Annotated in this window: 69 protein-coding genes, 1 rRNA gene and 1 other annotated feature (2 of these 71 running past the window's edge); of the genes, 3 read left to right on the top strand and 67 right to left on the bottom strand. The window is 52.9% G+C overall.

Features of this window, described 5'->3' with window-relative positions; all coding sequences use genetic code 11:
• The 7 genes from CIG75_RS19490 to CIG75_RS19520 all read right to left on the bottom strand — a co-directional run.
• Nucleotides 1-1,471 (bottom strand): 16S ribosomal RNA (locus tag CIG75_RS19490); it reaches 74 nt to the left of the window's first position.
• A gap of 309 nt (nt 1,472-1,780) precedes the next feature.
• Nucleotides 1,781-2,900, bottom strand: a protein-coding gene (prfB, locus tag CIG75_RS19495; RefSeq protein ID WP_157729660.1) for a peptide chain release factor 2 whose coding sequence is annotated in 2 segments (ribosomal slippage) — nt 1,781-2,818 and nt 2,820-2,900 — 1,119 coding nt in all. Because the reading frame shifts where the segments join, the coding sequence is not laid out codon by codon here.
• A 21-nt stretch (nt 2,901-2,921) separates the two neighbouring features.
• Nucleotides 2,922-5,363, bottom strand: coding sequence for a preprotein translocase subunit SecA (gene secA, locus CIG75_RS19500; RefSeq protein WP_094238111.1), 2,442 nt, complete (start codon nt 5,361-5,363; stop codon nt 2,922-2,924).
• Nucleotides 5,364-5,517: 154 nt separating this feature from the next.
• On the bottom strand, nt 5,518-5,775 hold the full coding sequence (locus CIG75_RS19505; RefSeq protein ID WP_094238112.1) for a hypothetical protein: 258 nt from the start codon (nt 5,773-5,775) through the stop codon (nt 5,518-5,520).
• Nucleotides 5,776-5,857: 82 nt separating this feature from the next.
• On the bottom strand, nt 5,858-6,934 hold the full coding sequence (locus CIG75_RS19510) for a hypothetical protein (RefSeq protein ID WP_094238113.1): 1,077 nt from the start codon (nt 6,932-6,934) through the stop codon (nt 5,858-5,860).
• A gap of 1,054 nt (nt 6,935-7,988) precedes the next feature.
• Entirely contained in the window at nt 7,989-8,546 is a 558-nt protein-coding gene (gene hpf, locus CIG75_RS19515) for a ribosome hibernation-promoting factor, HPF/YfiA family (RefSeq protein ID WP_094238114.1), read from the bottom strand.
• 153 nt (nt 8,547-8,699) lie between these two features.
• Entirely contained in the window at nt 8,700-8,897 is a 198-nt protein-coding gene (locus CIG75_RS19520; protein WP_094238115.1) for a cold shock domain-containing protein, read from the bottom strand.
• A gap of 325 nt (nt 8,898-9,222) precedes the next feature.
• Here CIG75_RS19520 and CIG75_RS19525 point away from each other — a divergent pair, with 325 nt between their 5' ends.
• On the top strand, nt 9,223-10,344 hold the full coding sequence (locus CIG75_RS19525; RefSeq protein WP_094238116.1) for a hypothetical protein: 1,122 nt from the start codon (nt 9,223-9,225) through the stop codon (nt 10,342-10,344).
• Between the two features lie 43 nt (nt 10,345-10,387).
• On the opposite strand, the gene CIG75_RS19530 is transcribed toward CIG75_RS19525, so the two are convergent.
• A complete protein-coding gene (locus CIG75_RS19530) occupies nt 10,388-12,907 on the bottom strand; it encodes a putative bifunctional diguanylate cyclase/phosphodiesterase (protein WP_094238117.1) in 2,520 nt (839 codons plus the stop codon).
• Between the two features lie 93 nt (nt 12,908-13,000).
• Nucleotides 13,001-13,621: a stage II sporulation protein M gene (locus tag CIG75_RS19535; protein WP_157729661.1), complete on the bottom strand. Its 621-nt coding sequence runs from the start codon at nt 13,619-13,621 to the stop codon at nt 13,001-13,003.
• 150 nt (nt 13,622-13,771) lie between these two features.
• Between CIG75_RS19535 and CIG75_RS19540 the strand changes: the two genes are divergently transcribed.
• Entirely contained in the window at nt 13,772-14,533 is a 762-nt protein-coding gene (locus CIG75_RS19540) for a polysaccharide deacetylase family protein (protein ID WP_407701299.1), read from the top strand.
• 18 nt (nt 14,534-14,551) lie between these two features.
• Here the strand turns inward: CIG75_RS19540 and CIG75_RS19545 are convergent, their stop codons facing one another.
• Nucleotides 14,552-15,118: a KinB-signaling pathway activation protein gene (locus CIG75_RS19545; RefSeq protein ID WP_094238119.1), complete on the bottom strand. Its 567-nt coding sequence runs from the start codon at nt 15,116-15,118 to the stop codon at nt 14,552-14,554.
• A 150-nt stretch (nt 15,119-15,268) separates the two neighbouring features.
• Here CIG75_RS19545 and gerD point away from each other — a divergent pair, with 150 nt between their 5' ends.
• Nucleotides 15,269-16,042 (top strand): spore germination lipoprotein GerD, encoded by a 774-nt coding sequence (gene gerD, locus CIG75_RS19550; protein ID WP_227874449.1) that lies wholly within the window; start codon nt 15,269-15,271, stop codon nt 16,040-16,042.
• A gap of 101 nt (nt 16,043-16,143) precedes the next feature.
• On the opposite strand, the gene CIG75_RS19555 is transcribed toward gerD, so the two are convergent.
• The 57 genes from CIG75_RS19555 to cysS form a co-directional block, all read right to left on the bottom strand.
• Nucleotides 16,144-17,226 (bottom strand): Mrp/NBP35 family ATP-binding protein, encoded by a 1,083-nt coding sequence (locus CIG75_RS19555; protein WP_094238121.1) that lies wholly within the window; start codon nt 17,224-17,226, stop codon nt 16,144-16,146.
• Between the two features lie 49 nt (nt 17,227-17,275).
• Nucleotides 17,276-17,683 carry a hypothetical protein gene (locus CIG75_RS19560; protein ID WP_157729662.1) on the bottom strand — a complete coding sequence of 136 codons (408 nt, stop codon included), beginning with the start codon at nt 17,681-17,683 and terminating at the stop codon, nt 17,276-17,278.
• A 32-nt stretch (nt 17,684-17,715) separates the two neighbouring features.
• Nucleotides 17,716-18,438, bottom strand: coding sequence for an N-acetylmuramoyl-L-alanine amidase CwlD (cwlD, locus tag CIG75_RS19565; protein ID WP_094238123.1), 723 nt, complete (start codon nt 18,436-18,438; stop codon nt 17,716-17,718).
• 101 nt (nt 18,439-18,539) lie between these two features.
• Nucleotides 18,540-18,935 carry a 30S ribosomal protein S9 gene (rpsI, locus tag CIG75_RS19570; protein WP_094238124.1) on the bottom strand — a complete coding sequence of 132 codons (396 nt, stop codon included), beginning with the start codon at nt 18,933-18,935 and terminating at the stop codon, nt 18,540-18,542.
• Nucleotides 18,936-18,953: 18 nt separating this feature from the next.
• Nucleotides 18,954-19,388 (bottom strand): 50S ribosomal protein L13, encoded by a 435-nt coding sequence (gene rplM, locus CIG75_RS19575; RefSeq protein WP_094238125.1) that lies wholly within the window; start codon nt 19,386-19,388, stop codon nt 18,954-18,956.
• Between the two features lie 115 nt (nt 19,389-19,503).
• Nucleotides 19,504-20,241, bottom strand: a complete 738-nt coding sequence (truA, locus tag CIG75_RS19580) for a tRNA pseudouridine(38-40) synthase TruA (protein ID WP_094238126.1) — start codon at nt 20,239-20,241, stop codon at nt 19,504-19,506.
• 70 nt (nt 20,242-20,311) lie between these two features.
• Entirely contained in the window at nt 20,312-20,674 is a 363-nt protein-coding gene (rplQ, locus tag CIG75_RS19585; RefSeq protein ID WP_094238127.1) for a 50S ribosomal protein L17, read from the bottom strand.
• A gap of 48 nt (nt 20,675-20,722) precedes the next feature.
• A complete protein-coding gene (locus CIG75_RS19590) occupies nt 20,723-21,667 on the bottom strand; it encodes a DNA-directed RNA polymerase subunit alpha (protein ID WP_094238128.1) in 945 nt (314 codons plus the stop codon).
• An 86-nt stretch (nt 21,668-21,753) separates the two neighbouring features.
• Nucleotides 21,754-22,380 carry a 30S ribosomal protein S4 gene (gene rpsD, locus CIG75_RS19595; RefSeq protein WP_094238129.1) on the bottom strand — a complete coding sequence of 209 codons (627 nt, stop codon included), beginning with the start codon at nt 22,378-22,380 and terminating at the stop codon, nt 21,754-21,756.
• Between the two features lie 88 nt (nt 22,381-22,468).
• The gene (gene rpsK, locus CIG75_RS19600) at nt 22,469-22,879 is read right to left on the bottom strand and encodes a 30S ribosomal protein S11 (RefSeq protein ID WP_094238130.1); all 411 of its coding nucleotides are present in this window, start codon (nt 22,877-22,879) and stop codon (nt 22,469-22,471) included.
• A 19-nt stretch (nt 22,880-22,898) separates the two neighbouring features.
• Nucleotides 22,899-23,267 carry a 30S ribosomal protein S13 gene (gene rpsM / locus CIG75_RS19605; RefSeq protein WP_094238131.1) on the bottom strand — a complete coding sequence of 123 codons (369 nt, stop codon included), beginning with the start codon at nt 23,265-23,267 and terminating at the stop codon, nt 22,899-22,901.
• Between the two features lie 119 nt (nt 23,268-23,386).
• Nucleotides 23,387-23,500 (bottom strand): 50S ribosomal protein L36, encoded by a 114-nt coding sequence (gene rpmJ / locus CIG75_RS19610; RefSeq protein ID WP_018131305.1) that lies wholly within the window; start codon nt 23,498-23,500, stop codon nt 23,387-23,389.
• 25 nt (nt 23,501-23,525) lie between these two features.
• Nucleotides 23,526-23,744, bottom strand: a complete 219-nt coding sequence (gene infA / locus CIG75_RS19615) for a translation initiation factor IF-1 (protein ID WP_087456472.1) — start codon at nt 23,742-23,744, stop codon at nt 23,526-23,528.
• Complete coding sequence (locus CIG75_RS19620) at nt 23,731-24,063, bottom strand: KOW domain-containing RNA-binding protein (protein ID WP_193791326.1); 333 nt, start codon at nt 24,061-24,063, stop codon at nt 23,731-23,733. The genes infA and CIG75_RS19620 overlap by 14 nt, the downstream gene beginning before the upstream one ends.
• A 10-nt stretch (nt 24,064-24,073) precedes the next feature.
• Complete coding sequence (gene map, locus CIG75_RS19625) at nt 24,074-24,820, bottom strand: type I methionyl aminopeptidase (RefSeq protein ID WP_094238132.1); 747 nt, start codon at nt 24,818-24,820, stop codon at nt 24,074-24,076.
• The gene (locus tag CIG75_RS19630; RefSeq protein WP_094238133.1) at nt 24,817-25,467 is read right to left on the bottom strand and encodes an adenylate kinase; all 651 of its coding nucleotides are present in this window, start codon (nt 25,465-25,467) and stop codon (nt 24,817-24,819) included. Before CIG75_RS19630 ends, map begins: the two co-directional genes overlap by 4 nt.
• A 55-nt stretch (nt 25,468-25,522) precedes the next feature.
• Nucleotides 25,523-26,806 (bottom strand): preprotein translocase subunit SecY, encoded by a 1,284-nt coding sequence (gene secY / locus CIG75_RS19635; RefSeq protein WP_094238134.1) that lies wholly within the window; start codon nt 26,804-26,806, stop codon nt 25,523-25,525.
• Entirely contained in the window at nt 26,806-27,249 is a 444-nt protein-coding gene (gene rplO / locus CIG75_RS19640) for a 50S ribosomal protein L15 (protein ID WP_094238135.1), read from the bottom strand. The genes secY and rplO overlap by 1 nt, the downstream gene beginning before the upstream one ends.
• 33 nt (nt 27,250-27,282) lie before the next feature.
• Nucleotides 27,283-27,465: a 50S ribosomal protein L30 gene (gene rpmD, locus CIG75_RS19645; RefSeq protein WP_094238136.1), complete on the bottom strand. Its 183-nt coding sequence runs from the start codon at nt 27,463-27,465 to the stop codon at nt 27,283-27,285.
• Between the two features lie 15 nt (nt 27,466-27,480).
• Entirely contained in the window at nt 27,481-27,978 is a 498-nt protein-coding gene (gene rpsE / locus CIG75_RS19650; protein WP_094238137.1) for a 30S ribosomal protein S5, read from the bottom strand.
• Between the two features lie 29 nt (nt 27,979-28,007).
• Complete coding sequence (gene rplR, locus CIG75_RS19655; RefSeq protein WP_094238138.1) at nt 28,008-28,376, bottom strand: 50S ribosomal protein L18; 369 nt, start codon at nt 28,374-28,376, stop codon at nt 28,008-28,010.
• Between the two features lie 43 nt (nt 28,377-28,419).
• On the bottom strand, nt 28,420-28,959 hold the full coding sequence (rplF, locus tag CIG75_RS19660; protein ID WP_094238139.1) for a 50S ribosomal protein L6: 540 nt from the start codon (nt 28,957-28,959) through the stop codon (nt 28,420-28,422).
• 31 nt (nt 28,960-28,990) lie between these two features.
• Complete coding sequence (rpsH, locus tag CIG75_RS19665; RefSeq protein WP_094238140.1) at nt 28,991-29,389, bottom strand: 30S ribosomal protein S8; 399 nt, start codon at nt 29,387-29,389, stop codon at nt 28,991-28,993.
• Between the two features lie 34 nt (nt 29,390-29,423).
• Nucleotides 29,424-29,609, bottom strand: coding sequence for a type Z 30S ribosomal protein S14 (locus tag CIG75_RS19670; RefSeq protein WP_094238141.1), 186 nt, complete (start codon nt 29,607-29,609; stop codon nt 29,424-29,426).
• Between the two features lie 30 nt (nt 29,610-29,639).
• Nucleotides 29,640-30,185: a 50S ribosomal protein L5 gene (gene rplE, locus CIG75_RS19675; protein WP_094238142.1), complete on the bottom strand. Its 546-nt coding sequence runs from the start codon at nt 30,183-30,185 to the stop codon at nt 29,640-29,642.
• A gap of 23 nt (nt 30,186-30,208) precedes the next feature.
• Nucleotides 30,209-30,538 (bottom strand): 50S ribosomal protein L24, encoded by a 330-nt coding sequence (gene rplX / locus CIG75_RS19680; RefSeq protein WP_094238143.1) that lies wholly within the window; start codon nt 30,536-30,538, stop codon nt 30,209-30,211.
• A 46-nt stretch (nt 30,539-30,584) separates the two neighbouring features.
• Nucleotides 30,585-30,953: a 50S ribosomal protein L14 gene (rplN, locus tag CIG75_RS19685; protein WP_094238144.1), complete on the bottom strand. Its 369-nt coding sequence runs from the start codon at nt 30,951-30,953 to the stop codon at nt 30,585-30,587.
• 45 nt (nt 30,954-30,998) lie between these two features.
• Complete coding sequence (gene rpsQ / locus CIG75_RS19690) at nt 30,999-31,262, bottom strand: 30S ribosomal protein S17 (protein ID WP_094238145.1); 264 nt, start codon at nt 31,260-31,262, stop codon at nt 30,999-31,001.
• Between the two features lie 27 nt (nt 31,263-31,289).
• A complete protein-coding gene (gene rpmC, locus CIG75_RS19695; protein ID WP_087456457.1) occupies nt 31,290-31,487 on the bottom strand; it encodes a 50S ribosomal protein L29 in 198 nt (65 codons plus the stop codon).
• Entirely contained in the window at nt 31,477-31,911 is a 435-nt protein-coding gene (rplP, locus tag CIG75_RS19700; RefSeq protein WP_094238146.1) for a 50S ribosomal protein L16, read from the bottom strand. Before rplP ends, rpmC begins: the two co-directional genes overlap by 11 nt.
• A 3-nt stretch (nt 31,912-31,914) precedes the next feature.
• Nucleotides 31,915-32,586, bottom strand: coding sequence for a 30S ribosomal protein S3 (gene rpsC / locus CIG75_RS19705; protein WP_094238147.1), 672 nt, complete (start codon nt 32,584-32,586; stop codon nt 31,915-31,917).
• Nucleotides 32,587-32,606: 20 nt separating this feature from the next.
• Entirely contained in the window at nt 32,607-32,942 is a 336-nt protein-coding gene (gene rplV, locus CIG75_RS19710; protein ID WP_094238148.1) for a 50S ribosomal protein L22, read from the bottom strand.
• A 32-nt stretch (nt 32,943-32,974) separates the two neighbouring features.
• Complete coding sequence (gene rpsS, locus CIG75_RS19715; RefSeq protein WP_094238149.1) at nt 32,975-33,253, bottom strand: 30S ribosomal protein S19; 279 nt, start codon at nt 33,251-33,253, stop codon at nt 32,975-32,977.
• Nucleotides 33,254-33,283: 30 nt separating this feature from the next.
• Entirely contained in the window at nt 33,284-34,114 is an 831-nt protein-coding gene (rplB, locus tag CIG75_RS19720; RefSeq protein WP_094238150.1) for a 50S ribosomal protein L2, read from the bottom strand.
• Nucleotides 34,115-34,136: 22 nt separating this feature from the next.
• The gene (gene rplW, locus CIG75_RS19725) at nt 34,137-34,427 is read right to left on the bottom strand and encodes a 50S ribosomal protein L23 (RefSeq protein WP_094238151.1); all 291 of its coding nucleotides are present in this window, start codon (nt 34,425-34,427) and stop codon (nt 34,137-34,139) included.
• Nucleotides 34,427-35,047 (bottom strand): 50S ribosomal protein L4, encoded by a 621-nt coding sequence (gene rplD / locus CIG75_RS19730; RefSeq protein WP_094238152.1) that lies wholly within the window; start codon nt 35,045-35,047, stop codon nt 34,427-34,429. Before rplD ends, rplW begins: the two co-directional genes overlap by 1 nt.
• 32 nt (nt 35,048-35,079) lie before the next feature.
• Entirely contained in the window at nt 35,080-35,703 is a 624-nt protein-coding gene (gene rplC / locus CIG75_RS19735) for a 50S ribosomal protein L3 (protein ID WP_094238153.1), read from the bottom strand.
• A 30-nt stretch (nt 35,704-35,733) separates the two neighbouring features.
• A complete protein-coding gene (rpsJ, locus tag CIG75_RS19740) occupies nt 35,734-36,042 on the bottom strand; it encodes a 30S ribosomal protein S10 (protein WP_094238154.1) in 309 nt (102 codons plus the stop codon).
• Nucleotides 36,043-36,421: 379 nt separating this feature from the next.
• Nucleotides 36,422-37,609, bottom strand: coding sequence for an elongation factor Tu (gene tuf / locus CIG75_RS19745; RefSeq protein ID WP_094238155.1), 1,188 nt, complete (start codon nt 37,607-37,609; stop codon nt 36,422-36,424).
• Nucleotides 37,610-37,640: 31 nt separating this feature from the next.
• Nucleotides 37,641-39,716, bottom strand: a complete 2,076-nt coding sequence (fusA, locus tag CIG75_RS19750; protein WP_094238156.1) for an elongation factor G — start codon at nt 39,714-39,716, stop codon at nt 37,641-37,643.
• An 85-nt stretch (nt 39,717-39,801) separates the two neighbouring features.
• Nucleotides 39,802-40,272, bottom strand: coding sequence for a 30S ribosomal protein S7 (gene rpsG / locus CIG75_RS19755; RefSeq protein ID WP_094238157.1), 471 nt, complete (start codon nt 40,270-40,272; stop codon nt 39,802-39,804).
• A 42-nt stretch (nt 40,273-40,314) separates the two neighbouring features.
• Nucleotides 40,315-40,734: a 30S ribosomal protein S12 gene (rpsL, locus tag CIG75_RS19760; RefSeq protein WP_094238158.1), complete on the bottom strand. Its 420-nt coding sequence runs from the start codon at nt 40,732-40,734 to the stop codon at nt 40,315-40,317.
• Nucleotides 40,735-41,045: 311 nt separating this feature from the next.
• A complete protein-coding gene (gene rpoC, locus CIG75_RS19765; protein ID WP_094238159.1) occupies nt 41,046-44,708 on the bottom strand; it encodes a DNA-directed RNA polymerase subunit beta' in 3,663 nt (1,220 codons plus the stop codon).
• A gap of 23 nt (nt 44,709-44,731) precedes the next feature.
• Entirely contained in the window at nt 44,732-48,265 is a 3,534-nt protein-coding gene (gene rpoB / locus CIG75_RS19770; protein WP_094238160.1) for a DNA-directed RNA polymerase subunit beta, read from the bottom strand.
• Nucleotides 48,266-48,511: 246 nt separating this feature from the next.
• Nucleotides 48,512-49,120 carry a class I SAM-dependent methyltransferase gene (locus tag CIG75_RS19775; RefSeq protein ID WP_094238161.1) on the bottom strand — a complete coding sequence of 203 codons (609 nt, stop codon included), beginning with the start codon at nt 49,118-49,120 and terminating at the stop codon, nt 48,512-48,514.
• Nucleotides 49,121-49,234: 114 nt separating this feature from the next.
• Nucleotides 49,235-49,597: a 50S ribosomal protein L7/L12 gene (gene rplL, locus CIG75_RS19780; protein WP_094238162.1), complete on the bottom strand. Its 363-nt coding sequence runs from the start codon at nt 49,595-49,597 to the stop codon at nt 49,235-49,237.
• Between the two features lie 50 nt (nt 49,598-49,647).
• Nucleotides 49,648-50,142 (bottom strand): 50S ribosomal protein L10, encoded by a 495-nt coding sequence (gene rplJ / locus CIG75_RS19785; RefSeq protein WP_227874293.1) that lies wholly within the window; start codon nt 50,140-50,142, stop codon nt 49,648-49,650.
• A 20-nt stretch (nt 50,143-50,162) separates the two neighbouring features.
• Nucleotides 50,163-50,300 (bottom strand) — a sequence feature (ribosomal protein L10 leader region).
• 69 nt (nt 50,301-50,369) lie between these two features.
• Nucleotides 50,370-51,053, bottom strand: a complete 684-nt coding sequence (gene rplA / locus CIG75_RS19790; RefSeq protein WP_094238164.1) for a 50S ribosomal protein L1 — start codon at nt 51,051-51,053, stop codon at nt 50,370-50,372.
• A gap of 106 nt (nt 51,054-51,159) precedes the next feature.
• Nucleotides 51,160-51,585, bottom strand: coding sequence for a 50S ribosomal protein L11 (gene rplK, locus CIG75_RS19795; RefSeq protein WP_094238165.1), 426 nt, complete (start codon nt 51,583-51,585; stop codon nt 51,160-51,162).
• 105 nt (nt 51,586-51,690) lie between these two features.
• Entirely contained in the window at nt 51,691-52,224 is a 534-nt protein-coding gene (gene nusG / locus CIG75_RS19800) for a transcription termination/antitermination protein NusG (protein ID WP_094238502.1), read from the bottom strand.
• A gap of 68 nt (nt 52,225-52,292) precedes the next feature.
• Nucleotides 52,293-52,529: a preprotein translocase subunit SecE gene (gene secE / locus CIG75_RS19805; protein ID WP_094238166.1), complete on the bottom strand. Its 237-nt coding sequence runs from the start codon at nt 52,527-52,529 to the stop codon at nt 52,293-52,295.
• Between the two features lie 30 nt (nt 52,530-52,559).
• The gene (gene rpmG, locus CIG75_RS19810) at nt 52,560-52,709 is read right to left on the bottom strand and encodes a 50S ribosomal protein L33 (protein WP_094238167.1); all 150 of its coding nucleotides are present in this window, start codon (nt 52,707-52,709) and stop codon (nt 52,560-52,562) included.
• Between the two features lie 199 nt (nt 52,710-52,908).
• Nucleotides 52,909-53,556, bottom strand: a complete 648-nt coding sequence (gene sigH / locus CIG75_RS19815) for an RNA polymerase sporulation sigma factor SigH (RefSeq protein ID WP_227874294.1) — start codon at nt 53,554-53,556, stop codon at nt 52,909-52,911.
• Nucleotides 53,557-53,716: 160 nt separating this feature from the next.
• Nucleotides 53,717-54,229 carry an NYN domain-containing protein gene (locus tag CIG75_RS19820; RefSeq protein WP_094238168.1) on the bottom strand — a complete coding sequence of 171 codons (513 nt, stop codon included), beginning with the start codon at nt 54,227-54,229 and terminating at the stop codon, nt 53,717-53,719.
• 15 nt (nt 54,230-54,244) lie between these two features.
• A complete protein-coding gene (gene rlmB, locus CIG75_RS19825; RefSeq protein ID WP_227874295.1) occupies nt 54,245-55,171 on the bottom strand; it encodes a 23S rRNA (guanosine(2251)-2'-O)-methyltransferase RlmB in 927 nt (308 codons plus the stop codon).
• A 2-nt stretch (nt 55,172-55,173) separates the two neighbouring features.
• Nucleotides 55,174-55,617: a Mini-ribonuclease 3 gene (locus tag CIG75_RS19830; RefSeq protein ID WP_322348593.1), complete on the bottom strand. Its 444-nt coding sequence runs from the start codon at nt 55,615-55,617 to the stop codon at nt 55,174-55,176.
• A gap of 4 nt (nt 55,618-55,621) precedes the next feature.
• Nucleotides 55,622-55,894 carry the end of a cysteine--tRNA ligase gene (gene cysS, locus CIG75_RS19835; RefSeq protein WP_094238170.1) on the bottom strand. The gene runs 1,116 nt beyond the window's last position, so the window shows 273 of its 1,389 coding nt (coding positions 1,117-1,389); its start codon lies beyond the right edge, outside the window; it ends in the stop codon at nt 55,622-55,624.

The following is a 55,894-nucleotide window of genomic DNA, read 5'->3' on the forward strand; positions in this document are numbered from 1 at the left end:
TAGACGGCTGGCTCCTTGCGGTTACCTCACCGGCTTCGGGTGTTGCCAACTCCCATGGTGTGACGGGCGGTGTGTACAAGGCCCGGGAACGAATTCACCGCGGCATGCTGATCCGCGATTACTAGCAATTCCAGCTTCATGCAGGCGAGTTGCAGCCTGCAATCCGAACTGTGAGCGGCTTTTTGGGATTGGCTCCGCCTCGCGGCCTCGCAACCCTTTGTACCGCCCATTGTAGCACGTGTGTAGCCCAAGACATAAGGGGCATGATGATTTGACGTCATCCCCGCCTTCCTCCGGTTTGTCACCGGCAGTCAATTGTGAGTGCCCAACTGAATGATGGCAACACAATTTAGGGGTTGCGCTCGTTGCGGGACTTAACCCAACATCTCACGACACGAGCTGACGACAACCATGCACCACCTGTCACCGCTGCCCCGAAGGGAAGGTCTATCTCTAAACCGGTCAGCGGGATGTCAAGTCTTGGTAAGGTTCTTCGCGTTGCTTCGAATTAAACCACATGCTCCACTGCTTGTGCGGGCCCCCGTCAATTCCTTTGAGTTTCAGTCTTGCGACCGTACTCCCCAGGCGGAGTGCTTAATGCGTTAGCTTCGGCACTGAGGGTGGTACCCCCCAACACCTAGCACTCATCGTTTACGGCGTGGACTACCAGGGTATCTAATCCTGTTTGCTCCCCACGCTTTCGCGCCTCAGCGTCAGAAATCGGCCAGCAAGGCGCCTTCGCCACAGGTGTTCCTCCACATCTCTACGCATTTCACCGCTACACGTGGAATTCCCCTTGCCTCTCCGATCCTCAAGCCATCCCGTATCCAAGGCAGTCCCAAGGTTGAGCCTTGGGCTTTCACCCCGGACGCAGATGGCCGCCTGCGCGCGCTTTACGCCCAGTGATTCCGGACAACGCTTGCCCCCTACGTATTACCGCGGCTGCTGGCACGTAGTTAGCCGGGGCTTCCTCCTCTGTTACCGTCAGGGTGTGAGCATTCCCTTCTCACACTTGTTCTTCACAGAAGACAGAATTTTACAACCCGAAGGCCTTCATCATTCACGCGGCGTTGCTCCATCAGGCTTGCGCCCATTGTGGAAGATTCCCTACTGCTGCCTCCCGTAGGAGTCTGGGCCGTGTCTCAGTCCCAGTGTGGCCGATCACCCTCTCAGGTCGGCTACGCATCGTCGCCTTGGTGAGCCGTTACCTCACCAACTAGCTAATGCGCCGCGGGCTCATCCGACAGTGAAGCGAAAGCTTCTTTCTCGATCTCCTCATGCGAGGAAATCGCTTATCCGGTATTAGCACTCGTTTCCAAGCGTTATCCCAGTCTGTCGGGCAGATTGCCCACGTGTTACTCACCCGTCCGCCGCTAACCTTTGGGAGCAAGCTCCCTCCAGTCCGCTCGACTTGCATGTATTAGGCACGCCGCCAGCGTTCGTCCTGAGCCAGGATCAAACTCTCAATAAAAGTTGAAAAAGTTTGTATCTTGACTCGCATCAGATCTCTGTAACACTCGTTTAGTTTTCAAGGATCAATCGTGATACCAGCTCGTACCGAGCGGCAACGTTATCTAACTTAACACATGCAAACTCAAATGTCAACCACTACATCTCAATTTTCTTCAACCGCGTCTCTCGCGGCGACAAGAAACATCTTACCACGCCGGGCGCCACCCGACAATTTTCTCTGTCAAACAAACTGAAACAAAACAAGAGTACCGAACAAAAAAAAGCGCCGGGCATCTGCCCAGCGCTTTCTTTTCCTCACGAAATCATCTTACCCGCGCTTTTCGATCTGCCAACGCAGGAACCCGTCGATAAACGGGTCGAGTTCCCCGTCCATGACCGCGTTTACGTTGCCGATCTCCACGCTTGTGCGATGATCCTTCACCAGCGAATACGGATGGAACACATACGAACGAATCTGGCTGCCCCAAGCGATCTGACTTTGCTCACCGCGCAGTTCGGCCAACTCTTCCAGCTGCTTTTGACGCTCCAACTCGTACAGCTTGGCTGCCAGATACTTCATCGCAGAAGCACGGTTCTTTATCTGCGAGCGTTCCGACTGACAGGTCACGACCACACCCGTCGGGATGTGCGTGATCCGTACGGCCGAATCGGTAGTGTTGATGTGCTGACCGCCTGCGCCAGATGCCCGATACGTATCGATCTTCAGATCGACTTCCTTGATATCGACATCCACATCATCATCCAACTCCGGAATCACATCGACCGAAGAGAAAGAAGTATGTCGGCGCCCAGACGCATCGAACGGCGAGATGCGCACCAACCGATGCACACCCCGTTCCGCTTTTAGATACCCGTATGCGTTAAAGCCTTTGATCAAAAGTGTCACACTCTTGATCCCAGCTTCATCGCCTGGCAGATAGTCCAACGTTTCCACCTTAAACCCTTTGTCCTCTGCCCAACGTGTATACATCCGCATCATCATCAAAGCCCAGTCCTGCGACTCCGTGCCACCAGCTCCCGGATGCAATTCCAAAATGGCGTTGTTCTTGTCGTACGGCTCGCTGAGCAGAAGTTCGAGCTCGAACTTCTCCAGCTCGCCCTTCATCTTGCGGGCGCCCTTGTCACATTCGAGAAAGAGATCCTCATCCTTCTCTTCCTGTGCAAGATCCAACATGACTTCGAGGTCATCATACTCGCCCTGAAACTTCTCCATGCGATCAACGCTGCTTTTCAGCACATTATTCTCGCTGATCACCTTTTGCGCCGCCTCTTGATCGTCCCAAAAAGCGGGGGCCGACATCATCTCTTCCAGCTCACCGATGCGCTGTTTCTTCGCAGGGAGGTCAAAGAGACCTCCCGATGTCCGCCAAACGCTTGGCTGTATTTTGTAATTCTTGACGCAGTTCACCAAAAGTTTGAGCTGCCACTGCAACCACCCCTACTTACAACTATTTGTTGCGTTTTCCTTGCCCGTCTTCGCTCGTACCGATCTCCACCATTTGCAGACCCATCTTCGGATCGGCCGGAGCCGCTTGGTACGAACCGCCAACGTTCGATTTGAACAGATAGGTCACAACTTCCTCGCGAATATTGTGGATCATCTGTTCGAACATATCAAACCCTTCGAACTTATAATCCATCAACGGGTCGCGCTGACCGTATGCGCGCAGATGTATCCCTTGGCGCAACTGGTCCATCGCATCGATGTGGTCGATCCACTTCGTATCGACGGCGCGCAGCAAAATCACCTTTTCATACTCGCGCATGCCGTCGCCAAGCAACTGCTCACGCACCGCATATTCCTTATCGGACAGCTCGTGAAGCAGTTCGGAGATCTCCTCTTGCGTCGCGAACTTCTGCAGATCTTCCATGGTGATCACACCTTCGCGAACGATGCGACCCTCCAAATACTCATGCAGACCTTGCAGATCCCAATCCTCCGGCACGATGTCCTTCGCGCAGTACGTATCGACGATCGAATCGATCAACTGATTCAGCATGTCCTGCACCACATGCGAGCAGTCCGCGCTGTCCAAAATCTCACGGCGCTGTTTGTACATCACCACGCGCTGTTGGTTCATGACATCGTCATATTTCAACACGTGCTTCCGAATGTCAAAGTTGTTCCCTTCGACCTTCTTCTGCGCCGACTCGATCGCCTTGGAGACGATGCCCGCTTGGATCGGTTGATCCTCCTCCAGACCGAGTTTCTCCATGATGTTCATGATGTTCTCAGAACCAAACAGACGCATCAGGTCATCTTCCAGCGACAAGAAGAACTGCGTCGAGCCCGGGTCGCCTTGACGACCTGCGCGGCCGCGCAACTGGTTGTCGATCCGACGGCTCTCATGGCGTTCCGTGCCGATGATATGCAGACCGCCGAGCCCTTCCACACCTTCGCCGAGCACGATGTCCGTACCGCGGCCAGCCATGTTGGTCGCGATCGTCACCGCACCGCGCTGACCTGCAAGCGAAACGATTTCCGCCTCACGCTCATGCTGTTTTGCATTGAGCACCTGATGCGAAATGCCGCTTTGCTTCAGCAGATTGGAGAGATACTCGGATTTCTCAATCGACGTCGTGCCGACGAGCACCGGCTGCCCCTTTTCATGGCGTTCCACAATCTCAGCCACGACCGCGTTAAACTTCCCGCGGATATTTTTATAAATCACGTCCGACTTATCATCGCGCAGGTTCGGGCGGTTGGTCGGAATTGTAGTTACATCCATCCCGTAGATCGAGCGGAATTCCTCTTCCTCGGTCTTCGCCGTCCCGGTCATCCCCGACAGTTTGTTGTAGCCGCGGAAGTAGTTTTGCAGCGTGATCGTCGCGAGCGTTTTCGATTCATTCTGAATGCGCACGCCTTCCTTCGCTTCGATCGCCTGATGCAGACCTTCCGAATAGCGACGCCCTTGCATCAAACGGCCAGTGAATTCGTCAACGATGATGATCTCATCGCCCTGCACCACGTAATCCTTGTCGCGATGCATCGTCACATGCGCCTTCATCGCCTGCGTGATGTGATGGTTGACGAGCACGTTTTCCGGATCGAACAGGTTCGTGATGCGGAAATATTTCTCCGCCTTCTTCGAGCCCGTCTCCGTCAAAATAACCGACTTCGCCTTTTCATCATGTGTATAGTCCACCTCATTGCGCAGACCGGCCACAAAAATGTTCGCACGGAAATAAAGCTCCGTCGATTTCTCCGCCTGACCGGAAATGATCAGCGGGGTACGGGCTTCATCGATCAAAATCGAGTCAACTTCGTCGATGATGCAATAGTTCAGCGGACGCTGCACCATCTGATCGGCAGACAGGGCCATATTATCGCGCAGGAAGTCAAACCCGAACTCGTTGTTCGTCCCATACGTGATATCGGCCGCATAAGCACCTTGCTTTTGCCCATGCGAAAGCCCATTGATATTCAGACCGACCTCCAAGCCGAGGAAACGGTGCAACTGCCCCATCTCTTCTGCGTCACGGCGAGCCAGATAGTCGTTGACCGTAATGACATGGACACCTTGTCCTGACAGTGCGTTCAGATACGAAGGAAGTGTCGCCACCAGCGTCTTACCTTCCCCGGTGCGCATCTCTGCGATGCGTCCTTGGTGCAGCACGATCCCGCCCATCAACTGAACATCGTAATGACGTTTACCAAGCACGCGCTTTCCTGCTTCGCGAACGACAGCAAACGCCTCGGGCAACATATCATCAAGCGATTCCCCGCGGGTGAACCGCTCCTTAAACTCAAACGTCTTTCCGCGCAACTGATCGTCGCTCAGCTTTTCCAAATCCGGCTCAAGCAAGTTGATGCGCTGTACCAGTTTAGAGAGCTTCTTAATCTCTCTCTCATTGCTGTCCCCAACAATCTTTTTCAGGAGGCCCAACATACAAGGTTTCACTCCTCTCCAAATTAAGACACGATGTCTTAGTATAAAATTGTATCACTTTTTCGCCCACACCCACAACTATTAAATCCACTCACAAACATTATATGTATTGCAGGTGACCTTAAAATAGGCCACCCGTCCACCCTGATTCCACTTACGAAAGCTGCCTTCTTGACCTCGAGTCATCCTCCTGATCCCCGCGAATGACTCCAAACAAGAGCCCAAACAGCGCGACCGCCCACCAACCGTCGCCAACCCAACCGACCAAAATTACTGCCAGCACAGCAACGAGAAGTTCCAACACCCACGGATGGATATAATAAGCCTTCCGCACATTCCAGACCAGAACCTGCCCGACTTTCAAAGCCACAAAAAACACCAACACTTTCAGTACCCACAACACGACGCCCATCTGCTGTCACCTCCGTACCACATCCTATGCGAAGGTGCTTGGGCAGGTACCCATTCCGTTCATAAAATGACCATCGTTTTCGCTACTCCACCCACAAGCGCAACCCACCGCCGACGAGCGACTGCCCTCCCATCAGCACGGGAACCTTACAAGCAGCAACTGCAGACGTCAACTCCCTCAAAAAAGGGTCCCGCACTTCCTCCAGCAGGCCCAAATCCACAGCAAACCGCTCTTCCTCACCAACCCGCACGCCAAAATGCTCCAGCACCACCCGCGTATCAAACAGCACGCATTCAACTTGCTCAGCAAGCACAGCAAAAAACTGCTGCCAGCCTACAGCTTCCACCATCGCCCCCAGCAAGCTTCGCACCTCACCGCGCTCCACTCTGCCCAGCGCCTTCATACCTCGTTCCTCCGAAAACACCCGTAGTCGCACGCCAGCCCCTTGTCCAAACCGTTCCGCCTCGACCGGATGCACACGGCCGATCAAAGCGACATCCGGATATGGGCGAGCCAATACGGTCCGCACCGCCTGCACACGCCCCCACAAATTCCAATCGCTGACAACCTCACGCAAACGCGGACCGCATTCGGCCCGTGAAGCGGCAAGCACCGCATCGACAGGCGTATCCAAATCAAATCCAAACCCTAGCGAGCGCTGTAAATACTTCACGACCAGCCCGGCCTGCGATTCCAACGCAAAGCCAAACTGATTATCTGTGTGACAATCCCGTACCAAAAAAGCGGCCTGAGCCGGTTTCCACAAAATCAAATCTGGTGACAGCCGATTATTCTGCCAGACCTCGCCATCCGTGACCGAGTGTGCGGCCGCTTCCAACTCCTGTACCTGAAGCAGAGGTGCGGCGCATCCACCCATCACGGCCACGCCCTCCTCCGGTCGTGCATAAGTGCGTACTACATCCTGTACAACCTGCAGCCACACAAACTCCTCACAAGACGAGTCCCACTCGATGCACCCCAAACTCCTTGCCGAGTCCAAGACAACCGGATCATCCGAGACCAACACAACCCGAAAGTCCTTCCCCCAAACCACCTTCTCCACCAAATCCACCGCCGCCGCTCTCCGTGCCTCTCGCATCGCCCGTAGTATCCCCGATGCCCCACTTCCATATCCCCCAGCCAACACCACCACCAACATACAACCATCCCACCTTCGCCTTTTACTTCTACCACTCCATCTCACAGCACTGATCTACGAGGTATTCCAAAGGTTTTTCAACCCAGCCTGTCCATCCGATCAGAGTGAATTCAACCCTAGATAGGAGGACGCCTGCCGAGGAGCAAGTTTCACGCAACCCTCTCCGTAATCTGAACGGGAGAACGGTCTTGAACCCAACCTGTCCATCCGATCAGAGTAATTTCAGCCCTAAAGGGGAGGGCACCTGCCAAGGAGCGAGTTTCACGCTAGCCTCTCCTTGATCTATACGGGATAAAGGGTTTGCACCCAACCTGTCCATCCGATCAGAGTAATTTCAGCCCCAGAGGGGAGGACACCTTCCGAGGAGCGAGTTTGCGCGGTGGTCTTCCGCGCGATGTTTGAGCGAGTGGGAGATGTCCTCCGGCGGGCAGAGCGTGAGGGCAGATGGTGTATTGTGATAGATTAAGATAGGAGAGAGGAGGGCAGATACCCATCCAAGGAGCGAATTTCACACAAGCCTCTCCGTAATCTGCAAGGAAGAAAGGTTTTGAACCCAACCTGTTCATCCGATCAGAGTGATTTCAGCCCCAGAGGGGAGGACACCTCTCGAGGAGCGAGTTTGCGCGGTGGTCTTCCGCGCGATGTTTGAGCGAGCGGGAGGTGTCCCCCCGGTGGGCAGGGCAGAGGGCCAAAAGGGTAGTGCTGGGATGGAGATGAGATAGGAGGGGGGAGGGGATATCCTTTCAAGGAGCGAGTTTCACGCAAGCATTTCGCGTGACCCGAGCGGGAGAAAGGATGTCCGCTTCCCCCGGGGCACCCACCCAAACACACATCCCACTGACCCGTTTACTCTCACACATCCTCATGCACTCAACCACTTTCGCACTTCCCCAAACCGCCTACCACTCCTACACTCCTACACTCCCCCGCGCACCCCACCACTAACGCACTTCTCCAAACCGCCTACCACTCCTACACCTCCCCATGCACTCAACCCCAATCTCCCCCTAACTCCATCAAAAAAGCCAGCCCCCACCGGAGCTGGCTTATCACTCTATGCAAAAGTCGGTTCAATCAACCCGTACTGCCCATCTTTCCGCTTATACACCACATTCACTTCATCCGTCTCCGCGTTACTAAAGACAAAGAAGTCATGTCCGAGCAGATCCATCTGCATCACCGCTTCATCGACCGGCATGGGTTTTACCGCAAACTTCTTCACTCGAACCACGTCACCCAGGTCCGTCTCATCCTCTGTCAAAACGTGCACAGCGCTTTCGCCATGCTCCTTAAACAGAGAACTGACCCCTTCCTGCCGCAGTCGTTTATTCAACTTCGCCTTATGCTTCTCGATCTGCTTTTCCAGCTTGTCGGAAACTGTATCGATCGAAGCATACATATCGCCCGACTTCTCTTCGGCGCGAAGTACAAAACCATTGATCGGCATAGTCACTTCCACCGTATGGTAGTCTCTCACCACAGACAGCGTGACATGCACGGAAAATTCGGTTGGAGCATGAAAGTACTTTTCCAGACGCCCGATCTTCTTATCTACATATTGACGCAGCGCCTCAGTTACCTCTAGATGGTTCCCTCGTACTTGGATCTTCATGTTGAACTCCTCCCTTCGATACATAATAGTATTCCACCCCTCCCCACAGTACTCCTGCCAAATCACACAAGAATTACACCAAAACCCCACCAAATTCACAATTTTTACACAAAAAAGAAACCCCCGGACAGGTTGTCCGAGGGCTCTATGCGATTACAGTCTGACAACGTTAGCGGCCTGTTGCCCGCGGTTTCCTTCGACAATGTCAAACTCGACTAATTCGCCTTCGTTGAGGGACTTGAACCCTTCGCCGGTAATCGCGGAGAAGTGAACAAACACATCTTCTCCACCTTCGTATTCGATGAAGCCGTACCCCTTTTCACTGTTGAACCACTTTACTCTACCTTGCATGACTTTCCATTCCTCCTACGTTGAGACCCTGGTTAACCTCACGAAAAAGGGTCAATAAAGTAACGGTCTGCGCTGTGTGAGGTTGCATCTTATCATGGGCTCAAAACGGTACCAATATACACATCCGATCAATTCGGACAAAACTTTACAAAAAACGCCTTCAAAACTCTCGACAGATTCTATTGTATCTGATGGTTTCCCATCTCGTATACAAGTAATAAAAACACAAACAATACGTATTTTTGTGCATTAAAAATCTCCTGAATCATTTCCTCACTACTTCGCGTCTAACCAAGCAGATAGACACAAGCAGGAGGTGGAACGCGTGAACTGCTCACAAGTCCAAGAGGCGATCTGGTGCGGCGATCTCCAGCCGGACGCCCATTTGCATCTTGCGACCTGCGCAGCCTGTCGCGAGGAGCTCCAGCGCGTGCATCAGCTCAATGAAGAGATCGAACATGTCACGATTCCGCCACCCACGCGCTCCTTGATTCCGGCGCGTGAAGAGATCGAACATGTGGTGAAGCAAAACAAAAAAAACCGCTTTTCCAACTGGTTGACGATCGGCACCATCGCGGCCGCCATCTTGCTCGCCATCAAGACGGGCGATGTGCGCCAGACCCCGGTAGCCGACCTCAGCATGACCAGCACCGACAGTCATCTGAGCGATCGACATATCCCGGCCTCGCGATCACTTGCCGTCAGCCATCGACCCTTCCAAGCAGAAGGCACTGCCATCATCGACCCTGACAGCAATCCGTCCTTCCGAGAAGAAGCGGAGAGCATTCGTACCTACCTCAACCAACACTTCGATCAGAGCAGTCTGCGCACGCTCACCATCGAAACATACACTCGCGACACCATCGAAGGCGACACCCAGACGGGGCGCCTCACACTTTGGGTGCAGAACCAACCGGGCCAGGTTTCTGTCTACGGCAAGGGAGACCGTCCCTTCCGCACCCAGCAATACATCGAACTGCAAAAGATTCAGGGGTTGTGGACGGTGACTGCCACCTCGGACATCCCGTTCGATTACACCCTACACCGACAAAAAAACTATCGCGTCGCCTTCCCCTCCACTTGGCAGGCGGTGCCAAATCTGTCGGTCGAGGGTGCCCTCAGCTTTGAACAGGACGGTAAAATCCTCGGCGGCATTACGCCAACCCCGCTCCGCCCAGGCGAAGAAAACCCGGTCAAAGCGGTGCAGCTCCCCGCCCTGACCAACGTCATTCAATCGGGTCTTGAATCCTACCGCACCGAAGACACCGTCAAATACCTGCTCAAGCGGGCGGCGACGGCAGCCGATTCGATCCAGACACCGCTCGAAGTCCACACCTACTTTCTGCGTGGCACGATCGCCTACGATGTCTGGCTCTACAATGACCAAGAGCTCATTTCCCCCGAGACCGCCCTCGCCATCACCCACTCCTTCCAAACCTCGCCATAAAAAACGCCTTCTGCCACAACTAAGTGGCAGAAGGCGTTTCCTTTTACGACACTTCAAACATCACATTTCCGCGCAGCAATTCCTCGTACTGATCTGCCGGAATCGGGCGAGAAAACAGAAAACCTTGCATCTCATCGCACCTGTGGTCGCGAAGATAGACAAACTGCTCTTCCGTCTCCACCCCTTCGGCGATCACTTTCATCTGCAAGCTTTGCGCCAGATGGATCACCGTCGTCACGATCGCCGCATTGTACGGATCGCCGATCAACTCCCGCACAAACGATTGATCGATCTTAAGCGTCGAGACCGGAAAATGTTTGAGATAATTGAGCGACGAATAGCCTGTACCAAAATCATCGATCGAAATCTGCACACCCATCTTGCTCAATTCATCCAAAGTCCTGATCGTATATTCAACATCGTGCATCGTCAAGCTCTCTGTGATCTCCAACTCCAAGAAACTCGGATGCAGACCCGTTTCGCGCAGTTCCTTGGCGATGCTCTCCACCAATCCCTGACGCAAAAACTGACGCGGGGAGAGGTTGACCGCGACCGTCATCATCGGATAGCCCGCATCCTGCCATGCCTTATTTTGGTGCAGCGCGGTCCGCAGTACCCAATCCCCGATCGGCACGATCAGCCCCGTCTCCTCAGCAATCGGAATAAACGCGCCCGGTGGCACCAATCCCAACTCCGGATGATTCCAACGCAAAAGCGCCTCCATCCCGATGATCTGCCCGGACTGCATGTTGATTCGCGGCTGGTAATACAGCACGAACTCCTCACGCTCCAACGCGTGACGCAGCCCGTTTTCCAATTGTAGCCGCTCGATGCCTTTCATGTTCATCGCTGGAGCGTAGAGCGAATAATGGTTGCTCCCCTTATCCTTGACTCGGAACAAGGCGGTCTCCGCATTTTTGATCAACACTTGCGAATCGTCCCCGTCCTGCGGGAACAAAGCAATTCCGATCGAAGCGGTCGCATGGAGCTCATAATCATGAATTTTATACGGCTTTTCCAATCGCGCCAGCACCTGCTCCGCGATCGCCTCAATCTCTGCTGGCTCCTCAAAGTTCGGAATCAGCATCACAAACTCATCCCCACTCATCCGCGCGACAACACCCGTCTCACCTGCACAACGCGACAAACGGGTCGCCACCGCTTTCAACAGCTTATCTCCACGCGCATGACCGAGCGTGTCGTTAAGGATCTTGAAGCGGTCCAGATCGAGGAAAAACACGGCTAGCTTCTGCCCGGACTCTCGCGCCTGCTCCAACACCTCGTGCAAATGTTGCGAGAACAGCGCCCGGTTCGGCAAGCCGGTCAGTGTATCATGAAGCGCCATGTGGTGAATGATTTCCTGCGTGCGCTTGCGCTCCGAAATATCGCGAATCGCCGTCACCCGCACTTCACGCCCCTGATACATACAGCTCGTCCCGACCAACTCAGCCGAAAATTTCGTCCCGTCCTTGCGCTGGGCAACGATTTCCAGCATCGAGTTGCTCATCGAATATAAATTTTCAATCAAGTGATCCCGCGATTCGGATGCTGCCAGCAAGAAAGCGGACATCCCTGTCATTTCCGCTTCAGATTCATAACCAAACATCGAACACAGCGTCTGGTTGATCTCCAAAATCTTGCCCTGATCGGACAGCACAATCCCTTCAAATGTCGCATTGGACAGTTTGCGGAACCGATCTTCGCTCTCGGAGATCTCCTCTTGATGCAACATCATCCGAAACCGCTCGACCCGTTGGTGAAAAATTACCCAATAGGTCGTATTAAACGGAATGAAGACGATCAGCAAAAACGCCATCATACTCCAGCGCGCTTTTGCCACTTTCTTCTCCCACATCGTCGCATCAAAATCGACACCGAGCACCGCATCCTGCCGTCCCGTGCTGTCAAAGATCGGCACAAATGCCGAAATCGTCGAGCCCCAGTCTTGCAGAATCAATCCCTCGCGAAACGTCGATTTCATCTCTGTAGTCTCATTCAAATCGGGCAGCTCGTATGGATACAACGTCCCCAGCGGATATCCAACCTCCTGCTCGCCCTCAATCTTCCCGTCGTGATTTACATCGCTCGGCGGTGAAATCACGTATACATGCCGTCCCTGACTGATCTCCCGCAGCGTGTAGATCGCCGAGATGTCCGGATTGATGTCCAGCCATTTTTCCAGCGTCTGCTTGGCAGTCAAGTATTTCTCATCTGACATCGACGTAGATAGCTGAATGTTTTCATGCCCCAATTTCCCCAGCTCATACGCAAACGTCGGCGCGATGCCATCGACCAGCATCTTATTCCTGTCCAGTTCTTTCTTCCCCGCATCATCCACAACAAACCAGCCGATGATCAGCAGTGTGCAGATGACGGTCCCTGCGAGGTAGGGCATAAAGCCCATCGAAAACTTTTTCCCCGCCACTACCTTGCCGCGCAGTTTCTCCGAAACTAAATATCGGTGCATGACAAATTCAAGTCCCGATACGAAGCAGAGAATGACTGCGGCAAAGCAGATATAGTCAAGATTTTGACGCAACACGTCATTCATCGTGGTATCCATCGTTCCCCCCGTTGGAATAAACCGACTCTACTACCACTTTAACATAGTCCGACCGAATTTGACAAAGAATTTAACCATTCTGAACCACACTTTTTAGCCCACTTGGAGCACATACTTCTCCAACAGCATCGGCGTCACCGCACCTTCCACCGCTGCGGCGACCAAAAGCAGCGCCAGCACCACCCATGCCGACTTCACAACTTCCAGCCAGACAAAGCCGAAGCTCTCCAGCCGCTTCTTCCCCTTCAGCGGCACGAGCAACACAGTACCGAGCTTGATCCCCAATGCGGCCGCGAACACGATGGCCGGCAGTTCAAAGATTCCGTGCGGCAACAGCCCATAGACGAGCAGATCCCACGCGCTCGCCGTCCCTTGCCCGTCAAGCTGGGCGAACAGCACCCCAATCACCATGCCGTTTGTAAACAACGCCAGCACCGTCGGGATGGCTAGCAGACAGCCGAACAACACCATCATGGCGCTCGCCGTCAAATTATTGAAAAAAATCACCTGGGACGTATACCAGACACTGTCTGCCGCCTGCGTCTTTTCGGCAATCGTGGCCAACTTTTCCAGCGTCGGCTTGACGACAGCCATCAGCTGTTCACTGTACAAGGCACCAATCACCCCGCCGAACACAAACACTGCCGCAGCCGCTGCGATATAGCCAAGGTTGCGCTTGATCACCGTGCCGCTTCCGCCTACCGTGCTCCACATGAGCATCACTCCTCCTTCTTTGCCTCGTGTATAATCGGACGGGCTTTGCCATAGAGTAAACAAGACATAATCGCACAAGCTTTGCTGATCCATGGAGGTGCATACACATTGCGTAAACGTCAAGATCGGACATTCCGCCAGTTGAAGAAAATGGGCATCTTGCTCATGACCGTACTTTTATTCATGTTCTGTCTGTACAGTCAAGCGGACCTCGGCACGCAAGCAGTTTTCCGCGGTGAGAGCATCCAGCCTGTCACCAAAACAGACAAGCCTGCTCCGACACCGCAAGGCGCGATCTACAAGGTCCAAACGGAAAAAAAAGTGGTCGCCCTGACCTTCGACATCTCGTGGGGCGAAAAAGCGCCGGGCCCGATCCTCGACATCTTGGAGAAAAAAGGGGTCAAAAAAGCGACCTTCTTCCTCTCCGGGCCGTGGACGACCACTCATGCGGACATCGCCAAGCGCATCAAGACGATGGGCTTTGAAATCGGCAACCATGGTCACCGTCACGACGACTTCCCGAAATATAACAACCAATGGATCACCGAACAAGTCGGCAAATCGGAACAGGCGATCTTTGAAACGACAGGCGTCAAAACCAAGCTGATCCGCACGCCCAACGGGGCTTTTGACAAACGGGTCGTCCAACATCTCAACTCGATGGGCTACACCGTCGTGCAATGGCACACCGATTCGCTCGATTGGATGCGTCCCGGACCGGACAAAATCGTCGAGCGCGTCGTGAGCAGAGCGGTACCCGGTGACATCATTCTGATGCATGCGAGCGACTCCGCCTTGCAGACGATCGATGCTCTGCCCCGCATCATCGACAACCTGCGCAAAAAAGGGTTCGAGTTCATGACCGTCTCCGAACTGATCGCAGGTGCCGGCGTCAACTCGAAACAGGAATAATAGCTAAAAAACAGGCCCTCACCGAGTCGGTGAGGGCTGTTTCAACAGCCGGGTATACATGAGTAATAGATACACATTACAACCGAGTAAGATGATGCCGATCTGCGTCATCTGTAGCACCTCGCCCGATTTCAGCGCCAGGAACCATTCCAATGCCGTGAAGCAATACAGAAAGAACATGGACGGGATAAAGGAGCGCATGCCAGAGATCCGGCCTTTGAAATAGGACACGACGGCTGCTACAAGGAGCGGCCATACCGCATACCCGATAAACGGCAGAAGGCTACCTTCGCCTTGGCCCGTCCACAGATAGCGGAAATAGACCAAGTCAAACAGGACAAGCGCGATTAGCAACACCTGAATCGTCACCCAAAAACGGAACGAGATAAAATTGCGCATCGTAAAATTCAGCGTCAGATACGCCCAAAACCCCATCAGCGTCGTTGCGGAAAGAAAACCTCCCGTGATCATCCCCCAGACCAATCGAATCTCGCCAAACCATCCGGTCAGCGTCGTGATCAGACCAAGGAGTACGCCGATCAGGGCAGTCGAAAGGAACAGAGTAAAAAACTTGCGTAAGTTCATAAAGCCCCTCCTGCCTGTGAACAACTTCCCCTATCATAACATAACGCTTGCAAGGTGGAAATTGGCGAACCTTCCCTTCGTATACGTTTGTCACACAGACAACAAACTAAGCACATCAACCACAACGAAAGGATGTGACACGAGGTGAAAATGCCTTGGAAAATCGGCGCTGTCTCGGTCGCAATCATACTTGCATTTGTCATCAGCGGCGGCTGCGGTTTACAACAAAAAGCGGGTGGGGGTGGTGGCGCGCAGGAGACGGATGCCAAGGCCCAATACAACGAAACTAAGCAGATGGTGCTCGACATCTTGCACACCAAAGAGGGCATGGACACCCTAAAAGACATCGTGCGCGACCCGCAGTTCAAGCGATCGCTGGCCATCAATGAAACGGACGTGCAAGTGGCGATGTTAAAAGCGCTGACCGACGGTACGGCACACGCCACGTTGGAAGAGCAGATGCGCAATCCTAAATTTGCAACCGCACTGGCCAAGTCTTTTAAGAAGGACAACGAAAAAGTGCTGAAAGACCTGTTAAAAGACCCCGAGTATCAGGAGATGATGCTCAGCCTGCTCAAATCTCCTGATTTCTCACAGAGTTTATATGACCTGATGAAAACGCCCGAGTACCGCAAGCAAACGATGGCGATCATGACCCAATCTTTGCAAAATCCGGAGTTTAAGCTCCTCTACCTCGATCTTTTGAAACAGGCGATTCGCGAAGGCACGACCGAACTCACCCCAAATGAAAAACAAAAGGCTGGCGTGCAAAGCGAGGGCGGTGAGAAGAAGAAGAAAGAAAAGAAAGAGTCGAAGAAAAAAGAGAAAAGCGAAGGGGATAGCGGGAACGAAGAGGACAGCGGCGGCGGTGAAGGCGGCTCCGAAAAAGAACAAGGGGGCGGCGGCGAAAGCGGAGGAAGCTAATCAACCTGTCCCGCAACGAATCACGCTCTCCATAAAGCAGCCAGACTTCTGGTCACTAAACAGCAAAGACCACCGGGCGCTCAGCAGCCCAGTGGTCATTTTTATGCTTGGGTATACGGTTCTGTCATCGCTTGATCGAGCACTTTGCGACCGATCGTCTTCGCAAGTTTCGCATATGCCTCGCCTTGCGGAGTATCGGCATCATAGATTCCGTCGCCCGTTTCATTGGCAGCCCCGATCGGAATCTGCACGAGCACATCGGTCTTCAACTCCAGCGCCAGTCGCTCGCCGCCGCCTTTGCCAAAGATGTAGTGCTTCTGACCGCCCGCTTCGAAGAAGGACATGTTCTCGATGACGCCGAGGATCTCATGGTTGGTCTGAAGCGCCATCGTGCCGACGCGTGCCGCCACTTCGGTCGCATTAAACTGCGGCGTAGTGACGATGAGCTCCTTGCTCTTCGGCAGCATCTGATGGACATCAAGCGCCATGTCACCAGTTCCTGGCGGCATGTCCAACAGCATGATGTCCAGATCGCCCCAATGCACTTCGGCAAAGAAGTTGCGCATCATCTTGCCAAGCATCGGACCGCGCCAGATCACAGGACGGTTGTCCGGCACAAAGAAGTGCATCGAGATCACCTTGACGCCTTCTGCTACAACGGGCAGCAACAAGTTGTCGATCAGCGTCGGCTTTTGATCGCGAATCCCGAAGATACCCGGGATCGAAAATCCATAGATATCCGCATCGATGATCCCAACACGGTACCCCATGCGCACCAGTGCCACAGCCAAGTTCGCGGTGACGGTCGATTTGCCGACACCGCCCTTACCGGAAGCGACGGCGATGAACTGCGTCTTCGTGTTCGGGTCGAGCAACGGCGGTGTAGCCTGTTCTGGCTGACCTCCGCGCAGTACCTCGCGGAACTTCGCACGCTCCTCGTCTGTCATCGTGCCCAAGGTGAGATCGAACGATTTCAATCCTTCGACCGTGCCCAGTGCGGCCCGAACATCCGCATCGATTTTGTTGCGCAGCGGGCAGCCTGCGATGGTCAGCACCACTTCGATTTTGGCATGATCGCCGTCGATCTCCACGTTGCGAACCATGCCCAGCTCGACAATACTTTTATGTACTTCAGGGTCTTGCACCGGACGCAACGCGTCCAGAATCGCCTGTTTTGTCAGCATCCTTGCCACCTCCATCATATCCACAGAACCTAGTATACCATATCAGGCATTAGTGGGTTTCAATACGACCGGGTTCTTTGAGCAACATCTTGACCTGATGTTCCTGCCCGTCTTCTTTCCATTTTACCGTATAGTTGCGAAGTTCCTTGGTCAAAAGTTGATAATGCACACCCGTCCCTGGGCTGAGCGTGATCGGCTTATGTGCGGGCGTGATCTTGTCGCCTGCGGTCAGCCCCAGCGCAGTCAGCTCCTGTCCGCTCTTCTCCTCGTACACGCGCACTTCTTCGGCATCGGCCTGACCCTCATTGGCGAAAACGAGGTACGGGTAGACCGACTTTTCGCTCTCCAGCACCAGTTCAGCTTTGGCTGCGGTCGTTTCCTTGCTCGGCTCTGCTTGTGGAGCACATCCATACAGCATCATACACACACATACGACGGTGATCCATTTCTTCCACACAGTTTGCGCCTCCTGCTGCGACTTGTTCGCGATCATTTCTCCGAGTAGTACGCCAGCAGACCCTTGTAGATACTAAGGGCCAACTTTTTCTGATAGTTCTTCTCCTGCATCAACAGCGCTTCATCCGGATTGGACAAAAAACCGAGTTCAACAAGGGCTCCCGGTTTGCCCGCATGCTTGAGCAGGAAGAGGTCCTCGCGCTTTTTTACGCCGCGGTCTGCATCAATCGTCTCCCGGAGCGCCTCCTGAACCTTTTCGGCGAGCACTTTGCTGTCTTCAAACTCCGTATCGAAGAGCGTCTGGGCACCGGTCCATTTGTCGGACGGGATCGAATTGCAGTGCAGTGAGATAAAGACGGTCGCATCCGATTCGCGGATGATGCGAGCCCGCTCCTTTAAGTCTTGACTTTTTCGGCGGCTATATCCCTTCGTATTCGGATCGGCCAGATCCAAATCCTCCTCGCGGATCATGAGGACATGTGCACCTGCCTGCTGCAAATAGTCCCGTAAAAACATCGCCACCTGCAGTGCAATCTCCTTCTCCAGCACGCCAGATTCGCTGACAGCGCCTGGGTCCACTCCCCCATGCCCCGCATCGAGCACGATCACCTGCCCATTGAGCGGCAGGTTCCATGACAAAGAAGAAGGCTCGGTCAGCCACTGTAAGGTTCCTGTATACAGCCCAAACGAAGCGATCAAAAACAAAGCCACGTAGACGCCAAATCGCCATACTGGCATCTTACCTCGTTTCCACATCCGCAACTCCTCCTTCCAGAAGAAGAATATGCGGACAGGCACAAAAAAAGAAGGACACCCAAATAGGTATCCTTCTTTTGCAAGCTGTTTCGGTCCAACAATTAACGTTTGGAGAATTGCGGAGCGCGACGAGCAGCTTTAAGGCCGTATTTCTTACGCTCTTTCATACGCGGGTCACGAGTCAGGAAGCCTGCTTTTTTCAGAGAACCACGCAGTTCCGGATCAGCTTTGAGCAGCGCACGGGAGATCCCGTGACGGATTGCGCCAGCTTGGCCGGAGAAGCCGCCACCCTTAACGTTGCAGATCACATCATACTTGCCGATGGTCTCAGTCAGGTTGCCCGGCTGTTTCACGATCAGCTTCAGGGTTTCCAAACCGCCGAAGAATTCGTCCATGGTACGTTTGTTGATGATCACGTTGCCTTCACCCGGTACGAGACGTACGCGAGCTACGGAATGTTTACGACGACCAGTGCCCCAGTATTGAACTTGTGCCATAGTGTGCTAACCTCCCTCTTACTTCGATTCCCACGGAATCGGGTTTTGTGCAGCATGCCCATGCTCAGTACCTGCGTATACGCGCAGCTTGGTCAGCTGTTTCGCGCCCAGAGAGTTATGCGGCAGCATACCCTTGATTGCGTAGGTCAGCACGCGCTCCGGTTTGGTAGCCAGCATTTGACCTGCAGTGGTTTGCTTGAGGCCACCCGGATACAGGGAGTGACGATAGTAGATTTTGTTTTGCAGTTTCTTGCCAGTGAAGACAACCTTCTCAGCGTTGATGATGATCACGAAATCACCAGTGTCGATATGCGGGGTGAATTCCGGTTTATGTTTACCGCGAAGGATAGAAGCAACTTCTGTTGCCAGACGGCCTACGGTTTTACCTTCAGCGTCGATGATGTACCATTTGCGTTCCACGGCGCCAGGTTTCGCCATGTATGTTGTACGCATAGTTATTCCCTCCTGAAACTTGTTGTATTTTAAAAGCCGGGGCTAGTGGGATTAGCAAGGGCTGTAAAATACCAATGTCAATTCTACTTTGGACGGGCCAAAATGTCAAGACTAATCAGTCGTACAGAACTTGCCACATCGTTAAGCCGTGTGCCGGAGCGGTCACTCCAGCTCTTTTTCGGTCGCGCGCAAGCAGAATGTCCGGGAGTTCACCCGGTTCGATCTTGCCGCGGCCAACGTCGAGTAACGTGCCGACGATGATCCGCACCATGTTGTAAAGAAAACCTTCGCCGCGACAGGTCACCGTCAGCAGGTGCCCCTCCTCTCGAAGGTCAACCGCGTACAACGTGCGCACTTTGTCTTCAACCGGCGTGTTGGCAGCACAGAAACTGGTGAAATCATGACGACCCACGAGATGAGTTGCCGCTTCGATCATCCGCTCGACGCAAATCGGGTAGGGATAGTGATAGGCGTATTTGCGCGTAAACACGTCGGAGAAAGCGCTTCTGTCCATCTGGTAGCGATACACCTTCCCCTGTGCCGAAAAACGCGCATGCCAGTCCTCAGACACCTCTTCGGCGTCCTGAACGACTAAGTCGCCTGGTAGCTTCACGTTGCACACGATCGGCCACTTCTCCACCGGAACGCGCGAAGATGTGTGGAAATTGACCACTTGCGCGCGCGCATGCACTCCAGCATCGGTTCGCCCCGAGCCGATGATCGAAACCGGGTGTCCGACCACCTCTTCCAGACGCGCCTGCAGCGCCCCCTGCACCGTGCGCAGGTTCGGCTGGATCTGAAAGCCGTGAAAATCGGTCCCGTCATACGAGATCGTCAGTTTGATATTCCGCATAGTCCCTCCGCTCACACCGTTCGTTAATCAAAAACGAGGTTTGCAGTTGTAGCAAACCTCGCAGAGAACATTATACGAGTTCGAGGTACACCATCGGTGCCCCGTCGCCGCGGCGCGGTCCGATCTTCATGATGCGGGTGTAGCCGCCTTGACGCTCAGCAAAACGCGGAGCGATCTCGGAGAACAGCTTTTGTACCACGTCTTGGTTGGTGGTAGCATCTGCGATTTCCGGAAGAACGAACGATGCGACTTGACGGCGAGCGTGCAGGTCGCCACGCTTAGCCAGCGTGATCAGCTTTTCAGCCACCGAGCGGAGTTCTTTCGCTTTCGCTTCGGTCGTTTGGATGCGCTCGTAGATAAACAGGTCAGTTACCTGGCTCCGGAACAATGCTTTACGGTTACCGGAACGACGGTTCAGCTTTCTGTATGCCACGTTGTTTCCCTCCTCCTCAACAATTTCACATGTTGCTTTGAGATGCGATTAGTCTTCGTTACGAAGGCCAAGGCCGAGTTCAGCCAGCTTTTCCTGGACTTCCTCCAGCGACTTGCGACCGAGGTTACGGACTTTCATCATCTCTTCTTCTGTTTTCGAACAAAGTTCTTGAACCGTGTTGATACCAGCACGCTTCAAGCAATTGTAGGAGCGAACGGAAAGTTCCAGTTCTTCGATCGTCATCTCAAGAACTTTCTCTTTCTTATCGTCTTCCTTCTCGATCATGATCTCCGTATCGCGAACTTTATCGGTCAGGCCTACAAACAACATCAGGTGCTCCGTTAAGATCTTTGCACCCAGACTCACCGCTTCGTCAGGTCGAATGCTTCCGTCCGTCCAGACCTCGAGGGTCAGCTTGTCGTAGTTGGTTACCTGTCCGACGCGAGTATTCTCTACGGAGTAGTTCACGCGTTCAATCGGCGTATAGATGGAGTCGATCGGGATGACGCCAATCTCCATGTCTTCTTTCTTGTTACGGTCGGCCGGAACATAGCCGCGTCCACGGTTCGCCGTAATCTCCATGAAGAGTTTTCCGCCATCGGCCAAAGTGGCAATATGCAGGTCCGGGTTGAGCACGTCAACGTCGGAATCCACACGAATATCGCCGGCGGTGACCGCACCCGGTCCCTCCGCGTCGATCGTCAGCGTTTTTTCCTCGTCGGAATGGATTTTGAGCGAAAGCCGTTTGAGATTCAAGATGATCTCTGTTGTATCTTCGACGACGCCAGGAATGGTGGAGAACTCATGAAGCACCCCTTCAATCTTCACGCTGGTCGCAGCAGCGCCAGGTAACGAAGAGAGGAGGATACGACGCAGAGAGTTCCCCAGTGTGGTGCCATAACCGCGTTCCAGCGGTTCCACCACAAACTTCCCGTACGTGCCACTTTCGTTGATCTCAACAGTCTCGATTCTCGGCTTTTCAATTTCAATCATTCACGTAACCCTCCTTCTCGACAACTCGAACATTCCGGTGAGACTTGCGCAGCTGAGGGTGATAGTCTGCCGAGTACACTCAAATCTTAGCGAGAGTAAAGTTCGACGATCATTTGCTCTGCAACTGGAACGTCGATTTCGTCACGAGACGGAACGCGAACGATGCGCGCAGACTTGGTGTTCAGGTCTCTCTCGAGCCACGCGATCACCGATTTGGATTCAGCAGCTTCCAAGAGTTCCTTCACGCGCGGAACTTCTTGAGCTTTATCGGAAAACGCAATCACATCGCCCGGCTTGGTCAGGTAAGACGGGATATCGACACGTTTGCCATTCACAAGGATATGGCCGTGCTTCACGATTTGGCGAGCTTCCGGACGGGAAGCTGCGAAACCGGAACGAAACACAACGTTATCCAAGCGGCTTTCCAGAATTTGCAACAGGGTCTCACCTGTGATCCCCTTGCGGCGGCTAGCTTCTTCGTAGTAACCACGGAATTGCTTTTCAAGGACGCCGTAAACGCGACGAGCTTTTTGCTTCTCGCGCAGCTGGGTACCGTATTCGGATACCTTCTTACGAGCCTGGCCGTGTTGGCCCGGAGCGTAAGCGCGGCGGTCGATCGCACACTTGTCGGTGTAGCAGCGTTCGCCTTTCAGATACAGTTTAACGCCTTCGCGGCGGCACAGACGGCAAACAGAACCGGTGTATCTTGCCATTCTAGTATTGACACCTCCTGTTAGAATCATACTCTTCTTGCTATATATTCCCCTGTGTCCACTTAGACACAGAAGAGAAGCGCCACTGTTATACGCGGCGGCGCTTCGGCGGACGGCAACCGTTGTGCGGGATCGGAGTGACGTCTTTGATCATCGAAACTTCGAGACCAGCAGCTTGCAGGGAGCGAATCGCAGCTTCGCGACCAGCGCCTGGGCCTTTTACGAATACTTCGCAAGACTTCATGCCGTGTTCCATCGCGACTTTCGCAGCAGACTCAGCAGCCAATTGAGCTGCGAACGGGGTGGACTTACGGGAGCCTTTGAAGCCTTGGCCGCCGGCAGTAGCCCAGGAGATCGCGTTGCCTTGCAGGTCGGTGATGGTAACGATCGTGTTGTTGAAAGTCGACTTGATGTGAGCTACGCCGACTTCAATGTTTTTACGGTCACGACGTTTGGTACGGGTGGTAGCACCTTTACCGCGTCCTTTAACTTTTGCCATGTGTCAGTTTCCCCCCTTACTATTTTTTCTTGCCTGCTACAGTGCGGCGAGGACCTTTACGGGTACGAGCGTTGGTCTTCGTGCGTTGACCGCGAACCGGAAGGCCGCGGCGGTGACGGATACCACGGTAGGAACCGATCTCGATCAGGCGCTTAATGTTCAAAGCGATGTCGCGACGGAGGTCACCTTCAACCTTGATGTTCTTGTCGATAAATTCACGGATACGGTTGATCTCATCTTCAGTCAGATCCTTAACGCGAGCGTCTTTGTTGACGTCGGTTGCTTCGAGGACCTTGTTCGAAGTTTTACGGCCGATCCCAAAGATGTAGGTCAAGCTGATTTCCACGCGCTTGTCGCGCGGGATATCGATACCAGCAATACGTGCCATGTGCGTGTACACCTCCCAAGTGATTCATTGAACTGCTTCGTTTATAGGAAACAACAGCGCGCAGTTCCCAACGTTCCTGCAGAGCGGAACGGGGCAGCCGCTCTACGCTCTGTTGAAACTTAACCTTGTTTTTGCTTGTGCTTCGGGTTTTCGCAAATGACCATAACAGCGCCTTTGCGACGAATGATCTTGCACTTTTCGCAAATCGGCTTAACAGAAGGACGTACCTTCATTGCGATTACCTCCAATCGTCAGTCCTTATTTGTAGCGGTAGGTAATCCGGCCACGCGTCAAATCGTACGGAGACAATTCAACGGTTACACGGTCCCCCGGTAGAATCCGGATATAGTGCATTCGAATCTTTCCAGATACATGTGCGAGCACTTTGTGTCCGTTTTCCAATTCCACTCGAAACATTGCGTTCGGGAGAGGTTCAATAACTCTACCTTCCACTTCGATTACATCATCTTTCGCCACTGAGGTCACTTCCTCTCTTCGCTTCTTCATAAATGTGCTCTAACGACCGTTTGAATCGATTCAGGCTACAACGCAACAAAGCATTTTGCACCTGACCCTGTTGTTCGAGTTTCATCGCCACCGCTTCATCGATATGAGCGAGGAGCTGTACATGTGCGATGTTTTTGTGCTTAGGAGCGTCGCTTTTGCGCTTCGCACCATCGGCCAGCAAAACGAACTTGGGGCCATGAATCCCTACGATTACGCAATAGTTTCCTGCTTCTTTGCCCTGGGTCACCAAGACGATCTGCCCGAGATGGGGACGCGTCGGATGAGGCATCCTATTCACCTTACGCTTTCGTCAAGATGTCCGGTCCGTCAGGAGTAACTGCCACTGTATGCTCAAAGTGAGCGGCCAGCGAGCCGTCAGCCGTCACGACTGTCCAGTCATCCTGGAGTGTCTTTGTGTGAAAGCTGCCAACGTTGACCATCGGCTCGATCGCCAGCGTCATGCCGGTTTTAAGTCGTGGTCCACGTCCGGGCGGGCCGTAGTTAGGGATAGACGGGTCTTCATGCATTTGTCGCCCAATGCCGTGGCCAACGAATTCACGTACGACCGAGAACCCGTGCGATTCCACATACGTTTGCACCGCGTGACCGATATCGGAAAGACGGTTCCCATCCTTGGCTTGTTCCAAGCCTTTAAACAGAGCTGCTTCCGTTACCTCGAGCAACTTTTGAGCCGTCTCACTGATAGGGCCGACCGCGTACGTCCAGGCGGAGTCGCCGTGGAAGCCGTGGATGTTCGCACCGATGTCAATGGAGATGATGTCGCCCTCTTGGAGCTCCTGGTCACCCGGGATTCCGTGGACGATCACTTCATTGACTGATGCACAGATAGAAGCTGGATACCCGTGGTACCCCTTGAAGGAAGGAAGCGCACCTTGCTTGCGGATAAAATCATCAGCAATCTGGTCAAGTTCCTTCGTGGTGATCCCCGGATGAACTGCTTTTTGCAGCTCTTTGTGTGTCAACGCAACGATCCGTCCTGCCTCACGCATCAAATCCAGCTCTACATTGGACTTACTGACGATCATTCCACACCTCGTAGAATGGAAGAGATTTGCTTGTAGACCTCATCGATTGCTCGTTCGCCATCGATAGTTTTCAGCAGACCCTTGGCTTCGTAGTAAGCCAAAATTGGTTCGGATTGCTTGATGTTTACATCCAAGCGGGTTGCTACCGTTTCCTCAGTATCATCCGAGCGCTGGTAGAGTTCGCCATCGCACTTGTCGCATTTGCCTTCCGTTGCCGGAGGGTTAAAGATGACATGGTACGTAGCGCCGCAGGATTTGCAAATCCGACGACCGGTTAAACGCGCTAAGAGGTTTTCACGAGCAACGGTCAAGTTAATGACTGAGTCGATCTCGCGACCAAGGTCCACAAGCATTGCGTCAAGCGCTTCTGCTTGGGCCAGTGTCCGCGGAAAACCATCGAGGAGAAATCCTTTTTCGCAGTCCGGCTTTTGGAATCGTTCACGCACAATCCCGATGGTGACTTCGTCTGGTACGAGGAGCCCCTGATCCATGAAAGACTTCGCCTGAAGCCCAAGGGGAGTCTCTTCTGCTATCGCCGCCCGGAACATGTCACCGGTAGAGATGTGCGGAATCCCGAACTCGGAGACGATGCGTTCTGCCTGCGTGCCTTTACCTGCACCGGGCAATCCCATAAAGATGACTTGCATCCATCATCCCTCCAATGTCTAAGACTTCTGGTTTCGGGTCATGCCGTCTCTTCCACTATTTGCGGATAAATCCTTTATAGTGGCGTTGCAGGAGCTGGCTTTCCACTTGTTTCATGGTTTCAAGAGCAACCCCGACGACGATGAGAAGACCAGTGCCGCCGAAATACAGATTCAGACCCGTTGCACCCATAAACACGACTGGCATCGAGGCGATGGCAGCGAGGAAGAGTGCGCCGGAAAGAGTGATGCGATTCATGACCCGGGTGATAAACAACTCGGTCGGTTTGCCTGGGCGAATGCCCGGGATGAAGCCGCCATTTTTCTTCATGCCATCGGACAGTTGTACAGGGTTGATCTGTACAAACGTATAGAAGTACGTGAAGAAAATGATCAGAATCACTTCAAAAGAAACATACAGCGGTTGCCCGAAAGCAAGCCGCGCTTGAATCCAATCCGTCACCGTATTGGACGGAAGGAATTGAGCCACTGTGACAGGGAACATCAGCAGGGACGATGCGAAAATGACCGGAATAACCCCTGCAGCGTTAACCTTGAGCGGAATGTGGGTGGATTGCCCACCATACATTTTACGCCCAACAACACGCTTCGCATACTGTACCGGAATCCGACGAACACCTTGTTGTACGAATACGATCGCAGCGATCAACAACACAACGCCAATCAGCAAGATGCCGAGTTTGACATAGCTCATGCCGAGTTGCTCTTGGTTATAGAACCAAGTCTCGTAAATCGTGCGAGCCCCGCGTTCCACACCTGCGATAATACCCGCAAAGATGAGGATCGAGATCCCGTTGCCAATGCCCTTCTCAGTGATTTGCTCACCGAGCCACATCAGAAATGCCGTACCAGCTGTCAGCGTCAGCGTGATGAGTGCGTAACCCGTCCAGGTCGTGTCGGTAATCAGTCCCGGGATCTGGTTGTTAAAGGTTACGGACAGGCCGAAAGCCTGGATCATACCCAGTACGATTGTACCGTATCGCGTAATCTGCGCTAACTTTTTGCGTCCGGCTTCTCCTTCTTTTTGCCATTCCTCGAACTTCTTGAGCACGCCCATGCCGAGGAGCTGGACAATGATCGACGCCGTGATGTACGGGGTGATCGACATTGCGAAGATGGAGAAGTTCTGGAGCGCACCGCCCGAGAACGTGTTAAGCATCCCGAAGATCGGGTTTTCCCCGATCTCAGCGAGTGCTTTAGCGTTGACATTCGGGACCGGGATGAAACTCCCGATCCTGAATACCAGAATCATGAGCAGGGTGAACAAAATACGATTACGCAGATCGGACACTTTCCAAATGTTCGCGATCGTCGTAAACATTAGATCACCTCAGCCTTACCGCCAGCAGCTTCGATTTTCTCGATAGCAGACTTGGAGAAAGCCTTTGCTTGCACAGTAAGAGCTACGGTAATCTCGCCGTTACCCAGGATCTTAACGCCGTCGTGCAGGTTTTTAACAACACCCACTTCTTTCAGCAGTTCCTGAGTTACAACAGTGCCAGCTTCGAAACTGTTCAGCTTCGCAACGTTCACTTCAGCATACACGGTAGCGAATACCGAGTTGTTGAAGCCGCGCTTCGGCAGACGACGGAACAGAGGAGTCTGACCGCCCTCGAAGCCCAGACGAACGCCACCGCCGGAGCGAGAGTTTTGACCTTTGTGACCACGTCCAGCAGTCTTGCCGTTGCCAGTACCGATCCCGCGGCCAACACGCTTGCGAGTGAACTTCGAACCTTCAGCCGGTTTGAGCTCATGCAATTTCATCCCGATGCACCTCCTCTTTGATTTGATGCTTGATTAGTCGATAACTTTGTATTCAACGAGGTGCGAAACCTTGTTGACCATACCGCGGATTTGCGGAGTGTCGTTGTGAACAACAGTCTGGTTCAGCTTGCGCAGACCCAGAGTTGTCACGGTAACCTTCTGGTCTTCAGGACGGCCGATCGGGCTCTTCTTGAGGGTGATTTCCAACTTTGCCATTGTGATATCCCCTCCTTAACCCTGAATTTCTTCCAAGGACTTACCACGCAGTTTCGCAACGTCTTCCGGGCGCTTGAGGCGCTTCAGACCATCAAGAGTTGCGTTAACCATGTTCATGGAGTTGGAAGAACCAAGAGATTTGGTAACGATATCTTTTACACCAGCAAGTTCGAGCACAGCGCGAGCAGGACCGCCCGCGATAACGCCGGTACCTTCTTTAGCCGGCTTGATCAGAACTTTACCAGCGCCAAAACGTCCGAGAATATCGTGCGGCACGGTGGTGCCAACGAGCGGAACGAAGACGAGGTTTTTCTTCGCATCGTCGATGCCTTTACGGATAGCTTCCGGCACCTCAGCAGCTTTGCCGAGACCTGCGCCGACGTGTCCGTTGCCATCGCCTACGATAACGAGTGCGGAAAAGCTGAAACGACGACCGCCTTTAACGACCTTCGCAACACGGTTGATTGCGACGACTTTTTCAGACAGTTCGAGTTGGTTCGGATCGATACGCATTAAGGTTTCCCTCCTTTTTGACAAGATGATTAGAATTCGAGGCCAGCTTCGCGAGCTGCTGCAGCCAGAGCTGCAATGCGGCCATGATAGAGGTAACCGCCACGGTCAAATACGACGTTGGTGATACCTTTTTCGATCGCGCGCTTCGCAACGAGTTCGCCTACTTTAGTAGCAGCGTCAATGTTGCCGCCGTGACCAACTTCGCCTTTAAGAGCCGGATCAACGGTCGAAGCAGAAGCGAGAGTTGTACCGGTCGCATCGTCGATTACTTGAGCGTAGATATGCTTCGAAGAACGGAAAACGTTCAGACGCGGGCGCAGAGCCGTACCTGTAACCTTACGACGTACGCGGAAGTGACGGCGCTTACGAGCTTTATTCTTATCGCCTTTTGTGATCATCGAGTTTCACTCCCTTCATGCAATGTTTGCATGTCTCAAGCTATTATTTCTTACCAGTCTTACCAACTTTGCGTCGGACGACTTCATTTTCGTACTTAACACCTTTGCCTTTATACGGCTCCGGTTCACGCAGGGAACGGATTTGCGCAGCCACTTGACCAACGCGCTCCTTGTTAATCCCTTTAACGGTCAGCTTCGTAGCTGCCGGAACATCGATTTCGATGCCTTCTTCCGGAACGATTTCAACCGGGTGGGAGAAACCGAGGGAAAGAGTTACTTTGTTGCCCGCTTTCGCAGCACGGTAACCAACGCCAACGAGTTCGAGGTTTTTCTCGAAGCCTTTGGACACACCCTCTACCATGTTGTTGAGGACAGAGCGAGTGGTGCCGTGCAGAGAGCGGTGCAGCTTGTTGTCGGACGGACGTTCGACGACGACTTGGTTGCCTTCAACCTTGATGACCATGTCCTTATGGAACTCACGGGTCAGGGTGCCTTTCGGACCAGTTACGGTCACGACAAAGCCGTTTTGAGTTAACTCAACACCAGCCGGCAACTCAATTACTTTTCTACCGATACGAGACACAAGTTACACCTCCAATCGTAAGAAGCTTCTATTACCAAACGTAGCAGAGAACTTCGCCACCAACTTGAGTGCGGCGAGCCTCTTTATCAGTCATCAGACCGTTCGAAGTGGAGAGGATTGCAATACCCAGACCACCAAGAACACGCGGGATTTCAGTCGATTTTGCGTAAACGCGCAGGCCCGGTTTGGAGATACGCTTCAAACCAGTGATTACACGTTCATTGTTTGCACCGTACTTGAGGAATACGCGGATGATCCCCTGCTTGTTGTCCGGAATGAATTCAGCGTCACGGATGAAACCTTCGCTCTTGAGGATTTCAGCGACTGCTTTCTTCAGGTTGGAGCCCGGGATTTCAACTTTCTCGTGACCAACCATGTTCGCGTTCCGGATACGAGTCAGCATATCTGCGATCGGATCAGTCATCACCATGTGTAAAAACCTCCTTCCCTAATCGCTATCTCTATTACCAGCTGGCTTTCTTCACGCCAGGGAGTTGACCTTTGTACGCCAGTTCACGGAAGCAAATACGGCAAATGCCGAACTTCCGCAAAACCGAGTGCGGACGTCCGCACACACGGCAACGAGTGTATGCGCGGGTGCTGAACTTCGGCGTACGTTGCTGTTTCACGATCATAGCCTTACGAGCCACTGTCCATACCTCCTATAATTTGCGGAATGTTTATGCTTGACGGAACGGCGCGCCCATCAGGCGCAGGAATTCACGGCCTTCTTCGTCGGTCGTAGCGGTGGTTACGAACACGATGTCCATACCCAGCATTTTATCGACCTTTTCGTACTCGATTTCCGGGAAGAGAAGTTGTTCTTTCAGACCGAGCGTGTAGTTACCACGGCCGTCGAACGCCTTCGGGGAAATACCGCGGAAGTCGCGTACACGCGGAAGTGCCACGTTGAACAGCTTGTCGAGGAAATGGTACATACGCTCACCGCGCAGGGTGACTTTTGCACCGATCGGCATGCCTTCGCGAATTTTGAAGCCTGCGATCGACTTCTTCGCTTTGGTGATAACCGGTTTTTGACCGGAGATCAGCTCGAGATCAGCAACAGCTGCGTCCAGTACCTTAGCGTTAGCAACCGCTTCGCCAAGACCCATGTTGATGACGATCTTATCGAGTTTCGGAGCTTGCATCACGGACTGGTATTCAAACTTGCTCATCAGAGCAGGAAGAACTTCTGTTTTGTAATACTCTTGCAAACGAGCCACGATAGTTACCTCCTTTCTTGACCTGACTACTTGTCGAGAGTTTCGCCAGATTTTTTTGCGTAACGAACCTTGGTGCCGTCGTTCAGAATCTTTTTACCGATTCGAGTAGCACCGCCGGTTTTCGGGTCAACGATCGCTACGTTCGAAACGTGGATCGGCGCTTCTTTCTCGATGATACCGCCTTGCTGGTTGGTCGCGTTCGGCTTGGTGTGACGCTTAACGATGTTCACGCCTTCGATCAAAACGCGCTGCTCAGTCGGGTATGCTTCCAAGATGCGACCCTTCTTGCCTTTATCCTTACCAGTGAGAACGACGACTTGGTCGCCTTTCTTCACGTGAAGTTTAGCTTTTGCCACTGTGTTACACCTCCTCAGGTGTTACTACCTGAAACTTAATTCGCGATTACAGCACTTCAGGTGCCAGAGAGATGATCTTCATGAAGTCTTTTTCACGCAGTTCACGAGCTACTGGCCCGAAGATACGGGTACCGCGCGGAGACTTATCTTCTTTAATGATGACAGCTGCGTTTTCGTCGAACTTGATATAAGTGCCATCCTTACGGCGGCTACCGGTCTTCGAACGAACGATTACCGCTTTAACAACGTCACCCTTCTTGACAACGCCACCTGGTGTTGCACTTTTCACGGAAGCAACGATGATATCACCGATGTTTGCGGTTCTGCGGTTCGAGCCACCAAGTACGCGGAAGCACATGATTTCTTTTGCACCAGAGTTGTCTGCTACAGTCAGACGGGATTGCTGTTGAATCATGCCTAGGACCTCCTTCCAAGTGAGTCAATTGACTCTAGGTTCCGATTAGAGGATTACTGCTTCCTCTACGACTTCAACAAGACGCCAGCGCTTATCTTTCGACAGCGGACGGGTTTCCATGATTTTCACGATGTCGCCAACTTTAGCGGTGTTGTTTTCATCGTGAGCCTTAAACTTCGTCGATACGAGAACAAGCTTGCCGTACAGCGGGTGTTTTTTCTGTTCTTCAACAGAAACAACGATCGTCTTATCCATTTTATCAGATACGACTTTACCAGTACGGACTTTGCGGGTGTTACGCTCGCTCATCCTATTTCCTCCTTCCTAGCGGAGAGATTAGCCGATACCCAGTTCGCGCTCTCTGAGGATCGTTTTGGCACGTGCGATATCCTTGCGGACTTCACGAATGCGCATCGGGTTGTCGAGCTGACCCGTTGCGAGTTGGAAACGCAGGTTGAACAGCTCGTCTTTCAAATCGTTGACTTTTGTTTCGATCTCAACGGTGGACAAGTTACGGATGTCTTTAACTTTCATCTGCCTCACCACCCACTTCTTCGCGTTTTACAAACTTGCACTTGATCGGCAGTTTGTGCATAGCAAGACGCATCGCTTCGCGTGCAATCTCTTCCGGTACGCCAGCCAACTCGAACATGATGCGGCCCGGTTTAACAACCGCTACCCATTTTTCCGGAGACCCTTTACCAGCACCCATACGAGTTTCAGCCGGTTTCGCAGTCACAGGTTTGCTTGGGAAGATTTTGATCCATACTTTACCGCCACGTTTGATGTAACGGGTCATCGCGATACGTGCAGCTTCGATTTGACGGTTGGTGATCCAAGCCGGTTCGAGAGCTTGCAGACCGTATTCACCAAAAGCTACAGACTCGCCGCCTTTGGTACGGCCAGCCATGCTGCCGCGATGTTCTTTACGGTGCTTGACGCGTTTTGGCAACAACATGTCTTACTTACCCCCTTCTTCGGCAGCTACTTTCTTCGCGCCGCGGGTAGGCAGTACTTCGCCACGATAGATCCACACTTTAACGCCGATACGGCCGTAGGTGGTGTGAGCTTCGTAGTGAGCGTAGTCGATGTCAGCACGCAGAGTGTGCAACGGCACAGTACCTTCGGAGTAGCCTTCGGTACGTGCGATCTCAGCGCCGCCGAGACGACCGGATACTTGTACTTTGATACCCTTAGCGCCGGTACGCATGGTGCGCTGGATCGATTGCTTCATTGCACGACGGAACGCGATACGGCGTTCGAGCTGTTGTGCGATGTTTACAGCAACCAAATGAGCGTTCATGTCCGGATGCTTGATTTCAGCGATGTTGATGTGAACACGCTTGCCTGTCATGTTGGACAGAGCGGTGCGCAGTGCATCAACCTCAGCGCCGCCTTTACCAATTACCATACCCGGCTTAGCGGTGTGAATGGTTACGTTGATACGGTTTGCAGCCCGTTCGATTTCTACCGTAGCAACAGATGCATCTTTCAGGCGGTTCTCGATATACTCACGAACTTTGATGTCTTCGTGAAGCAGTTCGGTGTATTCCTTCTTGTTAGCAAACCATTTCGACTCCCAGTCGCGAATGATACCAACGCGAAGGCCAATTGGGTTAACCTTTTGTCCCATCCGTTATCCCTCCTTCTTGACTACTTTTCACCCAGTACCACGGTGATGTGGCTGGTGCGCTTGTGAATACGGAATGCACGGCCTTGTGCGCGCGGACGGAAGCGCTTCAGGGTCGGGCCTTGATCCACGAAAACTTCTTTAACATAGAGGCTGTCAAGATCCAGGTTGTAGTTGTGGTCTGCGTTCGCCAGAGCGGAGTTCAGAACCTTTTCAACAACCGGAGATGCAGCTTTCGGAGTGTACTTGAGGATCGCGATCGCTTCCGAAGCTTTCTTACCACGGATCAAGTCCACAACGAGACGAACTTTGCGCGGTGCGATACGCACGGTACGAGCGACTGCCTTCGCAGTTTGCATAGTATTACCTCCTCTCTACCGATCATTAAATATTAGCGGCGAGATGTTTTCTCGTCAGCTCCGTGTCCTTTGTAGGAACGAGTCGGAGCGAATTCACCCAGCTTGTGACCTACCATGTCTTCAGTCACGTACACCGGCACGTGCTTGCGGCCATCATATACCGCAAAGGTGTGGCCGATGAAGTCCGGGAAGATCGTGGAACGGCGAGACCAGGTTTTGATAACCTTTTTGTCGCCGGCAGCGTTCATCTCTTCAACTTTCTTCATGAGATGATCGTCTACAAACGGTCCTTTTTTAAGAGAGCGACCCATTTTAGTACCTCCCTTCGTTAGGCGGTTAGATTACTTCTTGCGAGAACGAACAATATATTTGCTAGATTGCTTGTTCTTCTTGCGAGTCTTCTTGCCGAGAGTCGGTTTGCCCCACGGGGACATCGGAGACTTGCGGCCGATCGGAGCGCGACCTTCACCACCACCGTGCGGGTGATCGTTCGGGTTCATTACAACACCGCGGACAGTCGGGCGGATGCCTTTGTGACGGTTACGGCCTGCTTTACCGATGTTCACCAGCTCGTGGTCGGGGTTGCCGACTTGACCGATGGTAGCTTTGCACTCGGAACGGATCAAGCGAACTTCGCCAGAAGCCAAGCGCACGTGGCAGTAATCGCCTTCTTTTGCAAGAAGTTGAGCTTCAGCGCCTGCAGCGCGAGCGATTTGGCCGCCTTTGCCAGCTTTCAGCTCGATGTTGTGGATCACGGTACCTACCGGGATGTTAGCCAGCGGCAGTGCGTTGCCGACTTTGATATCGACATCAGTACCGGATTGGATCACATCGCCAACTTTCAGGCCTACCGGAGCGATGATGTAACGCTTCTCGCCGTCAACGTAGTTGATCAGGGCGATGAAAGAGGTACGGTTCGGATCGTATTCGATCGTAGCAACGCGGCCCGGAATGCCATCTTTGTTGCGTTTGAAGTCAATGATGCGGTATTGACGCTTCGCGCCGCCACCTTGATGACGAACGGTAGTTCTCCCTGTGTTGTTACGGCCACCTTTGTTGTGCAACGGCAGCAGAAGGGATTTTTCGGGTTTGTCGGTGGTCAGTTCTTCATAGGTCAGAACGGACATGAAACGACGACCCGGAGACGTCGGTTTATACTTCTTGATACCCATAGGTGTCCCTCCTTCTTAGTGATTAAGCACCTTCGAAGAAGTTAAGCGGTTTCGAGTCCGCGGTCAAGGTCACAATCGCCTTTTTCCACTCGGACGTTTGGCCAACGTGGCGGCCAACGCGCTTTTTCTTAGACGGAACGCGCAAGGTGTTTACCTTATCAACAGTTACGCCGAAGATTTCTTCGAGAGCTACTTTAATTTCCGTTTTGTTCGCTTTCAGATCTACTTCGAAAACGAACTTGTTTACTTCCATCAGGTCACTGGAGCGCTCGGTGATCACCGGACGCTTGATGATGTCGCGTGCGTTCTTCATTATGCGAACACCTCCTCGACTTTAGCCACTGCGTCTTTTGTAATGACCAGTGCGTCATGATGGAGAAGATCCAGTACGTTGATACCAGTTGCATCGACGAATTTCACGCCCGGGATGTTGCGAGCGGAGAGAGCGATGTTCGCATCTTGCTCACCAGCAACGATCAGAGCTTTGCCGACTTTCAGGTTGTTCAGGAGCTTCACCATATCTTTCGTCTTCGGAGCGTCAAGAGTCAACGCATCCAGAACGAAGATTTCGTTCGCGTTCACTTTCGTTGCGAGCGCAGATTTCAGCGCCAGACGACGAACTTTCTTCGGAAGCTTGTAAGCGTAGGAACGCGGGGTCGGACCAAATACGGTACCGCCGCCTACCCATTGAGGGGAGCGGATGGAACCTTGGCGCGCACGACCGGTACCCTTTTGACGCCACGGTTTGCGGCCGCCGCCACGAACTTCAGAACGGTTTTTAACATCGTGTGTACCACGGCGCAGAGATGCGAGTTGCATCACAACTGCTTCGTGCAGTACGTGCTGATTCGGGGTAATACCGAACACAGTTTCGGAGAGTTCGATCTCACCAACTTGGGAGCCACTAATGTTATATACAGGCACTTTCGGCATGTAGGGGTCTCCTCCTTTCCTATAGAAGTGATTTATTTACCCGACTTAACAGCCGATTTGACTGTTACGAAAGAGTTTTTCGGACCCGGAATAGAACCTTTAACGAGCAGCAGGTTGCGCTCGGTGTCAACTTTGATGACTTCGAGGTTCTGAACGGTTACACGCTCGCCACCCATACGACCCGGGAGAGTTTGTCCTTTAAATACGCGGCCCGGGTTGATGGAACCGAGGGAACCAGGGCGACGATGGTAACGAGAACCGTGAGCCATCGGACCGCGGGATTGGTTGTGGCGCTTGATCGCACCAGCGAAACCTTTACCCTTCGATACACCAACAACATCGATTACTTCACCAGCTGCAAATACGTCAGCATTCAAGACTTGACCTACTTCGTATGCTGCCAGATCAACTCCGCGCATTTCACGAACGTAGCGCTTGGGGGTGGTGTTTGCTTTTGCTGCATGGCCTTGCGCCGGCTTGTTAACGTTCTTCTTGTCAGCAAAACCGAGCTGGATCGCTTCGTAGCCATCGTTTGCAAGGTCTTTCTTTTGAAGAACTACGTTCGGGCCTGCTTCGATAACAGTTACCGGAACGACGTTGCCGTCTTCAGTAAACACCTGAGTCATACCGAGTTTACGTCCCAAGATACCTTTCATGTTGACACCTCCTCAAATTAGAAATAGGGTTTAGAGCTTGATCTCAATATCAACGCCAGACGGCAGATCAAGTCGCATCAAAGCATCAACAGTTTGCGGCGTCGGATTAACGATGTCAATCAGACGTTTATGCGTACGCATTTCAAACTGCTCACGCGCATCCTTGTATTTGTGCGGTGCACGCAGGATCGTGTAGATCGCCTTCTCAGTCGGAAGCGGGATCGGACCCGATACGGAAGCACCGGAACGCTTAGCGGTTTCAACAATTTTCTCAGCAGAAGTGTCGAGAATTTTGTGATCGTAAGCTTTCAAACGGATACGGATTTTCTGTTTCGCCATATGTGTTCCCTCCTTTTCGCCCATTTTGTAGTGGACATACTCCGCGAAAATTTACCTGATCCGTGCCGCATATGGCAAAAGCATTCGGCACCTCAGCAACCTTCCGCATCATCGCAGTCAAGACCAACAATTTAAAAGTATACTACCTAAACTCGTAAAAGACAAGTCATTCGTCCGGTACTTCACAAAAATATTCGATCTCCAAGCGGAGTGTATGTTTTATGAAACACACGAGCGTGTTGTCTAGGCTTCAGTAGGACACTTTTTCTATTTTAGATGAAGATGCGGAAAAAGTCAAAGGCAATCGTGATGGAAAATCGTGAAAATAAAAAAAGAGGATGAATCTCGAAAGATTCATCCTCTTTAGCAGAAAGGGCAATTACTTGATGATGGAAGCAACTACGCCTGCACCAACAGTACGGCCGCCTTCACGGATAGCGAAACGAGTACCATCTTCGAGAGCGATTCCGGAGATCAGCTCAACGTCAACGGAGATGTTGTCGCCCGGCATAACCATTTCAGTACCTTCCGGCAGCTTAACGATACCAGTTACGTCAGTTGTACGAACGTAGAACTGCGGACGGTAGCCTTGGAAGAACGGGGTGTGACGGCCACCCTCTTCTTTGGTCAGAACGTAAAGTTCTGCTTTGAAGGTGGTGTGCGACTTGATGGAGCCCGGTTTGCAGATTACTTGGCCGCGCTCGATGTTGTTGCGGTCAACACCACGCAGCAGTGCGCCGATGTTGTCACCAGCTTGAGCGGAGTCAAGCAGTTTGCGGAACATCTCGATACCGGTAGCAACGGTGGACTTGGTTTCTTCAACCAAACCAACGATTTCTACGTTGTCGCCAACTTTGAGCTCACCGCGCTCAACACGGCCAGTAGCAACGGTACCACGACCAGTGATGGTGAACACGTCCTCAACCGGCATCAGGAACGGCTTGTCAGTTTGACGAGTCGGTTCCGGGATGTAGGAGTCAACGGAAGCCATCAGCTCGTCGATGCGAGTCTCCCAATCAGCGTCGCCTTCGAGAGCTTTCAGAGCGGAACCTTTGATTACCGGGATATCGTCGCCCGGGAATTCGTACTCGGAGAGCAGGTCACGGATTTCCATTTCAACCAGCTCGAGGAGTTCTTCATCGTCAACCATGTCGCATTTGTTCATGAATACAACGATGTACGGAACGCCTACTTGGCGGGACAGCAGGATGTGTTCACGAGTTTGCGGCATCGGGCCGTCAGCTGCGGAAACAACCAGGATCGCGCCGTCCATTTGAGCAGCACCGGTGATCATGTTTTTAACATAGTCGGCATGGCCCGGGCAGTCTACGTGTGCGTAGTGACGGTTTTCCGTCTCGTACTCAACGTGGGAAGTGTTGATGGTGATACCGCGCTCACGCTCTTCCGGAGCTTTGTCGATTGCGTCGTACGCCATTGCTTGCGCGCCGCCCTTTTTCGCCAGGTAAGTGGTGATTGCTGCAGTCAGAGTGGTTTTACCATGGTCAACGTGACCGATGGTACCAATGTTAACGTGCGGCTTGTTACGCTCAAATTTAGCTTTTGCCATTTTGGTCAACTCCTCTTATTTCGTATATAAATTACTCGCCTTTGTTTTTGGCGATAATTTCTTGTGTGATCGATTTCGGGGTATCTTCGAAAGAGTTGAACTCCATCGAGTACTGACCGCGGCCTTGCGTACGGGAACGCAGAGTGGTTGCGTAACCGAACATTTCGGAGAGCGGAATGAACGCACGGATTACTTGAGCACCCGCACGAGTTTCCATACCCTCGATACGACCGCGACGAGAGTTAACGTCACCCATGATATCGCCCATGTACTCTTCCGGTACGATAACTTCAACCTTCATGATCGGCTCAAGAATAACCGGGTTTGCTTTCACAGCGCCGGCTTTCAATGCCATGGAGCCTGCGATCTTAAACGCCATCTCGGAGGAGTCAACGTCATGGTAGGAACCATCGATGATCGTAGCTTTCATGTCGATGAGCGGGTAACCTGCGAGGATACCGTTGCCCATAGCTTCTTGAATACCGTTATCGACAGCCGGGACGTATTCGCGAGGAACAACACCGCCGACGATCTTGTTTTCGAATTGGTAGCCAGCGCCACGCTCAAGCGGTTCGAGCTCAAGCCAAACGTGACCGTATTGACCTTTACCACCGGACTGACGTACGAATTTACCTTCGATCTTCACTTTGGAAGTGATGGTCTCTTTGTACGCAACCTGCGGTTTACCAACGTTGGTTTCAACTTTGAATTCACGCAGAAGACGGTCAACGATGATTTCAAGGTGCAATTCACCCATACCGGAGATGATCGTTTGACCAGTCTCTTGGTCGGTGTAGGTTTTGAAAGTCGGGTCTTCCTCAGCGAGCTTGGAAAGAGCGATACCAAGTTTGTCTTGGTCTGCTTTGGACTTCGGCTCGAGGGAGAGGGAGATAACCGGCTCCGGGAATTCCATGGACTCGAGAATAACAACGTTCTTCTCGTCGCACAGGGTATCACCGGTAGTGGTGTCTTTCAAACCAACTGCAGCAGCGATGTCGCCCGAGTAAACGGTCGTGATCTCTTCGCGGTGGTTTGCGTGCATTTGCAGGATACGGCCGATACGTTCACGCTTACCTTTGGTGGAGTTCAGGACATAGGAGCCCGAAGAAAGCACACCAGAGTAAACGCGGAAGAACGCCAGTTTACCTACGAACGGGTCAGTCATGATCTTGAACGCCAGAGCCGAGAACGGCTCGCTGTCGGAGGACGGACGCTCAGTCTCTTCACCGTCATCGGTTACACCTTTGATCGCCGGAACGTCGGTCGGAGCCGGCATGTAGTCAACAACAGCATCCAGCATCGGCTGTACGCCTTTGTTCTTGTACGAGGAACCGCACAGAACCGGGATGATCTGAACGTTGATTACGCCTTTGCGCAGAGCAGCTTTGATCTCCTCGGTGGTGATCTCTTCACCTTCGAGGTATTTCATCATCAGCTCTTCGTCAAGTTCTGCGACAGCTTCTACGAGAGCAGCACGCAGTTCTTCAGCGCGATCCTTGAGGTCAGCCGGAATTTCAGCTTGCTCAGAGGTTTTACCAAGGTCATCAGTGTAGATGATCGCTGTCATGGTGACAAGGTCAACCATGCCTTTGAAGGTGTCTTCTGCACCGATCGGCAATTGGATCGGCACAGCGTTCGCCTTCAGGCGGTCGCGCATCATGTCAACGCAACGGAAGAAGTCGGCACCGATGATGTCCATTTTGTTGACGTAGGCAATACGCGGAACGTGGTATTTGTCCGCTTGGCGCCATACGGTCTCGGACTGCGGTTCAACACCGCCCTTAGCGCAGAATACGCCAACCGAACCATCGAGGACGCGCAGGGAACGCTCAACTTCTACAGTGAAGTCCACGTGACCTGGTGTGTCGATAATGTTGATGCGGTGGTCGTTCCATTCTGCAGTGGTTGCAGCGGATGTGATCGTGATACCACGCTCTTGCTCCTGGACCATCCAGTCCATCGTCGCTCCACCTTCGTGCGTTTCACCGATCTTATGCACGCGGCCGGTGTAGAACAGGACGCGCTCGGTGGTAGTGGTTTTACCAGCGTCGATGTGAGCCATGATACCAATGTTTCTCGTTCTCTCAAGAGGGAACTTACGGGACATACGGCACATCCTCCTTTCTCAAATAAGTACACAGGTGATCGGACAGATCCAATGAGAACCTATCCGAACACGTAATTTTCTTATCCTACCAACGGTAGTGAGCAAACGCTCTGTTCGCTTCAGCCATCTTGTGCATGTCTTCACGACGCTTCACGGAACCGCCAGTGTTGTTGGCAGCATCCATCAGCTCGTTAGCCAGTTTGTCCACGATGGTTTTCTCGTTGCGTTTGCGGGAGTAATCGACGACCCAACGGATTGCGAGGGTTACTCGGCGCTCCGGACGAACCTCGATCGGAACTTGGTAGTTCGCGCCCCCTACACGGCGAGCTTTAACTTCAAGAACAGGCATGATGTTCTTCATAGCCGTTTCGAAAACTTCCAACGGATCGTTGCCTGTCTTCTCACGGATTTTGTCGAACGCTTCGTAAACTGCGCCTTGCGCAGTGCCTTTCTTGCCATCGTACATCAGTTTGTTAGCCAGACGGGTTACCAATTTGGATCCGTAAACCGGATCCGGCAGCACGTCACGGCGCGGTACTGGACCTTTACGCGGCATGCGATTCGCCTCCTTTCGGTGTTTCTGCATTAAGAGCAGTTATTATTTCTTCGCTTTCGGACGTTTCGCGCCGTACTTGGAACGAGCTTGCATGCGGTCTTTCACGCCTGCAGTGTCCAGTGCGCCACGAACGATGTGATAACGTACACCCGGAAGGTCTTTTACACGACCGCCACGAACGAGAACCACGCTGTGTTCTTGCAAGTTGTGGCCGATACCCGGGATGTATGCGGTAACCTCGATACCGTTAGTCAAACGAACACGCGCATACTTACGCAGTGCGGAGTTCGGTTTTTTCGGGGTCATGGTTCCTACACGAGTGCAAACCCCACGTTTTTGCGGGGACGGCAGATCGGTTTGCTCCTTTACGAAGCTGTTGTAACCTTTTTGCAGCGCCGGTGCAGTCGATTTTTTCTCGACAGTCTTGCGGCCTTTGCGTACCAATTGGTTAATTGTCGGCATTGATGCTGCACCTCCTTCCAAATTTTCAAGTCCACAGAGCCCGGTGGCTCATGGTTAGGCAAATGAAAAAGGTACGTGGCGAACTAGTATCAGCCAGCCAAAATACCTAATGACAAGCGATGTGCGACACAGCCACCAGCAATCATGACTGCTTGTCTAAAAACGATGACCTCAGGCACACTACGAGATTGTACCACCTAGTTCGTGGTAAGTCAACACCTTCTGGTGTGCTGCAAACATATTTTTAATATTCGACAGGACAGTCAGCGGGAAGGCGCCCGCTGTAAGGGAGCGCCTTCCTACCGCCTGCATTATTCAACGACCGTTTCAACCGTCTCCAATTCAGATCCAACGATCTCTTCTTGGTTCTCGATGTCAGTCGAAGCTGTTTCTTCGTTCGATTCGGTGCCATCTTCAATCTTGATGTTGCGATAACGCGACATACCGGTGCCGGCCGGAACCAGCTTCCCGATGATGACGTTCTCTTTGAGGCCGAGCAGACGGTCCACTTTCCCCTTGATCGCCGCTTCGGTCAGGACACGAGTGGTCTCCTGGAAGGAAGCAGCCGACAGGAAGGAGTCGGTTTCAAGCGATGCTTTGGTAATACCAAGCAGCGCCGGACGCGCGACAGCCGGCTCGCCAGTGCCGCCAATCAGCACAGGCAGGTTGGCCTTCTCAAACTCATAGATGTCAACATAGGTACCCGGCAGCAGGTTGGTGTCTCCTGCGTCGATAATGCGGACTTTGCGCAACATCTGACGGACCATGACCTCAACGTGCTTGTCATTGATCTCAACGCCTTGCAGACGGTATACGCGCTGTACTTCGCGCAGCAAGTACATCTGCACGCCATGAATCCCTTTGACTTTCAGCATGTCTTTCGGGTCAATCGAACCTTCGGTCAGCTCATCACCAGCCTCGATCACCTGACCTTTGGTCACGCGGATCCGAGAACCGTACGGAACCGGATACACTTTGACTTCAGCGTTACCGGAAATCTCGATCTCGCGCTTGTCTTTGACTTCACGAATGTCAGACACAGCGCCGTCGATCTCCGTGATGATCGCTTGACCTTTCGGGTTACGAGCTTCAAACAGCTCTTGGATACGCGGCAAACCTTGGGTGATGTCATCACCCGCAACGCCCCCGGTATGGAACGTACGCATGGTGAGCTGGGTACCCGGTTCACCGATCGACTGTGCGGCGATGATGCCGACCGCTTCACCGATCTCAACCATATTGCCTGTCGCCAGGTTGCGTCCGTAGCAATTGATGCAGACGCCATGCTGAGTGCGGCAAGCGGTGATCGAACGGATGTAGACGCGCTCGATGTCGGCCGCGATGATCGTACGGCCCATCTCCTCGTCGATCAGTTCGTTCTCCTCCACGATCACTTCGCCAGTTTCCGGGTGAACGACCGGTTGGAACGCGATGCGACCGACGATGCGGTCGATCAATTCCTCGATGACTTCCTTGCCATCGCGAATCTCTTCCGCCCATACCCCTTTGTCGGTGCCGCAATCTTGCTGACGGACGATGACGTCTTGTGCAACGTCAACGAGACGACGGGTGAGGTAACCGGAGTCGGCAGTACGCAGCGCGGTATCGGCAAGACCTTTACGCGCACCGTGCGTCGAGATGAAGTACTCGAGAACGGTCAGACCTTCGCGGAAGTTCGACTTGATCGGCAACTCGATGATCCGACCCGACGGGTTCGCCATCAGACCGCGCATCCCTGCGAGCTGGGTGATCTGCGATACGTTACCGCGCGCACCGGAGTGCGCCATCATGTAAATCGGGTTGAAGCGGTCGAGCGAGCCCATCAAAACGGTTGTGATCTCGTCTTTCGCTTTCGACCAGACGGAGATGACACGGTCATAGCGCTCATCATCGGTGATCAGACCACGGCGGAACTGCTTGGTTACCGAGGCAACCTTTTCCTCCGCTTGTGTGATCACGTCGTACTTCGCCTTCGGAACGATGATGTCCGCTACAGAGATGGTGATCCCTGCTCTGGTCGAGTATTTGAACGCCAACGCCTTGATCTTATCGAGCGTCTCCGAGGTGACAGTCGTGCCGTAGCGACGGAAGCATTCTGCGATGATCTGGCCTAAGTAGCCTTTGACGACAGCAGACTGCGCTTCAAGGTTGGCAGCCGCCTCACGGAAGTCGGACGACTTGTCAAAAATGAAGAACTGATCGGGCGTCCCCTTCAGCAGGTTCTCCTGCTTCGCCGAGTTGATGTAGGGGAAGTCGGCCGGGAAGATTTCGTTGAAGATGATCTTACCAGGCGTGGTGATCAGATACGAATTTTGCTGCGCTTCGGTAAACGAAGTTTTGCCGAGCACTTTCGCCGGAATGATGATTCGCGTATGCAGGGACATTTGACCCGTATCATACGCCATCACCGCTTCGGTCGGCGAGTGGAACACACGACCCTCACCGTGTTCACTGATGCGGTCCATGGTCAGGTAATAGGAGCCGAGAACCATGTCCTGCGTCGGCGTGACGACCGGCTTGCCGTCTTTCGGGTTGAGGATGTTGTGTGCAGCCAGCATCAACAGTCTCGCTTCCGCTTGTGCTTCTGCCGAGAGCGGAACGTGAACTGCCATCTGGTCGCCGTCGAAGTCGGCGTTGTACGCCGTACAGACGAGCGGATGGAGTTTGATCGCACGGCCTTCGACCAGTGTCGGTTCGAACGCCTGAATCCCAAGTCGGTGCAAGGTTGGTGCGCGGTTGAGGAGCACCGGATGTTCCTTGATCACCTCTTCGAGTACGTCCCAAACTTCTGCGGAGACACGCTCTACTTTGCGCTTCGCGCTCTTGATGTTGTGGGCGAGACCTTTCGCCACCAGTTCCTTCATGACGAACGGCTTGAACAGCTCAAGCGCCATCTCTTTTGGCAGACCGCACTGATACATACGCAGGTGCGGACCGACAACGATAACGGAACGGCCGGAGTAGTCAACACGCTTCCCGAGCAAGTTTTGACGGAAGCGGCCTTGTTTCCCCTTCAACATGTGGGAGAGCGATTTGAGCGGACGGTTACCAGGACCGGTGACCGGACGACCACGACGGCCGTTGTCGATCAGCGCATCGACCGCTTCTTGCAACATCCGCTTTTCATTTTGCACGATGATGTCCGGTGCACCGAGATCAAGCAGACGCTTGAGGCGGTTGTTCCGGTTGATCACGCGACGGTACAGGTCGTTCAAGTCGGAAGTCGCAAAACGGCCGCCGTCCAATTGGACCATCGGGCGCAGTTCCGGCGGAATGACCGGCAGCACGTCGAGAATCATCCAAGACGGTGCGTTGGAGGACGTGCGGAACGCTTCCATCACCTCAAGGCGCTTGATCGCACGGTTGCGACGCTGGCCTTGAGCGGTCTTCAGCTCTTCTTTCAACTGCACGACTTCTTTTTCCACTTCGACTTGAAGCAGAAGTTTCTTGATCGCTTCTGCCCCCATACCAGCATCAAAAGCGTACCCGTACTTTTCGCGATACGAACGATATTCCTTCTCGGACAGCAGCTGCTTGTATTCAAGCGGCGTATCGCCCGCAGAGGTTACCACGTAGGATGCGAAGTAGATTACTTCCTCGAGCGAGCGCGGGCTCATGTCGAGAACGAGACCCATGCGGCTCGGGATGCCTTTGAAGTACCAGATATGGGAGACCGGGGCAGCAAGTTCGATGTGCCCCATACGCTCCCGACGGACTTTTGCACGCGTGACTTCTACACCGCAGCGATCACAGACGACGCCTTTATAGCGAACGCGCTTGTATTTGCCGCAATGACATTCCCAGTCGCGAGTGGGTCCGAAGATTTTTTCGCAAAACAGACCTTCTTTTTCAGGCTTGAGGGTCCGGTAGTTGATCGTCTCAGGCTTTTTGACTTCCCCGTGCGACCACGAGCGGATCTTTTCCGGGGATGCCAACCCGATCTTCATGTACTCAAAGTTGTTGACGTCCAACAAGGGGCCTACCTCCCTTTTCGTTCTTACTCGTCAGCGACCTCACGAGCGGACAAATTCAGGTTGAGTTTTTCACCCGAATCATCGTCTTCGTCGCTTTCACGCATCACGATCTCTTGCTCATCTTCCGAGAGGATCTTCACGTCCATACCGAGAGACTGAAGTTCCTTGATCAACACTTTGAACGATTCAGGCACGCCCGGTTCCGGAACGTTTTCACCTTTGACGATCGCTTCATATGTCTTCACGCGGCCAACCACATCGTCAGACTTGACGGTGAGGATCTCTTGCAGGGTGTATGCAGCGCCGTATGCTTCGAGCGCCCAAACTTCCATCTCCCCGAAGCGCTGACCACCGAACTGCGCCTTACCGCCGAGCGGTTGTTGCGTAACGAGCGAGTACGGGCCAGTGGAACGAGCATGGATCTTATCATCGACCAAGTGGTGAAGCTTCAGCATGTAAACGCAGCCGACCGTGACGCGGTTCTCAAACGGCTCGCCAGTGCGGCCATCGTAGAGCACCTGCTTCCCGTCGCGCGGAAGACCTGCTTCTTCAAGCGTATCGAACACGTCAGTTTCACGAGCGCCGTCAAAGACCGGAGTCGCAACAGAGATACCGAGGTAGCGTGCAGCCATCCCCAAGTGGGTCTCCAACACCTGACCGATGTTCATCCGGGACGGTACGCCCAGCGGGTTGAGCACGACTTGTACCGGCGTGCCATCCGACAGGAACGGCATGTCTTCTTCAGCCATGATGCGGGCCACGACACCTTTGTTACCGTGGCGACCTGCCATCTTGTCACCTTCAGAAATTTTGCGTTTTTGTGCGATGTAAACGCGCACCAGTTGGTTGACGCCCGGCGGCAGTTCGTCGCCGTTGTCGCGCGTGAACACTTTTACATCGACGATGATCCCAGCGCCGCCATGCGGTACGCGCAGCGAGGTGTCGCGCACTTCACGCGCTTTCTCACCGAAGATCGCGTGCAGCAAGCGCTCTTCAGCCGTCAGTTCCGTGACGCCCTTCGGCGTAACTTTACCGACCAGAATGTCGCCTGCTTCGATCTCGGCACCGACGCGGATGATCCCGCGCTCGTCGAGGTTTTTCAGCGCTTCATCACCAACGTTCGGGATGTCGCGGGTGATCTCTTCCGGCCCCAGCTTGGTGTCGCGAGCTTCGGCTTCGTACTCTTCGATGTGCAGGGACGTGTACACGTCTTCCTTCACCAATTTTTCGGAGAGCAGGATCGCATCCTCGTAGTTGTAACCTTCCCAGGTCATAAATGCGACGATGACGTTCTTGCCAAGTGCGAGTTCCCCGGAGTCGGTCGCCGGACCGTCTGCCAAGATGTCACCGCGCTTGACTTGCTCACCAGCAGCGACGATCGGACGCTGGTTGATGCAAGTACCTTGGTTGGAACGGGTGAATTTAAGAAGTTTATATTTATGCAGATCGCCGTTGACAAGTCTGCCGTCAATCTCTTTTTGTTCACGAACCCACACTTCGTTGGCAGCCACGCGCTCCACAAGACCGGTGTGCTTGGAAACGACGGTGGAGCCGGAGTCTTTTGCTGCTTTGTGCTCCATACCGGTGCCGACAAACGGCGCATGCGGTTTGAGCAGCGGAACAGCCTGACGTTGCATGTTCGATCCCATCAGCGCGCGGTTCGCGTCGTCGTTCTCGAGGAACGGGATGCACGCGGTTGCGACGGAGACGACCTGTTTCGGAGAAACGTCCATGTAGTCAACACGCTCCGGAGGAAGCAGCAAGGTCTCCTCTTTGAAGCGGACGATCACTTGATCATCGTTGATTTTGCCCGTTTCATCCAAGTTGATGTTCGCCTGTGCGATGACGTAGTTATCCTCTTCATCAGCGGTCAGATAGTCGATCTGCTCGGTGACTCTCAAGGTTTCCGGGTCCACGCGGCGGTACGGAGTTTCGATAAAACCATACTCGTTGATGCGCGCATAGGTGGAAAGATAGTTGATCAGACCGATGTTCGGTCCTTCCGGGGTCTCGATCGGGCACATCCGGCCATAGTGAGAGTGATGGACGTCGCGGACTTCAAAGCCTGCGCGTTCACGAGTCAAACCGCCCGGACCGAGTGCGGACAGGCGACGCTTGTGCGTAAGTTCTGCCAGCGGGTTGGTCTGATCCATGAACTGCGACAGCTGCGAGGAGCCAAAGAACTCCTTGATCGCCGCGATCACAGGACGGATGTTGATCAGCGCTTGCGGCGTGATCGCATTCGCATCTTGAATCGACATGCGTTCGCGAACCACGCGTTCCATCCGGGAGAGACCGATGCGGAATTGGTTGGTGAGCAATTCACCGACCGAACGCAGACGGCGGTTGCCCAAGTGGTCGATGTCGTCGGTAGAGCCAACGCCATGCAGCAGGTTGATGAAATAGGAGATCGACGCCAGAATGTCGGCCGGTGTAACATGCTTGACGTTCTTGTCGATGTTCGCATTGCCGATGACTTTGATCACCTTGCCATCTTCGCGCGGGGAGAAGATGCGGATCTCTTGTACATTGATCATCTCTTCCTGCACAACGCCGGAAGTCGATTTGTACTCGACATGGTTGATGTCGCCTTCCAACCACGGCAGAACTTTGTCGAGCAGTCGACGATCTAAGACCATCCCTGCCTCGGCGATGATCTCACCTGTGCTCTGATCGATCAAAGTCTCTGCGAGACGCTGACCGAGCAAACGGTTCTTAATATGTAACTTCTTGTTGATCTTGTAGCGGCCGACATTTGCCAAGTCGTAACGCTTCGGATCGAAGAAGCGGGAAATCAGCAAGTTGCGGGCATTTTCCAAAGTCGGAGGTTCACCCGGGCGAAGACGCTCATAGATTTCAAGTAACGCCTTCTCGGAGTTCTCTGTGTTGTCCTTGTCCAGCGTGTTGCGCAGATATTCATCTTCGCCAAGCAGGTTCAGGATCTCAGCGTCAGTGGAGAAGCCAAGCGCACGCAAAAGCACCGTCACAGGGATTTTCCTTGTCCGGTCGATCCGTACGTAGATGATATCTTTCGCGTCAGTTTCTAACTCCAGCCAAGCACCGCGGTTCGGGATGACAGTGGCAGTGAACGCCTTCTTCCCGTTTTTATCAATCTTGGTATTGAAGTAGACGCTTGGGGAACGAACCAACTGAGAAACAATGACGCGCTCGGCGCCGTTGATGATGAAAGTGCCGGTCTCTGTCATCAGCGGGAAATCACCCATAAAGACTTCCTGCTCCTTGACTTCACCAGTTTCCCGGTTGATGAGACGCACCTTGACACGCAGCGGTGCAGCGTATGTTACATCGCGCTCCTTCGATTCGTCGACCGAATACTTCGGATCACCCAAGCTGTAGTCTACAAACTCCAGCAAAAGGTTACCCGTAAAGTCAGAGATCGGCGAGATGTCTTGGAACATTTCCCGCAGTCCCTCATCGAGGAAGTTCTGGTAGGACTTTTGCTGAATCTCAATCAGATTCGGCAGTTCCAATACTTCTTCCAGACGCGCATAAGTTCTACGCTGCCTTTTGCCGTATTGCACGAGTTGTCCCTTCAAATCTGTCACCCCTCATACCTTTGATCCACACACTCGCTCGCACCAAAAAAATAAAAATGCGATACGTTATGTAAACACATTTCGAAAAACCACGTAATATTTAGTCGTTACCAAAATACCTGCGAATTATTCATATGTCCACTAAACCATTGACAATCTCATGAAAAACTGCGCATGGGGGCACTTTGGCAGTATGCATTTAGTAATAATACTACAATGGGAAATCAGTGTCAACCTAAAAGCTTCTTACTTTCTACAAATCCCTTGACAGCGGAAAATGCGAAAACCAGCATCGCGCGCCATATCCTCTACATCTTCAAACAACTCTTCCAACTTCTTTTTTGCAGAAGGTGCGCCTTGCTTCTTTTGAATGACCACCCAGAGTTCGCCGTTTTCGGTGAGATGCTCAACCGACCCCTCAAAGATCGAATGCACGACCTCTTTGCCAGCGCGAATCGGTGGGTTGGTCAAAATCCGATCAAATTTTTCTCCGTTCAGTTTTTCAAAACGGTCGCTGATGATCGCTTGCGCCCCCGGTGCCACATTCTGCTCGATGTTTTTCGTCGCAAGCTCCACCGCACGTTCATTGACATCGACCATGGTCACCTGACCGCTTCCGGCAAGCAACGCTGCTGTAATCCCGATCGGTCCATAGCCACAGCCGACATCGAGAACTTTCGCTCCCTCCGGAATTTCCATGGTCTCAATCAAGAGCTGACTGCCGAAATCGACGCCTCCTTTTGAAAAAACGCCCGCGTCAGTCCAGAACGTGAGATCAAAGCCGCGCAAGGTGACGCGGATGGTGCGCAGCTCGTGTTCCACATTCGGTCGATTGGTAAAATAATGATCGCCCACGAACACACCTCCCAATGTATACTTTGCCCATTTCCAGCATGATCTAGTAAAGGGAAACTTCATAAAAAAAGCACCCTGCAACGAGGCAAGGTGCTTTTGAGCCACAAAGGGCAATTACTTCACTTCTACAGATGCGCCAGCTTCTTCAAGCTTAGCTTTGATAGCTTCTGCATCTTCTTTGGAAGTTTTTTCTTTCAGAGCTTTCGGAGCGTTGTCAACGATTTCTTTCGCTTCTTTCAGGCCCAGGCCGGTCAGTTCGCGAACAACTTTGATAACGTTGATTTTGGAAGCGCCAGCAGAGTTCAGGATTACGTCGAACTCGGATTGTTCTTCAACAGCTGCGCCAGCAGCGCCGCCAGCCATAACTACCGGAGCTGCAGCAGTTACGCCGAATTCTTCTTCGATTGCTTTTACCAGGTCGTTCAGATCAAGAACGGACATGCCTTTAATGGCTTCGATGATTTGCTCTTTAGACATTAGAGTTACCTCCTAGAATTGGTATCAGTTTGGTCGGTTGTACGTAACCGTTACGCTTGCTCTTTTTGTTCAGCAACTTGAGATAAAGCGTATGCCAAGTTGCGCATCGGAGCTTGAAGTACGCTAAGCAGCATGGAGAGCATTCCTTCGCGGTTCGGGAGTTCTGCCAGTGCCGTCACTTCTTCAAGACCGATAATCTTACCCTCAACGATCCCTGCTTTCAGTTCCAGAGCTTTGTGCTCTTTCGCGAAAGTGTTCAGGATTTTCGCCGGTGCTACAACATCGTCAGTGGAGAACGCGATTGCGTTCGGGCCGGTCAGGTATTGGTTGACTTCGCCCAGGTTGACTTGTTCAGCAGCACGACGGGTCATGGTGTTCTTCAGAACGCGGAACTCGATACCTGCTTCGCGCAGACGCTTACGCAGTTCGGTCGCTTGCCCTACGGTCAGACCGCGGTAGTCAGCGATAATCGTAGACTTGGAGTTCTGAAGCTTCTCAGCGATCTCATTTACGAGAGCTACTTTTTCCTCACGGATTCCCATCATTACACCTCCTGTGTGCTTCTAGATCAAGAAGAAAACCCCCGCAGACAGTCTACGAGGGCATAAGTTACCTGAGTAAGGTGAAACTTCTTGATCCTCGGCAGGGTATTAAGTCAAGCATGCTTGACACCTGCTGTCTGCGGTTCGTTGTTATTCACTTCGCAACAGAAGCTATATTATCATGCTTGACCACGAAAGTCAAAGCATATTGCTTACGAGAGCTGTGTTACTTATTGCAAGTTGACTTTTACGCCCGGGCCCATGGTGGAGGACACGGTTACGTTGCGCATGTACTGGCCCTTCGCGGAAGCCGGTTTCGCTTTTTGAAGAGTGTCAACAAGCGTGTTAAGGTTTTCGATCAGTTTTTCGCTGTCGAAGGAAACTTTGCCGATCGGTGCATGGATGTTACCAGCACGGTCAACGCGGTATTCGATCTTACCAGCTTTGATCTCGTTTACAGCCTTAGTTACGTCAAACGTAACAGTACCGGTCTTCGGGTTCGGCATGAGACCTTTCGGACCGAGCACGCGGCCCAGTTTACCAACCGAAGCCATCATGTCCGGAGTTGCGACGACAGCGTCGAAATCGAACCAGCCTTGGTTGATTTTGTTGATCATATCTTCATCGCCGACAAAGTCTGCGCCTGCAGCTTCAGCTTCTTTCGCCTTGTCACCTTTCGCGAACACGAGAACGCGAGATACTTTACCGGTGCCATGCGGGAGAACAACTGCGCCACGAATTGCTTGGTCAGCTTTCTTCGGGTCAACGCCCAGACGGAAAGCAACTTCAACAGTTTCGTCGAACTTCGCAGTAGCGGTCTTCTTTACCAGTTCGATCGCTTCATTCACGTCGTACTGAGTTTCACGGTCAACGAGCTTTACAGCATCAGCGTATTTCTTGCCTACTTTTGCCATTGTTCTTTCCTCCTTGTGTGGTAATGACGGTACAAAGTAACCTCCCACGAATAAGGGTTGGCAGGGGACCCACCAACCCGTCGAAGAAACGAAGCTAATACTAAAATTAGTCTTCGATTACGATGCCCATAGAGCGTGCGGTGCCTTCAACCATGCGCATTGCAGCTTCAACACTCGCTGCGTTGAGGTCAACCATTTTCGTTTCCGCGATTTCGCGAACCTTATCACGCTTAACAGTTGCAACTTTCTTCTTGTTCGGCTCGCCGGAACCGGATTCAACACCTGCTGCTTTTTTCAGCAGTACAGCTGCCGGCGGGGTCTTCGTTTCGAAAGTAAAGGAACGGTCTTCATAAACCGTGATGACAACCGGGATAATCAGGCCCGCTTGTTCAGCAGTACGAGCGTTGAACTCCTTGCAGAAGCCCATGATGTTTACCCCAGCCTGACCGAGTGCCGGACCTACCGGCGGAGCAGGGGTGGCCTTTGCTGCCGGAATTTGCAGCTTCACGATTTTGGTAACTTTTTTAGCCACTACGTCCACCTCCTTCTTCACAAAATGTGGTCAACGGGACTAGCCCTCCCACTAAAATTGGCCCATGATGGGTGAGATCACAGACCAACGCAATACCAGACAAGATTATAACTTCTCCACCTGATCGAAGTCAAGCTCAAGTGGGGTTTCGCGTCCGAACATAGAGACCAGAACTTTGAGCTTTTGCTTGTCCTCTTGGATCTCCTCGATCGAACCCACAAAGTTTGCAAACGGCCCTTCGACGATGCGAACGGCTTCTTTGAGGGTATAATCCACCTTTTTGCGAGTCTCATCCACACCCATAGATTTAAGGATGGCCTTGACTTCAGACGGCAACAGAGGAGTCGGCTTGGAACCAGCCCCAGTGGACCCGACAAAGCCTGTTACACCTGGTGTGTTGCGCACGACATACCAAGAATCGTCAGTCATGATCATCTCCACGAGCACGTAGCCCGGAAAGACTTTGCGCATGACCGATTTCTTCTTGCCGTTTTTGATCTCCGTCTCCTCTTCCACAGGGACGAGAACGCGGAAGATCTTGTCTTCCATCTCCATCGAATGCAGGCGCTTTTCAAGGTTAGTCTTTACCTTGTTTTCGTACCCAGAGTAGGTATGCACGACATACCAGCGTTTCTCCAATTGTTCCATGTACGCGAGGGCAGGGTGCCCTTCCCCCCTTAGTTTGTCGAAAAGTTACTGTGTCTTGTTTAGCGCAGCCCGATCAGCTCGAGCACGTAGCTGATCCCCAGGTCGAAACCGAAGATCAACAAGATGATGAAAATACACGTTCCCATAACCACCATCGTATAGCTCGTAAGCTCTTTGCGGTTAGGCCAGCGAACGCGCTTCAGCTCGCCCCAAGCGTCCTTGAAAAACTGAACAGAACGCTTAAAGAAGCCTGGACGGGATTGCTTTGGTTCACCTGCTACTGAAGAACTAGCCATGTGTGATCTCCCCCTTAAAAAAGGGCACCATTAGCGAGTTTCACGGTGCGCAGTATGAGTGTTGCAGAACTTGCAATACTTCTTGATCTCGATGCGATCGGGGTTGTTCTTCTTATTCTTTTTGGTGATGTAGTTGCGTTGCTTGCAATCGGTGCAAGCCAGGGTCACGTTAACTCGCATCTATGACACCTCCTAGCTGGATGCTCTAAATATCGAAACTTGTCCATTCTCATGGATACCCATACAAATTTAGCACAAAGCATAGTGACTGTCAACCGAACTGCCTTGCTACTAGGTTTGACAATATCTCACCCGGTTAAACAGGGCACAAAAATGGGTAACAAAAAGACGGGCTATCTAAGCTGCCCGCCTCTTCCCATCAATTCACGTCTCGAACTTCCAGATAGCGTTCCAATTTTCGTTTCACCCGTTGCAGCGCATTGTCGATCGATTTAACGTGACGTTTCAGATCGACGGCAATCTCCTGATAGGATCGTCCGTCGAGGTAGAGCATCAGAACTTTGCGTTCCAAGTCGCTCAATATCTCGCCCATGCGCACCTCGATGTCATCAAACTCTTCCTGGTTGATGATCAGCTCCTCCGGGTCGGTGACTCGTGAGCCGCAGATCACATCGAGCAACGTACGGTCCGAATCTTCATCATAGATCGGCTTATCCAAGGAAACGTAAGAGTTCAATGGTATGTGCTTTTGACGCGTCGCCGTCTTAATCGCCGTAATGATCTGACGTGTGATGCAAAGTTCAGCAAATGCCTTGAAGGAAGCAAGCTTGTCATCGCGGAAGTCGCGAATCGACTTATAGAGGCCGATCATGCCCTCTTGGACGATATCCTCTCGGTCCGCCCCGATCAAAAAATAAGATCGGGCTTTGGCCCGTACGAAGTTTTTGTATTTGTGGATTAAATGTTCAAGCGCTTCGTCATCGCCCTGTCGCACAAGCTCGACCAAGTCTTCATCAGACATCGCTTCCAGTTCATGCTGTACCTGACCTGTAGGAATGCTTGTCAACTCTCATCCCTCCGACTATGAGGCGTAGCGCCAAGATGAACCCATTATACTTTATGTAATCTAGCAGGGTCAATTGCTAACTTCCGTCATTTCCTTCCGTAAAATTTGAACATTTTTTGAACAAAGAAAAAAACTGCCGGTATTTTTGCAACCGACAGTTCTATCCTCTGCGCCATTTCTCGAACATCTCCCGCACCTGCGGGGAGAGATGGTCGTCGATCACATTGCGCGCATGGTTGATTTTCTCAACTTTTTCACGAATTTGGCGTTTGGCATTTTTCACATCGGTTCGCAGTTCGCGCCCCGTGATCCGAAGCGCCCCGACGCCAAAGGTGACTTGCTGCTCGACATAGTCGCCAGTCGCAACATAAATATGCATTCTGACCTTTTCGCGGAGGAATTCGTACACCAGCCGCTCGATCAGCTCGTCCGCCGTCTCTTCATGGCTGCTGTACAAGACCTTGATGCCAGCCACAACTTCCTCTGTCTGCCCGCCGGAAGCGAGATGAGCGTCAAACACGACGATCACCTCGCGCCCGGTGAACGCTTTGTATTCCTTGAGGTCGTCGATCAGCTTATCGCGAGCCATTTCGAGCCGTTCATGTTTCAAGTCGCGAAGCTCCGGCCAGTCACCGATGATGTTGTACCCGTCAACAATCAGGACTTCACGCATGAGGCTTGAACCGGCCTACTTCTTTTCGCCGCGTTGACGGAGCGTTTCGTAGAGCAAGATCCCCGTCGCCACACCTGCGTTGAGCGACTGAACTTGTCCGATCATCGGCAGGCGAACCAGATAGTCACAGCGCTTCTTCACCACTTCGCCTAGCCCTTTGCCCTCGTTGCCGATCACAAGCACCGTCGGGCCGGTCAGATCGACCTGATGGTACATGTTCTCGCCGTCCACATCGGTGCCGACCACCCAGTAGCCTTCTTTTTTCAACTGCTCGATCGTCTGCGAGATGTTGGGGACGCGCGCGACCGGCACGTGTTCGATCGCGCCTGCAGACGCTTTAGCCACCGTTGCGGTCAGCGGCACAGCGCGACGCTTCGGAATGATCACGCCATGAGCGCCAACCCCGTCTACCGAACGCAAAATCGAACCCAAGTTGTGCGGGTCTTCAATCTCATCCAGCACGATGATCAGGCCAGGACGGGGCGAATTGTTGGCCGCCGCCAAGATCACATCGAGTTCTACATACTCTTTGGCCGCGATGTAGGCGATGATCCCTTGGTGGTTGCGCCCTTCGGAGATCTGGTCGAGTTTGGCCCGGGGAACGCTTTGGATGATGATGTTCTTCGCACGCGCTTTGCCCAGCAGTTCGGTGATCGAACCTTGTGCGCCTTCTGCGACCAAAATCTTATTGATCTCGCGACCGGAGCGCAGCGCTTCCAGCACCGGATGGCGTCCTTCCACCTGCTCGTTGGAACTGTCCGATTTGGTACTCGCGATCGGCTCGCGGTCGACTCGTTCTGCGCGCACGATGCGCTCACGGTCGCGCTCCGGAGCCGGTCCGCGGCGCTCTGCACCCGTTCCTTTGCGCTCTCCGCCTTGCCCGCGACCTGCGCTCGGCCCTTTGCGCCCGCGCGGCGCTCTGTCTTTGCTGTTCTTTCTCATCGTCATTCATCCTTTTCGGTTAGTGTCTGAATTGCAGTTTTCGCCAGCTCCTGCAGGCGTTCATACGCCCCACACAAGTACAGATAGCCAATCAGGCTTTCAAACCCGGTGGCGTGGCGGTAGTCGATCAAACTGCCATTTTTCGGGCTCGAGCCCGATTTGGCATTGCGGCCGCGCTTGACGATCGTCAATTCCTCTTCGCTCAGCGTCGGCATCAGCAGGTGCAGCACGTCCGACTGCGCCTTGGCATTCACAAATTTGGTCGCAAATTTGTGCAGGCGGTCCGGCTTCATCTCCCCGCACTGCAAAAGATGTTCGCGCACAAAAATCTCCCAGACCGCATCGCCCATGTAGGCGAGGGCGAGCCCTGTCATCTCCTGCGGCTTTTTGACCGGTTTGACCTCTTGGTTGAACAGGGCCTGTACGCCTGTAACTTGCTCTGTCATGTTCTCACTTCCGTCTCCAGCGTACACCCTGCGGCGTGTCTTCAAGCACGATGCCCATCGCCGTCAGTTCGTCGCGAATCTCATCGGCACGCGCCCAGTTTTTCGACTTGCGGGCGTCATTGCGCTCTTGAATCAGCGCTTCCACCTGCGCCTCCAACCCAGCGTCATCTGATGCCGGCGCCAATGCCAGCACGTCGAGGAACTCCTCGATCAGTTGCAGGTAAGCGGTCAGCGCTGCTTGTTCCACCTGTTCGTTTCGCAAATAAACATTCGCGTC

Origin of the sequence: Tumebacillus algifaecis, assembly GCF_002243515.1 — a bacterium.
Taxonomy (GTDB): Bacteria; Bacillota; Bacilli; order Tumebacillales; family Tumebacillaceae; genus Tumebacillus_A; species Tumebacillus_A algifaecis.

Excerpts from the sequence above, each read along its gene's own strand:
- rpmJ (WP_018131305.1), bottom strand. The coding sequence starts at position 23,500 with ATGAAGGTACGTCCTTCTGTTAAGCCGATTTGCGAAAAGTGCAAGATC.
- CIG75_RS19540 (WP_407701299.1), top strand. The coding sequence starts at position 13,772 with ATGGGCATCTTGCTCATGACCGTACTTTTATTCATGTTCTGTCTGTAC.
- CIG75_RS19545 (WP_094238119.1), bottom strand. The coding sequence starts at position 15,118 with ATGAACTTACGCAAGTTTTTTACTCTGTTCCTTTCGACTGCCCTGATC.
- rplA (WP_094238164.1), bottom strand. The coding sequence starts at position 51,053 with ATGGCAAAAGTAGGCAAGAAATACGCTGATGCTGTAAAGCTCGTTGAC.
- CIG75_RS19820 (WP_094238168.1), bottom strand. The coding sequence starts at position 54,229 with ATGCGTGAAGTCCTGATTGTTGACGGGTACAACATCATCGGTGACTGG.
- rplB (WP_094238150.1), bottom strand. The coding sequence starts at position 34,114 with ATGGGTATCAAGAAGTATAAACCGACGTCTCCGGGTCGTCGTTTCATG.
- CIG75_RS19530 (WP_094238117.1), bottom strand. The coding sequence starts at position 12,907 with ATGGATACCACGATGAATGACGTGTTGCGTCAAAATCTTGACTATATC.
- rpsQ (WP_094238145.1), bottom strand. The coding sequence starts at position 31,262 with ATGAGCGAGCGTAACACCCGCAAAGTCCGTACTGGTAAAGTCGTATCT.
- rplJ (WP_227874293.1), bottom strand. The coding sequence starts at position 50,142 with ATGATGGGAATCCGTGAGGAAAAAGTAGCTCTCGTAAATGAGATCGCT.
- CIG75_RS19505 (WP_094238112.1), bottom strand. The coding sequence starts at position 5,775 with ATGGGCGTCGTGTTGTGGGTACTGAAAGTGTTGGTGTTTTTTGTGGCT.
- rplM (WP_094238125.1), bottom strand. The coding sequence starts at position 19,388 with ATGCGTACAACATACATGGCGAAACCTGGCGCCGTGGAACGCAAATGG.
- CIG75_RS19520 (WP_094238115.1), bottom strand. The coding sequence starts at position 8,897 with ATGCAAGGTAGAGTAAAGTGGTTCAACAGTGAAAAGGGGTACGGCTTC.
- CIG75_RS19510 (WP_094238113.1), bottom strand. The coding sequence starts at position 6,934 with ATGTTGGTGGTGGTGTTGGCTGGGGGATATGGAAGTGGGGCATCGGGG.
- CIG75_RS19590 (WP_094238128.1), bottom strand. The coding sequence starts at position 21,667 with ATGATTGAAATTGAAAAGCCGAGAATCGAGACTGTTGAGATCAACGAA.
- rplR (WP_094238138.1), bottom strand. The coding sequence starts at position 28,376 with ATGATCACAAAAGGCGATAAGAATAAAGCTCGTAAGCGCCGTCACTTC.
- rpsG (WP_094238157.1), bottom strand. The coding sequence starts at position 40,272 with ATGCCGCGTAAAGGTCCAGTACCGCGCCGTGACGTGCTGCCGGATCCG.
- rpsS (WP_094238149.1), bottom strand. The coding sequence starts at position 33,253 with ATGGGTCGCTCTCTTAAAAAAGGACCGTTTGTAGACGATCATCTCATG.
- CIG75_RS19555 (WP_094238121.1), bottom strand. The coding sequence starts at position 17,226 with ATGCTGACAAAACAGGCGATTCTGGACGCGTTGCGTCCGGTGCAAGAC.
- secA (WP_094238111.1), bottom strand. The coding sequence starts at position 5,363 with ATGTTGGGCCTCCTGAAAAAGATTGTTGGGGACAGCAATGAGAGAGAG.
- cwlD (WP_094238123.1), bottom strand. The coding sequence starts at position 18,438 with ATGTGGAAACGAGGTAAGATGCCAGTATGGCGATTTGGCGTCTACGTG.
- rpsM (WP_094238131.1), bottom strand. The coding sequence starts at position 23,267 with ATGGCACGTATTGCTGGTATCGATATCCCGCGCGACAAGCGCGTGGAA.
- rpsH (WP_094238140.1), bottom strand. The coding sequence starts at position 29,389 with ATGGTGATGACTGATCCGATCGCAGATATGCTGACTCGTATCCGGAAC.
- rpmG (WP_094238167.1), bottom strand. The coding sequence starts at position 52,709 with ATGCGAGTTAACGTGACCCTGGCTTGCACCGATTGCAAGCAACGCAAC.
- gerD (WP_227874449.1), top strand. The coding sequence starts at position 15,269 with ATGCCTTGGAAAATCGGCGCTGTCTCGGTCGCAATCATACTTGCATTT.
- rplN (WP_094238144.1), bottom strand. The coding sequence starts at position 30,953 with ATGATTCAACAGCAATCCCGTCTGACTGTAGCAGACAACTCTGGTGCA.
- rpmC (WP_087456457.1), bottom strand. The coding sequence starts at position 31,487 with ATGAAAGTTAAAGACATCCGTAACTTGTCCACCGTTGAGATCGAAACA.
- rpsI (WP_094238124.1), bottom strand. The coding sequence starts at position 18,935 with ATGGCACAAGTTCAATACTGGGGCACTGGTCGTCGTAAACATTCCGTA.
- fusA (WP_094238156.1), bottom strand. The coding sequence starts at position 39,716 with ATGTCCCGTAAGTTCCCTCTTGAGAGAACGAGAAACATTGGTATCATG.
- truA (WP_094238126.1), bottom strand. The coding sequence starts at position 20,241 with ATGCGGAATATCAAACTGACGATCTCGTATGACGGGACCGATTTTCAC.
- rpmD (WP_094238136.1), bottom strand. The coding sequence starts at position 27,465 with ATGGCAAAGTTGGAAATCACCCTCAAGAAGAGCCCGATCGGCCGTCCT.
- CIG75_RS19630 (WP_094238133.1), bottom strand. The coding sequence starts at position 25,467 with ATGCAAGTCATCTTTATGGGATTGCCCGGTGCAGGTAAAGGCACGCAG.
- rplD (WP_094238152.1), bottom strand. The coding sequence starts at position 35,047 with ATGCCGAAAGTGCCTGTATATAACATTAGTGGCTCCCAAGTTGGTGAG.
- rpsJ (WP_094238154.1), bottom strand. The coding sequence starts at position 36,042 with ATGGCGAAACAGAAAATCCGTATCCGTTTGAAAGCTTACGATCACAAA.
- rpsK (WP_094238130.1), bottom strand. The coding sequence starts at position 22,879 with ATGGCAAAAGTTAAAGGACGCGGTAAAGGTGCTACCACCCGTACCAAA.
- CIG75_RS19620 (WP_193791326.1), bottom strand. The coding sequence starts at position 24,063 with ATGCCTCATCCGACGCGTCCCCATCTCGGGCAGATCGTCTTGGTGACC.
- rplW (WP_094238151.1), bottom strand. The coding sequence starts at position 34,427 with ATGAAGAACGCACGCGACATCATCAAGCGTCCGGTGATCACCGAGCGC.
- map (WP_094238132.1), bottom strand. The coding sequence starts at position 24,820 with ATGATCGTCAGTAAGTCCAATGTAGAGCTGGATTTGATGCGTGAGGCA.
- hpf (WP_094238114.1), bottom strand. The coding sequence starts at position 8,546 with ATGAAGATCCAAGTACGAGGGAACCATCTAGAGGTAACTGAGGCGCTG.
- rlmB (WP_227874295.1), bottom strand. The coding sequence starts at position 55,171 with ATGAGAAAGAACAGCAAAGACAGAGCGCCGCGCGGGCGCAAAGGGCCG.
- tuf (WP_094238155.1), bottom strand. The coding sequence starts at position 37,609 with ATGGCAAAAGCTAAATTTGAGCGTAACAAGCCGCACGTTAACATTGGT.
- secY (WP_094238134.1), bottom strand. The coding sequence starts at position 26,806 with ATGTTTACGACGATCGCGAACATTTGGAAAGTGTCCGATCTGCGTAAT.
- rpsE (WP_094238137.1), bottom strand. The coding sequence starts at position 27,978 with ATGCGTATCGATCCGAACCAACTCGAACTGTCTGAAAAAGTCGTCGCA.
- CIG75_RS19830 (WP_322348593.1), bottom strand. The coding sequence starts at position 55,617 with ATGACAGAGCAAGTTACAGGCGTACAGGCCCTGTTCAACCAAGAGGTC.
- rpsD (WP_094238129.1), bottom strand. The coding sequence starts at position 22,380 with ATGGCAAGATACACCGGTTCTGTTTGCCGTCTGTGCCGCCGCGAAGGC.
- CIG75_RS19535 (WP_157729661.1), bottom strand. The coding sequence starts at position 13,621 with ATGTGGAGCACGGTAGGCGGAAGCGGCACGGTGATCAAGCGCAACCTT.
- rplC (WP_094238153.1), bottom strand. The coding sequence starts at position 35,703 with ATGAAAGGTATCTTGGGACGTAAACTCGGTATGACTCAGGTGTTTACT.
- rpsC (WP_094238147.1), bottom strand. The coding sequence starts at position 32,586 with ATGGGACAAAAGGTTAACCCAATTGGCCTTCGCGTTGGTATCATTCGC.
- secE (WP_094238166.1), bottom strand. The coding sequence starts at position 52,529 with ATGGCTAGTTCTTCAGTAGCAGGTGAACCAAAGCAATCCCGTCCAGGC.
- rplP (WP_094238146.1), bottom strand. The coding sequence starts at position 31,911 with ATGTTGTTGCCAAAACGCGTCAAGCACCGTAAAGAACATCGCGGCAGC.
- rpsL (WP_094238158.1), bottom strand. The coding sequence starts at position 40,734 with ATGCCGACAATTAACCAATTGGTACGCAAAGGCCGCAAGACTGTCGAG.
- rplL (WP_094238162.1), bottom strand. The coding sequence starts at position 49,597 with ATGTCTAAAGAGCAAATCATCGAAGCCATTAAAGGCATGTCCGTTCTT.
- rplV (WP_094238148.1), bottom strand. The coding sequence starts at position 32,942 with ATGCAAACTGCGAAGGCAGTCGCTCGTACCGTGCGTATCGCACCGCGC.
- rplO (WP_094238135.1), bottom strand. The coding sequence starts at position 27,249 with ATGAAATTGCATGAGCTCAAACCGGCTGAAGGTTCGAAGTTCACTCGC.